Origin of the sequence: Dokdonia sp. Asnod1-B02 (assembly GCF_045063955.1) — a bacterium.
Classification (GTDB): domain Bacteria; phylum Bacteroidota; class Bacteroidia; order Flavobacteriales; family Flavobacteriaceae; genus Dokdonia.
Map to the genome: position 1 here is coordinate 2877960 of NZ_JBEFNW010000002.1, position 57671 is coordinate 2935630.

Sequence of the window (57671 nt, forward strand, 5' to 3'; positions counted from 1 at the left end):
TTTTATTTTAAAATTCTAAGTTTAATCCTAATGATATGGTACGAGCTATAGGGTTTCCTCCACGCTGGTATCCTACATTTAATGCACCTTCATTTTGATATGATTCTGGATTCCATCCAGTATAACCATCTGCTGTGAAGTATAACAGGTTTTGTCCTGAAACATACACCCTAGCTTTACTAAGACCTACTTGACTTATAAGGTCTGTATCTAACGTGTAACCTAGATTTAATGTACGTAGCGCTACGTATGATGCATCTGAGATGATAGCATCTGTAAAAATCTTTTGTTGTAAGAAATTCTGATCTGTAGCTACGTCAAGGTTTGTACCCTCACGACTACTAAAGTGATTAAATATATATTGATCTGCTATGTTACGCACTTCTGCTCCCCAGCTTCCTTGAAATGTGAAGCTAAAATCAACATCTCCTATTTGGAAATCGTTTGCTATACTCCATACAAGATCTGGAAAAGGATCTCCTATAATTGTTTTATCATCATTATCAATTAATCCATCTCCATTTAAATCTCTTACGTATACATCCTGAGCTTCTCCTCCTACAACTGCATAAGGATCTGTTATAAATTCTACAGGTACTTCTCTATCTACTACAAAACCGTAAAAAGAAGATATAGGCTGTCCTTCTAGTGTAATCCACTCTGCTGCTCTTTTATCATCAACATTTGTGATAAGTCCGCTTGCTCCTGCAAAGTCAGTTAATTCATTTTCATTTGTAGATGCTAGTATCGTAGTTCTCCATGTGAATTTCTCATTAGTGATATTACGGGTTCGTAACTCTACTTCGATACCTCTATTAACAACCTCTCCACGATTTGCAAGTCCTTCTCTAAAACCTGTTGTAGTTGAGATAGGCACACTTAATAATAATTGATCAGATACTTTATTGTAGGCATCTATCGATCCAGATATTCTACCATTAAAGAAACCAAAATCTACAGCTACGTTTGTTTCACTAGAACGTTCCCATTGTAAATCTGGATTTGCAACGTTTATTGGAGCTAATCCACTAGAAACTTCGTTTCCAAAAATTGCAGAATTAGGTCCGTATAATTGTAAAGAAGGATATAACTCAATATTATCTGAAATTACACCACTACCAAGACTGATATCTTTGTTCCCTGTAAAACCATAACTTGCTCTTAACTTCAAATCGCTTATTACATCACTCTCACTTAAGAAATCTTCTCTAGCAAGGTTCCAACCAAGAGATACAGCTGGAAAGTAACCATACTTATTATTTACACCAAAAGATGAATGTCCATCTGTTCTTAAACTTGCAGAAGCCAAATACTTATCTTCATAGGAATAATTAACACGTCCAAAGAAAGAAACTAAACGCTCCTCTGTATTATATGAAATATTCTCTATTACAGAAGTACCTCCACCTAGAGTCTGTATTAAATCATTTGAAAATCCATTTACACCAATAGCACTATACTCGCGATCCCACTTCTCTGCCGATGCTCCAAGAATAGCACTTATATTATGCGATCCAAAAGAAGTATCATAAGATAATAACCCCTCAGTCAAGATATGAATTTGCTCAAACGTATCAAGATCTAACTGCGCTGCAGAAGCTCCGTTACGACTAGCTTCAACACCTTGCCAGCGTCTTTGCTTTCTGTTTTGATAATCCCCACCTAAGGTAGCTTTAAAGCTAAGTCCTTTGGCTAGTTTGTATTTTCCATAAAAATTGCCATACATTCTAAACTGCTCATCTGTTCTATGTCTTTCTAATACTTTTGCTGCCGGATTGGTATTACTTGTAGTACTTATATCTACTAACTCGCTTCCGTCTCCAAAAAGATCATAGTTGTCAAAGTGACGCTCCTTAGCATAATCCCCTATTTGTACATTAGGAAAATTTTCTCTGTCCACATACTGAATTGAATTTTCATCGTGATACGTAGGCAACCAAGGTTGTTGTCTCAATATATCATGTGTAGAACCATCAAAACGTCTTCTGTTTGTGTAAGACGGAGCTATATTTGCTCCAAAAGAAAACTTATCATTTACTTCTGTGTCTACCTTTAATCTAAAATTATATTTCTTAAAATCATCTGTAAGAAGTACACCTTCATCATGTAAATAAGAAAGTGATGTATTAAATTTTGTTTTCTCACTACCTCCTCTAGCACTTAGAGAGTGACTCTCAATAATACCACCGTCAAAAATGCGATCTTGCCAAGACTGATCTATACCTAAAAGCTCTCTATACTGAGAACGCAAAGAAAGTTCGCCAGTTTGCGCAAGCTCTTCTGCATGTGACTTTGCTACACTTATGTCATAATCATCACTCTGTCTAGCTTCTTTAAAACCAGTAAAAGTATTGTAACTAAAACGAGTTTTACCTTCCTTACCTTGTTTTGTAGAAATAATTATTACACCACCAGATGCTCGCGAACCATAGATTGCCGCCGAAGCCGCATCTTTAAGAACCTCTACAGATTCAATATCATTTACATCTACTGTGTTTAAAAATTCGGCATCTAGTACAACACCATCTACTACAAGAAGAGGTCCACTAGCTCCTGCTATTGACCCAATACCTCTAATGTTGATAGTTGAATTTGATCCTGCTTCTCCCTCTGTAGCTTGTATATTAAGACCTGCTACTTGACCTACTAAGGCTTCATTTGCGGTTCCTACAGCTATTTGATCAAGATCTTCGTTTTTTACTTTTCCTACAGCACCCGTGATTTTTGTTCTAGATTGAGACCCATACCCAATTACAACAACCTCATCTAGCGTTCCTGCATCAATTTTTAAGACTATATCTGCTCTAGTCTGTCCAGTTATCGTAACTACTTGTGGAGTAAAACCTACATATGTAAACTGCACTATATCGTTTGCGGTAACTGAAATCTCATAGTTACCATCAAAATCAGTAGAAACTCCCGTTTGAGAATTAAGCACTGATACATTCACTCCAGGAATAGGAGAATTCCCTTCTTCAGAAACAACTGTACCCTTTAATAAGTAACTCTCCTGTCCATACAGTAAAACACCGCATAAAAGAAAAAGGACTAAGGAAAACTTAGTTTTTACATTCATAATTAATGATTTAGATTAAATTAATTTGTTTTATTAAATAATCCTCAGAAACATATTAACTGCTCTAAACTCTGTATGCTATTTCATACATTTACAACAGATAAGCTTGCTGAGCTTATTTATACTTCGTACCAGAAGTAATAGTAAAGAGGACGGTGTCGAAGCTGTCCTTTTTTTTTGGTTTACCAAACTGGTCAACCAAATTGGTTTACCAAATATGGGTATAATATTCTGTTAATACAAAAATTAATGTGTTAAAATATTAACTATTCCATAAAATCTTCTCTTATTGGCGAGAATACGTCAATTAGTACCCCTGCTTCAGTACAAATTGCTCCATGTAATTCATGTGGTGGTATGTAAAAAGAATCACCTCCTTTTAATGTTTTAGTCTTACCATTGATAGTCACATCAAAAGATCCACTTTCTACGTAAGTAACTTGTGAGTGGTAATGCTCATGCATAGGTCCTATACCACCCTTCTCAAAATGTACTTTTACAAGCATGATCTTGTCATCATAACCCATTATTTTACGTTTAACTCCTTCACCTACAACTTCCCACTCAATGTCGTTGCCTTCTATAAATTCTTTACTTGCTCCAAATGATTTCATATTCTTAGTTTTTAATTTGTTTTAAAGTATAATTACCCTTCCAGGTGTATGTTTGATTTGATATGGTAATGGAGTGTTGCGCTTTCGCGAAAGCGTTATCTACCACCACCACAAGTTGCTCCTCCCCAGATTGCATAGTGATTTTTATAGCCACATATCCTTCTGGTGCTTTTTCTTGAGCTATAGATGCCACAGATGCATACGCATCCTGCGCTTTTTCTGTAACCGCATTGTATGTACCATGAGACTCTATTACTTGAACGTATACTGCATTTTTTACTCCAGTTTTACGATGTATAAACATAGGGTCTCTGCGTAGGTTAAACGATGGATCATTTGCCCCTACACGTCCAAGAATAAAGGTATCCTTACTGTTTGAAAGTGTGGTAACGCTATAAAACTTGTTATTATTAAGCCATGTAAACTGGCTACTGGCGTCTTTAGGAGTACCAGTCGCTTCCTTCCAAATATGTTGATAGCCATTTCCAGTTCCTAGCGGTCGCAATTCTCGCGATGATTCTACATCAAAACCAGTATAAATCACCTGCCCATGATAGTAAAATGGCAAGTCTATTTGATGCGCTTGGTCACTCTTTATTTGATTAATGTCTATAATGTATGGCTTGCTACCACCTTCTGGTGTTACCATCATCATAGTGCGTGTAATCTCCGTTCCAGGATACGCGTTATTTTCTGTAGCGCTTACTACTTGCAGTTTTTTATCATTGGTATCAAAAGTGATAATCTCTGGATGATGCTTTGAACTTTCCTTAAAACTACCTTTAAAGTGCGATGTCTCATCAATCACTACCGTATTATGAGCAATCGTCTGTTTTGCCCATGTCGTATTTTCTTTTAGATAACCACCACCATTCTTTTGTTCGACATTTACAAAACGCGCCAGACCATAATCTTGTAATATCTCCTCCCCATCCTCGTAAAGAGAATAAGAGAGTTTATCAAAATGCCCATGACTAAGCCCGTGACTCGCGTTCTTCATAACGAGTACGGTAGTGCCAGACTCATAGTTTGCTCTTAGAATAGCAACACCACCTTGATTGCCCTTTGGACCGTCATGTAGTAAAACAGATTCTTTTGTAAATGGGATTGCTTTACCCGCTTCAATTGCCTGAGCTACTGCAAGACCGGTAATATCAAGTTCTACTTGTCCTTGCTGTTGCGCTACCGAAAGTAAACGTGCGTCTTGATTCCCATAATAATAAGCAATATCCACTGCAGATACTAAGGAAGCAGTGTTATAAGACATTCCTTTTTGACCATCATTAAGAGGGAAGAAATCACCATTTTGATCGGTGAGGTTAAGTAATGCATCTACTGCTTTTATTAAAACTCCACCGTTGTATTCAAATATTTTAAGTGCTGGTTTTTTGGTTTCTAACGCTTTCGCGAAAGCTAAAAAAGGATACATCGCATATCGTTGATAGTACGGCCCTTCTGTATAATAACCATCTGGTGAAAATGGCTCGTCTAGATTTGCAAGAAAACCTGTTTTTTGACCTTCCGCCTTTATGAGGCCGCCATCATTATCCATTGCTGTTGACGAAATACTATCATTTTTAATACCATATAATGCTCTATCTACTAGCTCATCATCATCCATCACTAAACCTATCATACCTACAGCAACAGTTCCCCAAGTGCTATGATTATGAATACGGTTAAAAAATTGTGGTGTTTCTACAGACAGAAAATCTGCAAACGGACGAAATAACTTTGTATCAAGAGTCTCACGATCTTCTTCTGGTATCCAACTACGTATGGCGTCATACGCCTGGCTCATATGCACTAACCAGTTTGCATCATTGAGACATTGCCAGAATATCTTCCCACGAGAATATGATCGTTCTTGCGGGTGACGTGGTAATGAAGGATACATCTCTGCATATTTCATTAATACATCTCTCGTATACTGTGCATATTTCTCTTCTCCCGTGAGCTGAAAAATCACCCCTGCCTTATGAAGTATGGTATAATTTAATTTATGCTGTGTGTGGGTATAACCTCCAGCCATGTCCTTTGGAATAGGTACTTGTATCCCATTTTCCATAGCTGCATCTACTTCTTGTTTTGCTATAGCTAGCGAACTATCAAACAACGGAACAGTTCCTAACTTAGCTCTAATATCATCAACCTCAGTTGCGGTAAGTACTACATTTGGGTTTGCACCACTTGTAGTAGCGACCGATGTGTCTTGACTAGTTCCCTGCTCATCACAAGAAACGAATAAAGTCGAAAGTGTGATACCAACTACAAGAGCCGTATTTCTGCTAATTAATTTCATAAAGTCTTACTTAATTTTATATTCTAGCAGAGCTGCGGGAGCTAGCGGCTGAGATATGTTTTGTTTTCCTTGGGTAATCGTAACAGTGGTAGGCTTATCACTTAATAGTGTAATGTATAAACGGTCGTTTTCTACTTGCGTCATCACATCGGCCTCTTGTGAAAAATCAATAATCACATCACCTATTGTTAATTGGGAAGTAGCAAATGATATGTTAGTATCATCCTTAGATAAGGTGGTACTATTGTTTTGAGTTTCACTAGTAGTGCTAATTGACCAACCAGCAAATTCGCTACCCATGCTATCTTCATCTATTCTCTTGTCGTAGGTATTAAATGGATAAAGCACCGTCACAAAACTGAAGTTATCTGCAGCTGCTTTTTGCACAACAGACCACTCTTTACCACGTTTACCGTCTGTAACTACTTTATCTACGGCTTGTAGTTGTAAAATATCTAAGCCGCTTCCATTATCAAAAGTAGCTCTAAGTAACTCTGGGCTATGCTCACTACTATAATGACCTTGCCATACTTGCTTGTAAGTATGTGGAGCTTTTGATTCAAAATTATCTTTTACAATCCAGAATTCATTCTCAACATTTATCACTTGTCTAGTATAACTGACACCTATATTTTCAAATCCGTTGTGAGAACCTACAAACACATCTGCTGTAGCATTTGTACTCCACCCTAAGACCTTTGGCGTAGGAAGTTCTTTAAATTTCCCGAAGCCGCTTCCTCCTTTATTTGAAGTGTATTGCTTGCCTTGCAGCTCGTTATCTACAAGCGCCACATTTTTTACCATACTATTTTTAAATAGCTCAAGATCTTCTAGCGAGTAACGTACTTGGTAGTTAGGCAAAACTACCTTCTCATTTGCCATTGCTTGTATTCCTAGCATATCTCCATGCTGATGGTCAGGTTTATCTGCATCAAGTCCGGCAGCTATAACAAGCATATTATCTTGGTCATTCCACCCTTCCCGCATGATATAATACCCAGTGTTTTCAAAAGCATAAGATCCTACTTGAGGCGCTGTAGCTTTAATTTCTTTTAAAGCACCTAGTTGTTCCTTACTTAAATTCCATAAATACTTAGGCTTTACTGTGCTTTTTGCAAAGTATCCCATTTCCGGATCATCAAATAAAAGATACCCCAAGGTAAGTGTACCAGAAATGTCGTTTTTCTCTGCCCAAGGTGCATCTGTATCATCAGATAATACTGGTGCAGATCCGTCTGGAAATGCGATTTTAGTAAGTGTAGTAAAAAGAGATTTTAAACGTTCTTCCCAGATGGCGCTTACTTTCTTATTACTTTTTTGAGCGAGTTGATAGATATAAAAGTAGTTATCAATATCACTTTGATGATAATGAATGGTACGTTCAAACTGAAAACCATCTCCATTAATCTCGCGCTGCAAGTGCTGCTCGAGAATACTCATCGCTCTTTCATACCATAAATCTGCATCTTGAAAATCACTGAAAATAATGGCAAGCATAGCCAGCGCACTTAATCCTCTCGTTTGGTGATTACCAGATTTAAACTCGGCATTATTTTCATATAAATGTGAAGCGTGTTGCAACAATGTTGCTACCGTAGTAAGCTGCTCTTTATCTGAATATGCTTTTTCTCCAAGAAATCCATTATGAATTTGCAGCCAATTGAGAACTCTGTAACCAGATCTAAAGGCTTCGTAAACTCCGTTTCCATCGGGAATAGTTTCATATTCACCTGTGATTAACGCATCATTGAGTGACTGTAATTGACCAGTGAAGTAATCTATATATTGTGCATCTTTATCCTTGTAGCGATATAGAAAGGCAATATCTACCATTTTATGCTGTCTCGCTAGGTGCCTGAGACCGTATGCATTGATGGGAGTTTCATTTTTGTAATTAAAAGGTAACTTCCAGTGCGTACTGGCATCAAATTTATCTAAGTGATCTTGAGCACGAGTAGTATGAGAAACCTCCATCGCTGGATACAATGTTTTATACTCCTCAAAACGAGTATCATTCTCTGTCCATTCGTAAAAGTAACGTTCTTGAAAAACAGTTCTAAAATGAGCAGCAAGCTTCTCTGGTGAGTCATCACCAAGTTCATCTTTAATCTCTTTTTTTAGATAAACAGCAAGGTCTTCTACAGCTACCACCTTATCTGATGGTAATTGCTGAGAACAAAGCGCAAGTGAAAATATACAAAAACACCACTTCAATAAAGGGAACTGTTGTGGCTTATACATTAGTAAACCAGTTTAAGTTTCAGATTTTGAACTACTTTTATTTCACCAGAGTTAGACACTGTATTGTCTATTGGTTCTTGACCTTTTTCTCCCCAAAGAACCGCGACATACTTCACACGATTATTTCTAAACGTGTTATTTGCTAGGGTAACATTTACGATACCTCTTGTCTGTAATAATATATTAGCGCTATCACTAGCACCACATTTTGTAAATGTATTACCCGTAACCACAAGGCTTCCACCTATAGTAGACTCATCATAACCTCCACGGTAATAATCTAGCACGTCACTAGCTACATTTTCAAACTGAGAATCTTGAATAAATACAAAAGCTGCATTATAATCACCTTTATCATTTACTTCTTTATTGAGTTGGATACCACGCTGCGTGTTTTTAATCACACTATTTTTAATCATAATAGTATCAGCAAAAGATGCTTTACTGGTTTCTAACACACTTTTAAATCCGTCTATTTCTACATTGTCAAGCCATAATTCATAAGACTGCCCCATGTTTTTATCAAGGGTTGCAAAAGCATCTGTAGTTGACGTTCCTTTAAGTGAAATGTTTTTAAGCTTGAGTTTTGCTCTTGGTTGTAGCTCAAAACCTTTGGCAGTGTTACTAAAAGTAAGTACCGGTTTTTCTGAAGATGAGGATTGAAGAGTTACCGCTTTCGCGAAAGCGTACTTTTCATTAATCTCATAATTACCAGCGCTAAGCTCTATAGTATCTCCATCATTACTTGTCGCAACAGCCTCTGTAAGTTCTGCTGCAGTTGATACTTTTATCGTTTTTCCTGCTTGCTTTTCTGGATGTGGGTTGAACCATGACGTCCCGTAATTAGTTACGTCGAGCAACGCCGATGCACTCGTACTAGCTCCTGCAATTGCCCCCACCTTATTAGTGGACGCTCTTTTATTATCAAAAATATCCGCCTCAATCTTATCAAAGTCAAATCCATTATACATCTCAGTCTCTAGTGATTCTGGGGATTGGAAGATTTCTGTAGGTGATGATAATGTTACTTCTTTAGTTAACAAACCGTCTGTTTGATAAGCACTTTTATTTTCTACATTGAGTATGTTATTTTTAAAAGTAACGCCAGTGATGCTATCGTAATTTTTGATGATTTCTGTAGTTTCAATATCTCCGTACACTAAGTTATTTGCCACAATCATACGTTCTGCACGTGCCGAACGTATTTCTGAAGCCGGAAGGACTTCTGCCTGACTTAGGTTTGCTCCTACTCCAAAATGCCAAGGCGACTTTGTATTTATAAATGAATTGTGAGCGACTACCACATCTGTAACCTGATTATAACGATTAAGCGGGGACTTAGGAATACCATTCATTACTGCGAGCGGTGCGCGAAATTCATTTCCTTTTAAGTTATAGAAGTAGTTATTTACAATAAGATGACCTGTATTTATGACACGTATACCTCCAATAAACTCAGATGCATCATTACCTATAAATACATTACCATCTATGGTCGCATAATTACCGTGACGAAGCACTAGCGAACCTTCTGACTCAAAAAAGACATTATTTTTAAAGGTATTATAATTAGACTTACTTGAGATAATCTCTACTTCACCATTACACTTTTCAAAATAATTGTGTTCTACATTTACATAACCCGGTGTCATAGACGTGTAGCTGTCTCCTAGTTGCATAGTCTCAGCACGAGGCCCACCTTTTCTAGGACGTGGTCCAAAGTGGTTATCCTTAATCTGGTGATAGGTATTTACATTTTCATTACCCTTTAAAAACACGCGAAGCGTAGGCCCTTGGTTTGTTTTACCAGTAATATAATTATGATCAAATGTATTGTGCTGTCCCCATAATTCTATCCAGTGATTTTTACTATCACGATCTGGGTTTGTAAAATCTTCTATCACGCAATCTGTTACACGCGAGTGATATGCTATCCTCTCATCATCTATTTTAAATCGGATAATGGCATTCTCTGTAGTAAATCCATTTTTAAAATAAAGTCCTTCTACTACAAGGTGCTTCCCTCCTAGTTTAAGTGAAGAGTTACCTTCTAAAATTACTTTCCCAGCATTTTCTGCCTTAAGAGTAATTGGATTATCCTCCGTACCTTCTCCGTAAAATTTAATAGCTAGATCTTTCCACACGCCATCTTTAAGACTGATTACATCTCCTGGCTTTGCATCTTTAATTGCTTCTTTTAATTCCTCTGGGGTAGTGACTGTCTGTGACAATGTAGGCATAGGCTCCTTACAAGAAGTAAAGACAATAAGGCTACAAAAGAGAAGAAGATATCGAGTCATAAATATGTTGTGAGTACTAAGAGTACGCTTTCGCGAAAGCAAAAAACAATACACTTATATTAGAATTATCTAAAATTACTCACCTGCAACATCAATGTTTGAGCGTAAAATAATTTTAAATTTAAGCTTAATACAAATTGGTTATCCAAACTGGTTTACCAATTTATAATCTCAAATATATAGATAATTACGATACTCACAATTATTTACACAATTATTTATTGAATTATAATTAAACAAGGAAGTAATCACTTATTTCCACACTCAAAGGTATTACTAGCTGAATGATGGAAAATAAGAGTAGACAAAAATAGGTGCGTATAATGAAGCTCTATTCAAATATAGGTGCAGATACAATACTACTTAGAAGTAGAATTACTAGCGCTCCAAGAATTATTATAATGATATAAAATTTACGATTGCTCATCACAATGGTTATTGGTGTAATGCAATCAAAGGACTTGAAGATAAGGGCCCTAAATTTGTGATGGTTGAATGACCTAATCCATACTTGCGGAGAAAATCTGGCTTTTTATCAATCAAGCTAATGATATGGTTGCTATGAGTATTTGCAAACTCCTTGATGTCTGATGTCGTGTTTAGATAATCAACTACTACTGAACTATTAGTAAGCGTTCTCAAGTAATAACACACCTTCGTCTGGTTACTTATCTGTTGATTAGTCATCTCGTTCATACTGTTGCTCACAACAATCTTGAGCGAACCATTTGAAAGTTTTACGATTTCATACCAGCTCTCTATTTCCTCTTCAGATATTTCTGATTTAAAATCTGATACTAATGCAAAGACGGGGTTTCTTTTTTGTTTGGTAGCCGTAGGCATTATGAGAATAGGACATGCTCTTATTTCATCGATGATAAGACTGGTGTTTTTACAGTACATATTAACATCTCTATTTAATTTGTCCTTACAAGAAACTACCACAATGTCAATCCCTAGCTCGGTGATATTTTTTCTCATACCAGAGATAAGTCCGGTGCACTCTGAGATTGCATTAAAGCTGTGATTCTTATTTCTACTATTATAAGAGTATTTTTTAATCAAGCGCCCTAGGCGCTTTTGCGATTCTAGTTTAGGACGTTCAAACCAATCCTCATCTGCTTGTAGTAGTTGGATTGCATTGAGACCTTGAACGTTGTAATTGTAGGTATTGAGAAAATAGAATTCACACACTTCTCTTTTAAAGAATTTGACAGCATAATCTATAGCATCACAGTTATGATGATTTAAATAAATAGGTATTAATATCTTTTTCATATCTCTATTTTTAGCTGCGTTTATATTTAGAGAGCGCTATGTAAATAACCTTCCTTAGTTGTTTAAATTCAATCATAAGATTGCTATATAAATCTCTTCTCCCCTCGTGTTCTTTTGCTCTTACTACATCATATGTTCTTTCACTGTATTCATATTCACGTTTTAATTCTTGCTCATATTTGCACAATGAAGCCATAACGAGGGTGTTTTTCCTTCTAAAACCCTGTAGCATTGCAGAAAGGGTGCTATTTTTAATAAGTCTTTTCTCTATTAATTGCAGGTAATCAATTTCAAGATTAATACTTTCAATGGCGTCTATCCATTGGCTCAATTCAATGAGGTCTTTTTCTATAAACAACCTTCTATAAGCGTCGATTTTATGTGATAATATGGTATCCAAGTAGTAAGTTTTTTTGGCATTATGCAGGTTGTGCTACTTGAGAAATTTTTCCTTGAAGCTCTTTAAAAAAAGTGTCCTTAAGTTTACGGTACTTATCTATGTGAAAGAGGTACATCCTTCTACATTTTTCATGTTCTTGTATAAACGTCATATCACAATGAACATCCTCACACTCTGCAATAGTATCTCTAGAAACTTTAAATTTTTGAAGCTCTACCAAGATTACATCATTCTCTACTTGCTTCATTTCAAACCGCTGAGAGGTAGATTCTTGTTCTAATCTTTTTTGAGCCGGCTGTGCATTATAAAACTGTATGAGATTGCCTAGCTCTTTACGTATGTAGGTAAGGTGATTAATCCAATTATGAAGCTCCATCGTGTTGATTTTATGGGCAACATCTACCTCACTGTCGTGAGCATATATTTCTATATTTAATCCTTTCATAATGTATATTTTTTATTAGAGAACAACTTCCATAGTGTGTTCTAGTGCATCTTGTATAACCTTTGTTATGGTGAGTTCCTGCATTCCAGTAGGAAACATCCAGCTTATAATAGCACCTTCCTTATTACCAAATATTGCCGATCCCATAGGTGTGAGCACAGAGACCTTACTCAACGCCACATCCTTATCTGCAGGTACAACTACTTGTAGTGTTTTCTCCCAGCCTCGATCTGAGGATACTGTTACCTTGCTATTAAAACGTATTACGTTTAAAGGCATGTCACAGTCATCTACTATATGAGCACTTTTAAGCTCATTACTCAACCGCTGCAATGACTTTTGCGTTTTAAAATCATCTACATATCCCGAGATATTGAGTACGCGTTTTAAAAACACGTACTCTCTCTTTTCTAATATTAAACCTTCACAATCCATATTATAATAATTAGATGTACTTAGTATTAAGGGAAAATCCCTCGTTGTATGTAAGCCTTTTCTATTCTCTTTATGGCAATACAATAAGCCGCTGTTCTCATATCCATAGACTCACTTTGAGCAAAAGCATGGACCTTATTAAATGATTCTCTCATTTTTTTCTCTAGCTTAACCATCACCTCATCCAGTTGCCATAACTCTCCGTTACGGTTTTGTAACCACTCAAAATAACTTCCTATTACTCCTCCAGAATTACATAGAATATCAGGAATGATAGTGATTCCTCTATCTAAGAGTATACGCTCACCGTCACCATTAGTAGGTCCGTTTGCACCTTCGGCAATGAGTCTTGCTTTTATAGTAGGCGCATTTTCCTTAGTAATTTGATTTCCTAAAGCTGCAGGAATACAGATATCACAATCTATGGCATAAAAGTCATTTTGTGCTGGTACAGCAGATTCTGGAAAGTCCACAATACTTCCATTATTTACCTTGCTATAATTAAACAGGTCCTCTACATTAATTCCTTCTTTATTCTCGATAGCGCCAAAAGCATCTTGAACGGCTACTAGCTTTGCACCTTCTTGCTCTAGAAAATGTGCAGCCCAGTAACCTACGTTACCAAAACCTTGAACGATAAATTTTTTATTATCTAAAGACTCCTCATTGCGCTCTGCCCAATATTTAATGGTGAGATATACACCGTAACCTGTTGCACGATCACGGCCCTCTAATCCTCCACTTCCATCTGGTTTTCCCGTAACTACATGCTGGTTTGCTGTGCGCTCTGCTGGAGGACGCGTACTCATATACGTATCTGCCATCCATGCCATGGTCTGGCTATTTGTATTTACATCTGGTGCAGGAATATCATGTTCTGGACCTATATTATCTGCAAGAGCAAACGTAAATCTGCGCGTAATACGCTCTAATTCTGTTTGAGAATATTTTGAAGGATCTAGCTGGATACCACCTTTACCACCACCATAAGGAAGACCTGCAAGTGATGTTTTCCAGGTCATCCACATAGCAAGAGCTCTCGCTGCATCAATATCTACCGTAGGGTGATAGCGTAAACCACCCTTGTAAGGTCCTAAGGCATTGTTGTGCTGCACTCTATATCCTGTAAAAATCTCAACATCTCCATTATCCATTTTTACTGGAAAATGAACCACAATCTCATTGTTTGTGATGCTCAAGATTTTTCTAATGCTAGGGTGAAGTTCAATATGATCTGCAGCACTGTTAAACTGCTCCATCACATTATCCATCATACCTCTCACAGGTACTTTTTTACTCTTCTTATCTAAAGTTACTACTTCCATAATCAAAGCCACTAGTGCTATTTATATATTATTTAAAAAGACGATTTGAAATACTTCTTTCCTTGTATCTCTCTGTGATATATTTACTTTTTGGTTTTTTGCTACCCGCTTTTTTTGGAGCTATAGCGCTTAACATTGAATTGAAATTCATCTTTACTACTCTTTAAATTGTTTCTTATTTGTTATTGTTTCACAAAGATTTGAAGCCCTAGTCACCTACATAGATGATATAAGCTTCTTTTACTTTGATAAGATAATGGCAATCTATATGCCAGTGCGCGTGCCAGAAAGATGCACAAATAGAAGAACGCAATGTTTAAAAGGGTTTTCACGCTTTCGCGAAAGCGTAACAAGAAACCACAGCCGAGTAATAATTACCCAGCTGAGGAAAAATGAATCGCTAATTAATATTATTTTATGGAAAAATGGATGCAATATTCATACAGTAGCATGGGTATGAAATCACCTTTTGAAAGAGCCTATTAATCTTCTAACTTACTACGCAAAGTCTTGCGGTCTATGCCTAGAATTTGGGCTGCTTTGGTTTTATTGTTTTCCATAGCACTCAGCACTTTCCTTATATGAATTTTCTCCATTTCCTTGAGGGAAAGTAAGCCATCCTCAGGAAAATCAATAGCATATTTAAGAGCTTCTGGGAGGTGTGCAACTTCAACGACTTTATCACACATAATAACGGCTCTCTGTAAGATATTTTCAAGTTCGCGTATGTTACCAGGCCAGTCATAACGTTGTAAAATGGCTGTTGCTTCTGGTGTGATTTTTATAAAACGATCTTTGAACTCTACGCCATACTTAAAAAGAAACTTTTCAATAAGCAAAGGAATATCCTCCTTACGTTCTCGCAGTGGAGCGACATCAACCTCAACCACGGTAAGACGGTAATAGAGGTCTTCTCTAAAAGTTCCTTTTTTTATCATCTCCTTGAGATCACTATTGGTTGCTGCGATAACGCGGACGTCTATTTTATCAGGTTTTTGAGCGCCTACTTTTACCACTTCCTTTTCTTGAAGTACGCGCAGTAATCGTGATTGTACCGCTGTAGATGCGTTACCTATCTCATCGAGGAAAATAGTCCCACCATTTGCCGCTTGAAAAAAGCCATCCCGGTTTTTATCGGCTCCTGTAAATGCACCTTTTGTATACCCAAACAATTCTGACTCTAATAGATTTTCTGGGATACCGCCACAGTTTACGGCAATAAACGGTGCTCGCGAAAATTTACCTTGGTAATGAATAGCTCTTGCCACAAGCTCTTTACCAGTACCACTCTCACCTTTGATAAATATGGTTGCTTTATTATCCTTTACACGCTCTATAATCTCGATAACACTATTAATCTTATCAGAGTTTCCTATAATCTCACCATAGGGTTTGTGCTGTGTGTTACTCGTAAGCTGATGTTCTTTGCGACTAGTAGCTAAACTTCCGTCATCATTTACGAATGACTTATTAATGGCCGCTTTTAATTCGATTTTAGTAAAAGGCTTGGTCAGATAATCTACAACTCCAGACTTTATCGCAGCGAGGGAATCTTGGACAGAGGGATAGCCAGTCACTATAAGTTTAGGCAACTGTGGGTAATGCTCAGACACAAAATTAATGAGTTCTGTGCCATCTATCTCTGGCATTTTGAGATCTGTAATAAGTAAATCTATATGTGTATCACGTAGTATTTGAACTGCCTCTTTTACAGACACTGCCTTATAGGTATGATAGTTCCATGATTGCAAGTGACGCTGCAACAGCTCTAAGATGTTGATATCATCATCTACTATTAATATGTTCTCTTTATTGAGTTGCATAGCGTCTTAAAATCTAGGTAGCATTACGGTAAATGTAGCGCCTTTGTCTTTATTATTTCTAGCTGTAATAGTTCCCTTGTGACTGGCTACAATACCATGTACCACACTAAGACCCAGCCCAGAGCCATCACCCGTAGGTTTTGTTGTAAAAAAAGGCTGAAACACTTTATCTAGCACCTCACTAGATAATCCTACGCCTTCGTCTTTAATTTTTAAAATAATAGATCGATCAGATTGCGATGCCGTTATTGTTACAAGTCCGTTTTCTGGCGAAAAATAAATAGCATTTATGATTAGATTAAAGATAATCTGAGTGATTTGAATCGTATCTGCTTTAAGCCATAGTTCTTGATCATCAATGTCTATCAGATAATTAACCTTTGCTTTTTTAAACGAAGCTTCTAGTAATGCTACGGCACCTTTAATACTAGGCACCATATTAAGCGCTTGCATTTCTTGCGGCATCTCACAGGCAAAAAACATTAACTTTTTTACAACCTCACGAGAGAAAATAGCATTCTTTATAATCTTATCAAGATCTTCTGTTGCGCTTTCATTACTCGCTATATCTTCTTTTAAAAGCTCTGCAAATCCTAAAATATTGGCTAGTGGCGTGTTGAGTTCATGTGCAATTCCCGCAGTAATCTCACCTAGAATACCCAGACGATCTGCACGTTCCATCTGCCTTTTGAGAGAGGTTTCATTTTGCTGTATTTCTATACGCTCTAGTAGGTTTCCTATTTTCTGAGCGACACTATCCAGTAATTGTTTTTCTTCCTTTAAAAAAGAGCTCTTACCTATCAAGTAGGAAGTAATCATCCCATTAGGCTTATTGAATACTTGAATTGGCGCTTCTAGACAGATTGCTTCATTGGCACGCTCTGTAATGGTGGACCATAATGAGGTTTCAATAGAAATCTCTGTATTGCTAGGATATTGAAAGCCTTTCTTTAAGCTAAATGCAATAGCATCAAGCGTTTCTTGCATTTGATCTACATCTGTATGTACAATAATAGAGGACACTTCATAAAGGCAAGTAAGCTCTTTAATTCTTTCTTTAAGTTCGTCTTCTGTGGTTGCCATACCTAATGGAATTTCATTTATTTACAAATAGCTACTGCCTTTAAGAACTCAACAGCTTTTTACCTGTAGTCACAAAAGAAATTCCTTGCTGGCCGTAGGTACTTATCATAATCGCCTCAATGATAGGCTCATTAGTATCAGGCTGTATTTTCCAGTCGAAGATAAAGTTTGCGCCTGTTCCTCCTTCTTTATCCACACCGTCTATAACAATCTGAACGGTCTCCATAGGGTTGATAAAAATGGTTTTTTCAAAATACACGCGAATTGGCTTGCCGTAGGTGTTATAATACACTGCCTTATCCACATACACCTGCGCTTCTCGATTAGGATTATGCAAGCTTATCGTCGCCGTTAAGTCTGCCTGATCATTTTCTGTGCGTAGGTAAATTTGAGAGTAAATAGATAAAAAGGTACTCCCCGACTCGAGCGAATCATTTATAGCTGTCTTCACTGTTCTCTTCTCCCAGTTCACTGGGTCTACAGAACTAAGTGGCTTGGGCTCCTCACATGAAAGAAGTAATAGATATACTAAGACAAAAGGAAGTAAATATTTCATAATAGGGTCGAGATATATTTAAGGTGTACATACTATAACAGATACGTACTACAAGATATCAAATTTCTGGATTTAAATTGGTGTGTGGTGTTTGTATCTGTTCTTTTGGAGGGAATGTTTCTAAAATCTAAAAAACATACAAGGGAATTCAGATTTTCACAAACTACATGAGCTAGCTAGTACCGAATTATTATAAACAACTGCTTTACAACTTCGTATATCACTATTTAGATAGGAAAATTTCAATAAAAATAAAATTTTTATGAATTTTCTTAATTCGTGTTAAGTACTGTAGAATATGACTATCCCGTATTAATTATTACAAGTACAAATTATGTGATTCGATGTAATCAACAATATCATCGCTAAGATGCAAAGCGCTAATATTGATTAACATTTATTTATATATTTTAGCCCTAACAAACTAACCATCTTTCTATTATCGCTTGAAGAAATTACTCCCTCACCTTCTTTTGCTATGCGCTATTTTTGCAAATGCACAAGATTTGACTCAGATAGGCAAAGCCAAGCTCTTTACATTGGGTGGTGGCGTTTCTGCAAACTCAGTGTACTATAATGGTGACGGACAGCGAGACCCTTTTACTTATGTTTTAAATGGTAATCTTAACCTAAACATAAGTGGTATTTACAACATCCCTATATCGTTTGCATATTCTAACCAAGATTTTAATTATAGTCAGCCATTTAAGTTCAATAGGCTTAGTTTAAATCCATCTTATAAATGGCTTACGGCTCATATAGGAGATGTATCTATGACATTCTCTCCTTATACCTTAAGTGGTCACCAATTTACTGGTTTAGGTTTTGACGCAACGCCTACAGCAAAGCTCAAACTGAGTGCTATGTACGGACGTTTGGTACGTCCCAATGAATATGACCCAGAAGATCCTCAAGCAGTACCTGCCTATAAACGTATAGGGTACGGATTAAAATCTGCTTATGATTTTGAAAAATTCTCCTTAGGCCTCACTTTCTTTGCAGCAAAGGATGAGGAAAACTCTGTAGAAAACCCATTTCCTGTAGAAACTGCTGTGAGTCCGCAAGACAATCTCGTCATAAGTGTGGATGGTAAAGTAAAACTTTTTGGATCTGCTATTCTTAATGTGGAGTATGCAACATCTGGAATTACAGACGACACGAGAGCTTCTGGTTCTCCAGAAAATGGCGGTCCTGTAGGGCTACTTTATAAAGGAAATGCTACTACCAGATACTATAATGCTTTTAACGCACAACTCTCTACCAGTGTAGGAAATGGAAGTGTAGGTGCTACGTATGAGCGCATAGATCCAGGGTATCAAACTCTAGGAGCTTATTTTTTTAATAATGACCTTGAAAATATCGCTGTAAATGCTTCTCAATCTATTTTTGATAGCGCTATAAATATCTCTGTAAATGCCGGACTCCAGCGAGATAATCTTGATAAAGCAAAAACATCTGAGTTACAACGAGTTGTTACTGCTGTAAACGTAAGTGTGAGAGCCACAGAAAAACTTAACATAAACGCCTCTTATTCTAACTTTCAGAGTGTAACAAACATTAGAGATCAGTTTGATTATATCAATGCCGTTACTCCCTTTGACAACATAGACACCTTAAACTTTAGGCAGTTATCTCGTAATGCGACCTTAAATCTCACCTATGCCATTGCAAAATCTAAAGAGCGTGTTCAAAACGCGAGCATAAATCTATCCATGCAGGATACAGAAGATTTGCAAGAGCAATTTTTATCTGGAACCCAGACCACTGTAGGAGCTACTACGTTTTATAATACGGGTGGAAATTACTCTATTAATTTTGTACCCATTGACCTTAGTGTGACCGCTGGTGTGAATGCCTCATTTAATAAAACATTAGAATCTAGCAACAATACCCTAGGACCTACCGTGGCAGTATCAAAACTCTTTTTTGATAAAAAACTACGAAGCTCCTTTGCTGCTTCTTATAATAGAAGTAGTGCAGATGGGGAGTTACAAAACACCATCCTCAACTTTAGAGCAAATGCTGGCTACCAGCTCTTTAAAAAACACCAATTTAACTTAAGCCTATTATCTCTTTTTAGAAATAATGCTACGGCTGCTACTAATAACCTTGCAAATGACTTTACAGCGACACTAGGCTATAACTATTCATTTACCGTAGGCAAACTCCCTGCTTTAAGATTTGGAGAGCGAGATTCTCGCGAGTCTTCCTCTGGACTTACAGAGATACAATTTAGGTCTGACGGGACAATCTATCAAGGAAACGCAAATGAACTTGACACACAGATATCTGACGCAAAAGATCGAGATGCTTTCTCATTCATACCACCTGTTGTAAAGGAAAAGGTAGATGGTGCAAAGTTTACGATGCTAGATCTAAAGACAGCAAAGGAGAAAGACCTTAGAGATGCTGCTATTGAATATCTCACAGAGGTGGATGATTATAACGCTTTCGCGAAAGCGTATGACCAAGCAATTCTTATCGCCGTAAGAAGATTAACGCCGGATGCCATGTACCTAGATGATACTATCGAGAAGGAATTTGCTATTGCAGGTGCAAAAGTGCAAGCACATCAATACAAAGGGATCCCACTTGCAGATGTGCCAGACAAAACGAGTTTAAGCTACAAGGACTATAAGATATATTATGATGCTTTTGAAATTAAACGAGAGAAACTCATAAATCACAGGTATATGCTAGAACGCATTGTTAAAATTAGATCTATGCGTGACTTAAAGGACGATAAACAGCTTAAACAGTTTAGAAAAGAGCTCGCTGCCAAAGTGTATGAGGCTTATGGAAACATTGCAAAAAACCCAACTTCCTTAAGCAAGGCACTCACCGTTGACCTTATTTTATACTATAAAAACCTAGCAACCAAGTTTGCTGATAAAGATGAGTACACAATAAAATACTTATCTAAAATAAAAAACTAATACAGACATAATGAAGCAATATCTCCTACAGTTATTCTTTTTGCTTTTTGCTATACAGGTAGTGATAGCACAGCAATTTCCTGTACAAGTAATCCCACAGACCATACCACCTAGGCCTGTAGTATTATCTGACTATGCAAATGCATCATCTGTTAATGATAAAGTGCGTGTGCAACTTATTCTCAATGACCTTACAGAGCTTAACCGCGAGGTACGCCTCAAGCTTTTTATAGAAGGACAAGGTATTAATGCACAGAGTAATGATGTGGTTGTAGGAGCCACTCCAATATTCCTGGAAGGTGGTGTCGCAACTACCTTAGGCACGGCACAACTAGCTCCTTATTTTGACCTTCAGAATTTACAAGGTATTTCTCCAGGAGTATATGGTAATTCCTTACCAGAAGGATCTTATAGCTTCTGTTTTGAAGTTTATGACTTATTTACTGGTAATGTAGTCTCGGGAAAGACTTGTACTAATTTTGTGCTTTTTGATAATGACCCTCCCCTACTTAACCTTCCATTAAATGCAGCGGGTATACAAGAGATGAACCCTCTTAATATTGTTTTCCAGTGGACACCTAGGCACATCAATGTTTCAAATGTACAGTATGAACTTATAGTTTCTGAAATCTGGGATCTTAACATAGACCCTCAAGCAGCGTTTTTATCGTCTCCTCCCATTTTTCAAACCACTACTACACAAACTACCTTCATTTATGATGGTTTACAACCTTCATTAATACCTGGTAAACGTTATGGATGGCGCGTGCGTGCCTTTGCCGCCGCAGGAGCCGAAGAAATAGGCGTATTTACAAATAATGGCTTTAGTGAGATCTTTTACTTTGACTACCAGACACAATGTGATGAGCCGCTATTTCCGGATGTAGAGGAGCTTACTAATCGCAGCGCGGAGCTTACCTGGCAAGGTAACTTTGACCATCTTGATTACACGGTAAAGTATCGCGAGAAAGATGCAGAATCAGAATGGTATGACTTAACTACTCCTCAAGATTATATCGAAATTGACAATCTTGAACCTGAGACTACCTATGAATATAAGATACAAGGTAACTGTATGTTTGGCAGTTATGGAGAGACTTTTATTCAAGAGTTTACAACACTTTCTGATGAAGCGTCTAGCTATCAAGGTTGTGCGATTGAGCCTGAGCCTATTCTTCTTGAAAACCAAGAGCGTCTTACGGAGCTTTTCTTATATGATAACTTTACTGCTGGTAAGTTTAAAGTACGCGTATTAGAAGTAGAGAATAGCACCTCGCCTTTTAAAGGTAAAGGATACGTCACCATACCGTGGCTAGGTTTTATTACTATCGCTGCAGAGTTTGAAAACATAGAACTCAACACCGATAAAGAGCTTATTTCTGGAGCAGTAGTTACTACTTATGATCCAGAGTGGGGTAATATAATAGAGGCCGATATTATCATCAATGCATTTGTTAATTTTTTTGATACTATTAGTGAACTTTTTAACACCAACGAAGTTATTGATGAAGTATATTTAGATGGAACAATTTCAGATGAGGAAATTCCAATTCTAACAGAAGAGCTTGAAAACATTAATCAGGCTATAGCTTCTCTTGAAGCTGGGCAGCCTTTGGATGATGAATCTCTAGCCCTACTTGCTGCTTTGCAAAATAACGGGCAGGTAGTCCAAGATGTCATAGCTAATGCATCTTCGGGTAATAGCTCTTTATCAGATACTCAGGGAGCATACGAGGCACAACAAGCTGTAAAAGACCTTACGCGAATAACAGTCTTTTTTAATGAATCTTCAACTGAATTAGATATTCCGGTTACGATTGCTATTCCTACTATGTCAGGAATCCCAATTCAAATTGATTCTTATTCGAAAATAGCGATAAACGATTTTGGTGGACTAGAATGGTTCGAAAAAGAAGGAGTTAGATATTTAGGTGTCTATACAACTAGTGGTTTTTTAGGTTATTATCCCAAACCATTTCTCAATGATATTGCAAACAACTCCTCTGGGCAGGTAATCCTAAATTCAGCAGAAAATATCGAATTATTAAAATCTAATGAGTTTTTGGGATTTACTATTGCCACACCTGGTAATCAGGCATTTACTCTTGCTAAAAGAGTAGAAGGAGAGGAAGCTACGCTAGATTGCACTTGCCAATATAATTGGATTGTTGAAAATACTTCTACAACAATAAAAACAAATGTTAAAACGCACATTCCACCACCTAATGCAATAGCGAGTAATTGTGCTGGGACAGCCTGTAATACGTCAATTGTTTTAGGAGGTCTAGGTAGTAATCTCTTTGATGCAATTACTGAATCAAATCCGGAAATTGCGCAAGACCCAGATAAATTTATAGAACTGGAAAATTTAAAGGTTTACCTCGACAATCTCACAGCTAATAAATCATTCGCACTTTTTAACACAGATGAACTTAAATATATAGGTCAGAATAGTCTTTCTGTTTATAGAACATACTTCAAGAATAATGTCATATACAATCTTTCTAAGTTTCAGGAACACTTTCCAGAAACAACTTTTTCTAGGGATGTTGAAATTATTTTCTCTTCCGTAAATTTAAGAGAAAATTTAAATGAGGATTATAATGTCAATTCTATAGATTATTTGAGAGGAGGGAATTATCACTACGCTTTTGCAGATTTAACTACTAGATATGCTGTAATTTATATTGAACAAATAACATCTATTGTTCCTATAATTTTTGAAATGGAAAATGCGAAAATTGCTCAAGCTATTTCTACACATAACGGCTATGAGCAATATGTGGCTAAATGGGGAACTGACGATGCGTGGATGTTTATTGCTCAATGGTCTGCAGTTTATGCCGAAGATTTAATTGAAGGTTACAGTGGTAACATGGCAACAGTAAAAATTTCTAAAATTTTTGGGCAGAGTGTAAAAACGCCAAGTTTATGGAAACGCTTCGTTGGGGTTTTTAAGAAATCGCAGAAGATGAAAAATCGCGCACAAGATTTATTTGCCAATAATCTTAAGGCACGAAATGTTATCAATCAAATGGCTGACAGCAAAGTTTTACAAGGTGCCTATGATAATACTGGTTTTAAATTCTATTTACCCAACAGTACAGGAGATGATTTATTAGAATTTGCAGAAGTAGCCTACGATGGGAGGATTACGATTAAAACAGAGAATTCTATAGCTAATTTATCAGATACCTTTGATGATGTCACCGAAATTAAAATAAATTTTCCAGAGGGAAGTAATATTAGAGTTGGCAGTCAGAATTACACAAGCGGATCTCTAGAAGTAGATAATCAAGGACTATTAAAATTCACAGGTAATGCTGTAGATAATGCATTAAATAAACTTCTATTAAATTCTGACTTCAATAAGATTTATAATGAATTTATAAATGGAACCGTTACTAGAAAATTCGCGGACATCTTAACGATTAGAGAAGAGTCTATTTACAAGTTCTACACAAATGATACTTATTATACATTTAACCAGTCTTTGATAAATGGATCAACAGCAGACGATATTTTAGAATTAGAAAATCTTTTAAATACAACGATGAATAAGTTACCAAGTTCTCCAGGAACCTATTTCCGAGGTATAGGAGCACCGGAAATAGATAAACTATCTTCAATCAATGTTGGAGATAATTTCACATATGATAATTTTCTATCTACTTCTGATGATATGGAAATTGCTGGTCGTTTCGCAGCTAAAAATTTAAACAAGACTAATGAGGCAGCCATTGTTATAGTAAAATCCAATAATGGTAAAAATATCCGAATCTATTCTGACGCTGAGTTTGAGCGTGAAATTTTACACAAAAGTAAAACTTCATTTAAAATGGAACTAATTGAGGAAAATTCAGCCTTAAATCCTTATCAAGTTGCTATAGATGGAGACGTTCCAATTTATGGAAAAAGATTCACAATCATTGAAAATTGAAAAAGACATGAAAGACCTTAAAAAATTAATAAGCGATTATAGTCTTAATTGGTTAAATAGTGATGAATTAATTCATCTACAGACTGTACACAAACTAGTAAGTTGGCATACCAAAACTGATATCGAAAAACAAGCTACTCGAAAAGCCAAACTACAAATGCTTCAAATACATTTTAAAGATGATTCTAGCATAAAATACCTTGACTTAGTAATCCAGATTTCAGATCAAATTTTATATTTAATTGAAAACACCAAGCAGTTTGAAATAAAAGACAGTTATACTGATAACAATCAGTTCTACTGGGCAAGGGTTCATAACATGTTATGGTGCGAAAAGGAATATCTTTTTTACCAAGAAAGTATCCAGTCAACTAGGCTACATGTACCAATTAAAATTTTTGATTCTCTCTTCAGTCATTTAGAAAAACTGCCTGAATTTAAAAAATTAAGATTTGATATATTCATGACAAATTATCAAGAAATGATTCAATTGTTTAATGATTCAAACGCTAGATGATTTGAATTGTCAGACTTTTGGAATCACCAAGGTGTTAACAACATATTATAGAGGGAAACGTACAGATTCCCATTTGTAAGAAACACTGCAAATCTCATAGGGGTTTTCAACACTATAAATAATCTTTAAGATGAATTATTATTTTAAAATTTTTTTTCTTCGTGCAATAGCAATATTTATGTTGATGCTATGCTTTCAATCTAGAGCCTCAACAGGCAAAGACTCTCTTGCGGTAGGGAAACGTACACGTACTTTTGCTACAGCTCCTGTAGCAAGTACGATCTCTGCAAATACAGAAGCGTTGCGCATTTCCAAGGAATCGTTACAACCGGCCAATTTTAAAACAAGGTCGTTTGCAGCGCTTGATAAGAAAATTGATACGCACTATGCAGAGATGGAGGAGAATTCTGCTTTTGAGTTTTCTAACAAGTATGTAGAAGAGCTTTTTCCCGTATCTGTAAATGATAGTACGCAGCTTCAAGGGATACTAGGTAAAGCTATTGGAATGTTTGAGCGTCTGGACGAAACTGGTAATATTGTGGATGTCTTAAGTATAGAAACTCTTATGGATCTTGTGAATCCACTCGAACCTATAGAATTCCCTATAGGTCTTAGTAAAACGATTGCAGGGTCTACTTATATTGTGGGTATAAGTGATGCTGCCTTCTACCCTACCTATACAGAGCTTACTATTTTTGTGCGTATTACTACGCCACAAAATGATGGACAAGGTGGTCAGAAACAGCTATTTTTTGGTGCGACAGGTATAAAAATGTCAAATGATGGAGGATTACTAGGTGATACTAAAATTGCATTATTAGGTGACTACCCTATTCCTATAAGTGGTAATAAAGGCTTACTGCTGCTTAAGGGTGGCTTTAATATGGAAACTGGCGATATTCAAGATAAAACGTATGTAACTATTGATTGTGATGGGTTTAAAAACTTATCTGTTCAAGGTGAACTACAATTCTCTAGAGACCACCTGCTTCCGGTTAAAGAAAATAATACTATTGATAATGATAACTATGTAGGTACTACCATAAAGAAAAGAGTAGGCGCTTCATTTGAAATATTTGCTAGTGATTGGAATGATATCATTGCAAACATCACCTTACCAAAATTTGTACTGACTAGCTGGAAAGACGGAATCATCTTTGAGCTTAATAATGCTGTTTTTGATTTTAGTGATGTTCGCAATTCTGAGAATGTCAATTTCCCTGAAAATTATGAGCAAGATTTTCTCGATGCAGATGCTCCAGAAATTTGGACAGGTGTGTATGTGCAATCATTACAGCTTATACTCCCAGAAAAATTTAAAAGGCGAGGTGCTACCGAACGTATCACCTTTGAAGGAACTAATTTAATTATTGATAATCAAGGAGTCACTGGAGATTTTACAGGTGATAATGTACTACCCTTAAATGAAGGTTCAGTTGCAAAGTGGCAATTTTCAATCGACCATATAGATTTAAATCTTTATGCAAATAATGTGACGTATGCCAGTTTTCGCGGAGGCGTAGTACTCCCTATATCAAAGGAAGCTACAGAGTCAGATGCTCAAGCTCAATTAGAACAAAGTCTTGCAGATGAGGCTGGAGAAGAAAACACAACACAGCCTACATCACCACCAGTCTCACTTTCTTATCTGGGGATTATAAATCCCGTGTTAGACGAGTATTCATTAACAGTGACGGCAATACGGGATGTTCCCGTACCCATAGGTTTTTTACATGCTGAGGCAGTTTTTTATGAAGATTCATATATTAAGCTAGATGTCATAGAAGGAGTGTTTAAACCAGAAGCTTATCTAAATGGAACGATGGCAATTAATGTAGATTCCTCAGATCCCCCACAAGGAGGCGCACCTCCACCCACTGAAGAAGAAGATGATGGAGAACCAAAGACCGTAGAATTTCAAGGAATTACTTTTCAAGGATTTCATTTGAGATCGATAGGTCCAAAACTACAAATACAACATCTAGGATATACAGAACCCATTGCTGTTGCAGGATTTCCAGTATCTCTAGATAATGTTCATATGGAAGCTCCTGATGGAGGGACTACTGCAAGTTTATATTTTGATCTTATTATAAACCTGCAAGATGAAGGTTTTGGAGCAACAACAAGTTTAAGCATCAATGGAAATCTTGATGAAACAGGTGATTTACTTAAATGGAAGTATGACAATATAGGCTTTACATCAATTGACATCATGGTGAACATTGCCGAGAAAATTTACATAGAAGGTAGTCTAGAGTTACTGGATGATGATGATACGTATGGAGATGGATTTGAAGGTAGTCTTTCTACTACTTTTGGAGGCTTAGGATCAGATGGATTAACGATAGATACATATGCTAGGTTTGGAAAAACAGATTTCCGTTATTGGTATGTAGATGGGCTCGTGTCTAATCTCAATATTGAAACTGCTACTGGACTTGCTATCAAAGGTTTTGGTGGAGGCGCATATTACCGCATGAAAAAACCTAGCTTTGGGTCTGCTACTAATCCATCTGGAGCAGATTACACTCCTGATATTGATGCTGGGCTAGGTGTTAAAGCAACAATCTTATATGCTGCCTCTGGCAACGAAAAGCTCTTTAATGGAAGTGCTAGCTTTGAGATAGCTTTTAGTAATAGTGGAGGATTGACTAGAATAAGCTTGTATGGAGAAGGTCACGCGATGCAAGATATCGAATTTGCAGACCCAAGAGCACAACTACAAGAAACACTTTCAGCAGTAGTTCTTAATGAAGCAGCCATTCCTCCAGCTATTCTCGAACTCTTGAAAATAGAAAGTCTTATTGAAACTTCTCAAACCGTTTACCCTGATAATGTTCAAGGCAAAATTGGTTTACATGCTTATGCAGCCATAGAATTTAATTTTGATACCAATACCTTACATGGAACATTTGATCTTTACGTAAATGCCGCTGGTGGTATTATAAGAGGTGCAGGGTCACAAGATAGAGCTGGATGGGCAGTACTCCACTTTGCTCCAGACACTTGGTATGTCCATATGGGTACGCCCACAGATCCACTTGGGGTGAAATTTGGTATTGAAGATTTCTCTATTGAAACTGGTAGTTACTTTATGGTAGGTGATGACATGCCTGCATTCCCAGCACCACGACAAGAAGTTATTAATCTCTTAGGTGTAGATATGGCAGAAGTAAACTCTAATAGAGAAGAGAATTTATTAAATGCCGGTCGCGGATTTGCATTTGGTATGAACTTTAGTATGGATACTGGTAACATAAGCTTCTTAATCTTTTATGCCCGATTGCAAGCCGGTGTAGGGTTTGATGTTATGGTAAAAGATTATGGGAATGCAGAATGTAATGGCAGTGGTCAAATAGGTATAGACGGATGGTATGCAAGTGGTCAAGCATATGCATACATTCAAGGGGAAATAGGAGTAAAAGTGCGTCTTTTATTTATTAAAAAAGACGTAAAAATACTAAGCGCAGGTCTTGCGATTTTAATGCAGGCAAAGCTACCTAACCCATCATGGTTCAAGGGATATGCTACTGGAAACTTTAGTGTGCTAGGAGGTCTTGTGAAAGGAAGATTTAGATTAAAAGTTGAACTTGGAGAGCAGTGTGAATTTGTAAATAGTGCTCCTTTAGGTGGCCTAAAAATTATAGCAGATATTGAGCCAGGCGATAGTGATACAGATGTAGATGTATTTACAGCACCACAAGTTGGTTTTAATATGCGCGTGAATCACGTGTTTGAGTTTGAAGACGAGCAAGGTACCTTTACATACCGTATCAAATTGAAAGAATTTAAAGTGACTAATGGCGGCGTTCCTATTGTGGGTACTACAGCGTGGAATGACAATAATGACCTCTTAACCTTTGCTCCAGAAGATGTGCTCCCTCCTACCACAGACTTACAACTTACAGTTACTGTGAATTTTGAGGAACGGGTAGATGGTGTATGGCAAATACTCACAGACAATGGTCAAGAAGCTGTTGAAACTGAAGTGCTTAATTTTACTACAGGTGAAGCTCCAGACTATATCCCGCTTTCTAATATTGCCTATATGTACCCTACAATTGATCAAAAGTTTGTACATAAGGATGAATATGGACAAGCGTTTGTGCAGTTAAAAACAGGTCAGGATTACCTCTTTGAAAACCTAGAAGGTTACAGCCAGAAAGCATACTTTGTTTCTAATCAAGGAAGTGACGATGTAGGTATAAGCTACAATGGGTCAGATAACAAGGTGTTTTTAAATATGCCTACCATGAGTGATGACTTAGATTACACCTTAACCATGGTTACAGAGCCTATAGCAACAGGAACTCAAGGCAGCTTAACGGAAACTTTTACTGAGCAAAACTTAGGTGAAGATACCGAGGTAGAGGTGCGCGAAGTAACCTTAGGACAAACGGTAATTAATGCTGAGGCGGTAGAGATGCTTTCTTTTGATTTTCACACGAGTGTATATAGCACTTTTGCTGAGAAAATTGCTTCAAAAGCGTATATCCAACCTATGGTTGAAATTATATACTCAGACGTACATGCGCTTCACACAAGGTCTAATGAAACTGAACGGTTTGATCTTGAAGAGGTAGAAGGTACAGTTCTTACTAATAATAAACCATTAATGAGAATAGAGGCAGATTTAAGTAATAATGCTTATTATCAAAATGAAATTTACCCGCTTCTTTATCAAGACTATTCAACACATAATTATACGGTTAATAGAGATGAATCAATATTAGGGCTACCTCCTATAAAATCTATGGATCTTTTAGAATGGTATCCAGTATATACCGCTACAGAACCTAATAATTATTTATTAAAGGAACGCATCCCGTTCAGGTATTTGCTACCTCTTACGTTTAAGCAAGATTTTATTGATATTCAATACAAAATAACAAATGCATATCTAGGTGGATCACCTCAATATGCTCAACATGTTGCTCAGTATGATTATATCATCAACGGGATTTTTCCTTACATAAAACAAGGAGATTACAATACAAAAATCAAATATGTACTTCCTGATGGCACCGTAACAAGTATCACAGATTACATGTACAACAAGCCTAATTAAAATGAAGTATAGACTATTTATAATTTTTATAATGTTCAGTATGTCTGCTACAGCTCAATCTGTAATAGACACTCTTGCAAAAAGTGATGACCGTATTGAGGTACTAGCAAGAATTTCTGAGACAGAAGCACTTTTAAGGTGGGCTCCTACTAAAGCCATTTCTTGGAAGCAATTAAATCAACATGGTTATATCATAGAACGATATACAATTATTAGAGATGGAAAAACGCTACCAGTACCAGAATCTCGTACACTTTCTTCTAATCCTATTGTACCACAACCCCTTGCTGCTTGGGAAGCGATTGTTCAAAACAATGACAATGCGGCCATCATTGCTCAAGCCATTTATGGAGAACGTTTTGATGTGAGCGGAACAGATAAAATTGAAGGAATCGTTGCTCTCTCAGAAGATCTAGAGCAACGCCATACGTTTGCATTGTACACCGCAGACCAAGATTTTGAAGTTGCAGTGATGGCAGGTTTAGGGTTTATAGATAAAACCGCTGCATCAAATGAAAAATACGTGTATCGTGTGATTTCAAATATTCCTAAGGAAATACGGGATGTAGAATATGGAGGTGTTTTTCAAGGCTATCAAGATTATGAACCGCTCCCTAAACCAATAGACTTAGTGAGTACATTTTCTGATGCTTCTACTTCACTAAGCTGGAACTATAAAATTCATAAAACAGTTTTTACTAGTTATAATATTGAGAGAGCACAAGAAGGTGAAACATTTAGAAAGATCAATCAACGACCTTATACTATGCTCAATCAAGCAGCAGATGAACGTACTGGTCGTATTTATTACATGGACTCCATTGCAAATAACAAAGGCTATAAATACAGAGTACAAGGTATTTCTGTTTTTGGAGAACTTGGTCCGTTTTCTGATGAAGCAGGAGGAACTGGAAGAGCTGCACTTAACTTTACTCCTTTCTTGTCTAAGAAAGAATTTATAGATGATGACACTGTAAATCTTATATGGGAATTTCCGGTAGAAGCTAATGATAAGATAAGCGGCTTTACATTAAATAAAGCTGATGGAAAGGGAGAGACTCAAGAAGTTCTTATTAAGAACATACCTCCTACGGGTCGATCCATAAAATATGACAAACTGATGTCATCTAACTATTTCACCATAAGTGCAGTAGGTAAATACGGTTCTCAAAAAAAATCATTTCCTATGCTAGTACAGCCTATTGATTCTATACCCCCCTCTAGACCTGTAGGTCTTACTGGCACAGTAGATAGTGTAGGTATTGTAAGAATTAAATGGGAAGCAAACACAGATAAAGATATATATGGGTACCGCGTCTTTAGAGGTAATATAGAAAGAGAAGAATTTAGCCAGATTACCGTAAACCCACTTGCAACTCCGGTTTACAGAGATACTATTACTATTACTAATTTAAATAGTAATGTATTTTACAAGGTTGTAGCGCTCGATTATCGTTATAATCAAAGTGAATTTTCTGATATTCTAAAAATAAAGAAACCAGATGTGGTACCACCTACCTCACCAGTATTTAAAAAGTTTAATGTTTCAAACGGAAACGTCATTTTAGATTGGGCAAAAAGCTCTAGCGAAGATGCAAAAACTACTCAATTATATCGCAAAGAAAATAATAGTCAAGACTGGTTGCTTATTTACGAAGGTAAAAGCGATGTTATTCATTATGTTGACAAAAAAGGGGAAGAAGGTAAACTCTATAGTTATACATTAATTGCTATAGATGAGAGTAAACTCGAGTCCACTCCTTCTCCATCTGTGTCTGTTACTATCCCAAAATCAAGTAAAGAAAATCAAGTGCGTAGTTTTACTGGAGTACCAAATAAGCTCCAGCAATCTATAGATATAAGCTGGGCATATAGAGCAGATGACATCTCTGAATTTGAAATTTACAAAGCTAAAACTGAGGAAAAGCTACGGCTATTACGTGTAGTACCTGCAGATACAAGGAGACTTACGGATACTAATCTTAAGATAAATACAAGCTATACCTATGGGATTAGAGCAGTTTTTAAGGATGGACGTATCAGTAAACTTAAAAAGATAACTGTAAAATATTAAAGTAGGTACGCTTTCGCGAAAGCGTTAAAGAACCAATATAAATTAGAGTCAAGTATTAAAGGTAACATCAAAATGAAAATAAAAAGTACATCATTCTTTTTTATAGTTCTTTTGTCATGTGTATACAGTGCACATAGTCAGTATAGAGCAAAGGCAAATGTGGCTGTTCTAGCTCCTACGAACTCTAACCTCGATGGGCAAGGAGCCTCCGTATCCGTAAACAATAATACGATAGTTTCTGCCACAGCATTTAACTCAAATAGTCAGAGTTCTAATGCAAAATCTTTTAGTTCTCCCTTTCCTAATAATTTTCAAGTTATTACTAATACTTATCTAAGTTCAGGATCTAATGGAGGATCTGATCCAGTATCCTGTACCGATATTAATGGTAACCCGGCCACAACATTTTCTACAACAGTGAATATACCATCTACAACAGTTGGCAATTCGTATGTAAGGGAAATAACTAATCTATTTAATGCATGTAGCTTTGGCTCCATTTCAAATACTAATATCCCTCAATTTTTTGAAGTATGGCATTTGCGTGATTTACCAATACCTACTGAAGAACAGTCTACTGTAGGCTTAAATGATTTAATTGTTTTAGATCCACAAAATGCCCAACCCTCCACATTTAGGGTGCTATACCAGATAGGCTCTGATCCTTATGAGCAACTTATTAGTGCATGTCAAAGCGGAAATATTTTTGCGCCCAATGCCTGCCCAGGTGAAGCACAACCTTCTCGTCCACAAAGTGGGGCAACTATAGATGTAGATTTAATACCTAATTTACCACAAGTACCTTTTGTAGTGAGGTTTCAACTTGACTATGGCGATGGAGTTCTTTCTAACATAGTAAGTTATACTATAACTGAAAGTTCTCCAGAATATTCCTCAGTAGTCAAACAAGACCCTTTATGTGCCTATGAGCTAGGTGATTTTACCATTAACTTTACGGAGACAATAAATGAAAATTTAAGATTTAATTTATTTTCTTTCCCAGAAGATGAGTTTTTAAATGAGAGCAGTGCACTTGTAAACGGCTCTAGTGTAGCTTGGTCTACAATAACAGGAAGTACTGAGGCAGTCTTAAATCCGGGCACCTACCGCTTAACATATCAAAAATTGCCTAGCGCAGAGTTAGTTCCAGGAATAGGTGATCCACCTATAATTATAACTATTGGATCTCCCCCACCCCTAGAATATAGCGTGCAAATAGAATCTGAAATCACCTGTAATGATGCAGACGATGGAAAAATACGACTTACCATAAACCCAAATAACAATGGAAGTATAGGTACACCACCATACAATTATGTATTGGGCAATGGAAATACAGGGAATTTTTCTGGAAATAGTACTACCATATCAAGTTTTATTGCTGGAGAAACTACTATTCAAGTATTTGATTCTAATGCATGTACTGAAAGACAATGACAATAATGAAAAACAATAAACTGCATATCATTCTTTTTCTACTGTTTTCTAGCTCCCTTGTGGCTCAGAACAAATTATATGTGTTATCAAGGAGGGCAACTCACAACGCGGCCTACTCAATGCAAAATCAAAATTTTGATGAATTTGAAGCTGGATGGCTTTTTACAGAAGATGAAGGTGAGAGCACTCGGTCTGATAACTTTATACAATTAGCCATTGATTACAGAATGGGATATAACGATGACACTAATAATAATTGTGGTGGATCTGTCTGTGGTCAATTCTCTTATATTTGCGCTCCTAGCTCACCCTTCCCAGCAGATGTAACAGATCTAGACTATAACCAAAATATCATTCTCAACAGCTACAAAAGAATCATTTACAATGGCCCATCAGACTTAGGCCCTGATGATGTAGGGGATACTTGTTTACCCTTAAACTACATAGCAATTTATATTCCTCCTAGTGCCACTTTTGACGGTGCAATATGTGATGATGCGCCTTTGTTTGAATCTTATAACGGTGGTTCTACAACAATTCCTTTTCTAACCTGGAAATATGAAAGAGATGATGGACAATGGGCGCTATTACCTAACCATAGAAATACCTATCCTCTAGATGCCTCTGTTACTGATATTTTTGGAACCAATCCAGATACCTATTTTACAGGTGTACTAAAAGTTCAGTACACGGTAGAAGCTCAGTTTTCTAACGCAGTGTACTTATCTGACGTATTCACGCTGACTATTGCACCCAAAACTCCTGGAATACAGAATTTCACTCCGAAAGACACCAGTTGCTCATATGCTTCAGATGGTGATGGTAGTTTTGAAATCACTTTTGATTCAAATATTTCTGGTGACACACTTAGTTTTGATATTAGTCAAGGAACGCCTGGAGGACCTTTATTTTATGATGTGCAAACTATAAATGGCTCTACATATTCATGGCCTGAAAATCTTGATCCAGGCACCTACTATCTCACCTATCAAACATTACCTAATGGATGTGATAGAACCTTTGGACCTATTACCATAGGTAGTCCAGATCCCATGGCTTACACCATTACTGCAAATGACATAAGCTGTTTTGCTGCAAATGATGGGGAAATTATCATCAATATAGATTCGAGCAATCCTGGTACACCCCCATATAAATACACTATAAATGGAGGTACTCCCGTCAACTTTTCTGGTACTAATACAAGCATACAAAATCTAGGTCCTGACAGTTACAATATTCAAGTGTTTGATCAAAATGATTGCACACAAAGACTATAAATGAAATACTATAAAATACATAATATTATATTTCTCCTGTTTTCTAGCTCGCTCGTAGCTCAGAACAAATTATATGTGCTATTAAAGGAAGCAACTCATAACGAAGCAAATGCTACTCATACTGATTTCTTCGGTGATTTTTATGCAGATTTCTTATACACAGAGAATGAGGGCGTAAGTACACGATCTGACGACGCCATACAATTAGCTATAGATTATAGAATGGGGTATACTGATGACACAAGGTTCGATCAAAGTGGTTCCCTTGGTGATTTTGACTATTACTGTCAAATTAGTTCACCTTTCCCTGGAGACACTGGAGATCTTGACTATAATCAAAACATCACTCTCAACAGCTACAAGAGAATCATTTACAATGGACCATCAGACCTAGGCCCTGATGATGTAGGGGATACTTGTTTACCCTTAAATTATATTGCTATTTATGTCCCGTCATCTGTAACACCCACTGGCGCGGTTTGTGATGATGCACCTTTATTTGACTTCTATAATGGAAGCTCTACAACAATTCCTTTTCTAACTTGGAAATATGAAAGAGATAATGGACAATGGGCGCTATTACCTAACCATAGAAATACCTATCCTCTAGATGCCTCTGTTACTGATATTTTTGGAACCAATCCAGATACCTATTTTACAGGTATACTAAAAGTTCAATACACGGTAGAAGCTCAATTTTCTAATGCAGTGTACTATTCTCCTATCCACACCATCACTATAGCTCCTAAAACTCCTGGAATACAGAATTTAACTGTTGCTGAAACAAATTGTGTTTATACAAATGACGGTAGTTTCAATTTGAACTTCGATTCAAATATAGCTGGTGATCAACTATTATTTAACCTACGAAAAGGGAGCACTTCGGGCCCGTTATTTACTCGCACAGAAACTATAAATGGCTCCAATTATTCATGGCCTGAAAATCTCAATCCAGACAACTACTATCTCACTTATCAGACATTACCTAATGGTTGTGATAGAACCTTTGGACCTATTACCATAGGGAGTCCAGATCCTATGGCTTACACCATTTCTGCAAATGACATAAGCTGTTTTGCTGCAAATGATGGGGAAATTATTATTAATATAGATTCCAGCAGTCCTGGTACAGCTCCTTATAAATACACTATAAATGGAGGTGCTCCCGTAAATTTCTCAAGTACAACTACCAGTATACAAAATCTAGGTCCTAACAGTTACAATATTCAAGTGTTTGATCAAAATGATTGCACACAAAGACTATAATCTTATGAAAAAGAATTACTTCCTTCTAAGTTTACTTTTATTTGTTTTTGCTTTCGCGAAAGCGCAAACAACCGTCACTACGTCATACCAAGCAGATGATGATAAAATTGTAACGGTTAATTTTGAACAGCCAGCCGCCATAACTATAGATGAGTTAGTTCCTAATGAAGGGAATGTTACTATTTTTGGAGGAAACGATGGGTACTTCACTGTCAGAATTACTGGAGGAATCACTGGTGGAATCACTGGTTCAATTTCATCTATACCTTATGATATCATACTAAGAAGAAATAACATTGTATATACCGGTGCTACAGTAAATGGAACATCTGGTTCCGGATTCTATGATATAAATTTTTCTACATTAATTGCGGGAACAGGAACAAATTCTTATTCTGTTGAAGTTTCTAACCTTAACGGTAGCTGTACTGAAATACTACAAAACATTGAAATAACTCAACCTCCCGTATTTGAATTTAATGATGCTTTTGAAGTTGTTAATCAACCTGATTGTAATGGAGATACTGGTACCATTAAAGTAAGAGCACAAGGTGGGATAGTCAATTATAGCTACCAACTCCTAAAAGAAATCACACCAAGTTCAAACATATATGTGAATGAAGGATCACCCCTAACGATAAACCCTACAACAGATTATACATCACCTAATCTTAATCCAGGTAATTACAAAGTAGAAGTGACAGATAATAATGGTTCTGGAAATGCAACCATACTATCTTCTGTTCTTACTATCAATAATGTTACCCCTGTTACGTTTACTCTAAACACAAAGACAGACGTCTCTTGTAAAGGAGGAAATAATGGAGCTATAAGTATTAATGTATCTGGTGGTGACGGGACTTATACTTTTAACTGGACTAAAGCCGGTAGTGCATTTGCCTCTACTCAAAACCTCACAAATTTAACAGCTGGTGTCTACATACTTAACATTGAAGACTCAAACAACTGCCCAGATAATGTTTCAACATTAGATCGCATAATAGAGATTGTTGAACCCGCAGAAGATCTAGCAATCACCTTAGAAACTTCTGGTATACAAAACCCTACTGGAGTGGGACTTTCTGATGGTTTTATAAAAGTTGATGTTGCTGGTGGAACAGAAAATCAAACCGGAAACCCTTATACCTATAGCTGGACACTTAATAGTGTCCAAGTGGGCGTAGATGAAGATCTTATCGATGTAGAAGATGGTGATTATACACTTACCGTAACAGATGCGGCAGGATGTACTGCAACTTTTACTGATATACTTACAGACCCTCAACCTGTTGAAGCAATGGTAGATATTACAACTTCAATAGATTGTAATGGTGATTTAGGAACATTAGAAGCATCTGGATCTGGTGGTAGTGGATCTTATACTTATGAGTGGTTTATTTTTAATGGTTCATCTTTTGTTGATACAGGTGTTACAACCGCAATTTATACTAATGCTGTGCCTGGAGAATATAAAGTCCAAGTAACAGACGCATTTGGAATTAACGACAGCACATCTATAACACTCTCTGAGCCTTCTTTAATTACCCTATCAAATCCTACTGTAAAAAACGTTTCATGTTTTGATGGTGCAAATGGCTCTATTGAAATTTCAGCAAGTGGAGGAACTGGGAGTTTATCTTACGAATGGAGATTACAGGGTGCAACACCTATCATAGCAACTACAAGTGATATTTTCAACTTAGCTGCTGGCAACTATATACTAACTGTGCGTGATGGAAACATGTGTAGCATCACCGTGGACACTCCTATTGCTATTACTCAACCAGCAAGTGCATTATCTATAACTAATTTTACAGAAACAGACATTCTAATCAATGGAGAAGATACCGGTGGTATTGATATTACTGTTTCTGGAGGAACTCCTGGTTATACATTTAGCTGGACAAAAGATGGGGACGCCTCCTTTAATAGTGTTACAGAAGACATATCTGGTCTTACTGCTGGCACATATACAATTATAGTTACAGATGGACAATATTATACAGGATCTGGCAATGAAGGCTGTACTACCACTCAAACTTTTACACTAACGGAGCCTAGCTTTTTAGATATTGAAATTGCAGTTAATACGGAAATAGATTGTAATGGTAATCTTTCTGGTATTCTTGATGCCATTGCAACCGGAGGAACACCGTCATATAATTATCAATGGAAAGAATTGATAAGTGGAACTTTTGTAGATGTTGCAAACTCAACTGCTACCACATCGCAATTACAAAATGTGGGTGCTGGGGAATATGAAGTGACGGTAACAGATGGTAATGGGGCCAGCAATACTGATAGTTATATTTTTATAGAACCTACTCTTATTACAATTTCAAACATAGTTATTCAGGACGTTGCATGTTTTGGGGAAGACACTGGAAGTATAACACTAAATGTTTCTGAAGGGACAGGCCCTTATACCTATGAATGGAGAGATGATCTTAATAATGTAGTAGGAAATACAAAAAATCTTCTAGATGTTACAACCGGAACCTACACACTTACCGTTACCGATTTTAATGGTTGTACAATATCATCTAGCGCGTTATCTATAGAACAACCTAATGCTCCTTTATTAATAACTGAGGAAAGCAAAGTAGACCTTACTGGTTTTGAAACTAACAATGGTTCAATAGACATATCTGTAAGTGGTGGTACTACTGGCTATTCGTTTTTATGGAGTAAAGATGGAGATGTAACGTTTACTGCAATAACGGAAGATCTAGATGCTCTGAGCGCCGGAACTTACAATGTACTTGTTACCGACAGTAATAATTGTACAATGACTGACAGCTTTACCCTCACTGAACCTGACTTATTGATTATAGAATCAATAGACCAAGCAAATCTAAACTTATGTTTTGGTGATAGTACCACAGATATAACTTCTGTAGTTTCAGGAGGAGTACCTCCTTACAATTATTCTTGGTACTTAAATAGTGAGCCAGGAAATGTGCTCTCTACCTTAGATAATCTCATAGACAGTCCTGCTGGAATCTATACACTTAATGTAATGGATGATAACGGCAATGAAGCTAGCAGCAATAATATCATTGTTACTGCCCCATCTAAAATAGTAGTCTCAGAAATCCACACGGACATTCTCTGTAAAGGAGAATTGACTGGAGAAATAGATATTACTGTTACTGGAGGGACTCCTAAAACTACCGGTGCGCCCTATTTTTATGCGTGGAGCAATGGGGCTACCTCAGAAGACATATCTGGAATACCAGCTGGTGAGTATTCTGTCACGGTTACAGATTCAAACACCTGTCAATCTGAGGAGGTTTTTATTACCATAAGCGAACCTGTAAATTCACTTTCAATTAGTGATTCTACAATAACTGATGCCACAGGAAGTGGATTAAGTAATGGTAGTGTATCTGTTATTGTGTCTGGAGGAACTCCAGCTTATGAATACACGTGGACAAATAGTGCAGGCTCTGTCATTTCAAATAGCAATGATATTACAAATCAAACTGCTGGTATCTACACACTAACGGTTGTAGATGCAAATGGTTGTACAATTGCACCTACAGACTTTGAAATTAAAGAACCAAGTTTGTTAACAGTAGCAATAAACAATATTGATATTACTTGTAATGGAGGCACAGGAAGTCTTGAAGCTGATGCAAATGGAGGAATAGCTCCTTACACGTACTCTTGGAAAGATGAATCTGGTATAGAAATTAGCACAGCTATAAATTCTGGGACCGTAGTTTCCGGTGCATATGATCTAACAGTATATGACGCAAATGATAATTCGGCATCGATTATAGGATATTTCTTTTCACAACCTGATGCCATCTCATTAAGCTCACAACTTACTCATGTGAGCTGTCACAATGCGTCAAATGGTGCTATCGAACTTGTAATTACCGGCGGATCCAATAATTATGATATTTCATGGGATTATGATACAAATAATATATCTCAGAGTGCCTTAGGACTAACGGGGGGAACTTATGTAGTTACAATTGTAGATCAATTAGATGCCTCATGTACGTTAACAGAAACTTTTGTTATAGATGAACCAGGAGCCTACGGAATAAATAATAATATAGTCCAGATGCCAAGTGTGTCTGATAATGATGGAAGTATAAGTTTAAGTGTTTTTGGAGGTGTCGCACCTTTCACTTATGAATGGGTTAATCAAGATGGAACACTTATAAGTACTATGACTGAAGGTGCTAATCATCAAATAAATAACCTAGCCGCTGGAATCTATACAGTTACTGTAACAGATAGCAGTGGAGCTTCTTGTATTGTGAATGAAACCTATATCGTAGGTCTACCTGCTACACTTATCACTGAAATTAATCAATCTGGAACGATTACTTGCGCTACAGATACAGTCGCCTTAAATGTGAATACAACAGGTACATATACGTACCAATGGTTTGATGCTATTACTGATACTGCAATAGCTAATGAAACTGGAGCTTCAATTACTGTAGGAGGTGGTTCTTACTATGTGAGAGTTATTGATAATGTTAGAGACTTAACAGAAATTAGTACTGCGACTATTGTTATTGAGCCAGCGGCTGTGCAGGCTAGTGTTGTAGCCACGAATGCACTGTGTTTTGAAGATGCCAATGGTTCGATAGTCATTAATGCAAATGGCGGAAGCGATAGCTACCAGTATATTTATAGATTAGTTGGTCAAAGTTATCCTACTACTTGGATAGATTTTGAAAATGGTGCTTCTACTACAATCACGGGCTTAATACAAGGTAACTATGAGATTAGAGTAAGAGATAATCTGGGATGCACTTATAATAACAACGGAACCATAGTAAACATACCAGTCACTATATCAGAACCCCAGGTCCTTGTAATTGACAGTGAAACAATTGTAAACACAACTGGAAATGGATTAAATAATGGAAGCGTTTCTGTAACAATAACTGGAGGTACTTCACCTTATACTTTTTTATGGACAGATAGCTCTGGAGCTGTTATAAATTCCGATGTTGCAACAATTAATAATCTAATTGCAGGTACTTATATTTTAAACATTGCTGATGCAAATGGATGTACTATAAGTCCTACAGAGTTTGAGGTAACAGAGCCCCTTGCTCTAGACGTTGAGATTATCAAGACTGACATTACATGCAATGGCGGAGAAGGAAACTTAGAAGCAACAGCTAGTGGAGGTACTCCTGAGTACATTTATTCATGGACAGATTCTAATAGTAATGTGATAAGCAATTCTTCAAATACTGGCAGTATTACAGCTGGTATTTACAACTTACTTATAAAAGATGCATTTGATAATGAACTCTCACGAGTTATTGAATTTACAGAACCAGATCCTTTAGCTTTAAGCGAAATAATTACAGATGTAAGTTGTTACAATGATTCAAACGGAGTTATAGAATTCTCAATAACTGGAGGTTCTGGAAACTATGATATATCTTGGGATTATAGTCAGACTAATACCACTACAATAGCTTCTGGTTTATCTGGCGGAACGTATACTGTAACTATAAAAGATGGTATTGATTCTAATTGTATACTTACAGAAACCTTTACCATAGAAGAACCTGAACCTTATGGTTTAAATAATATTATGGTAACTACACCATCATCTACTAATAATGATGGTACGGTGAGCTTGAATGTTTTTGGAGGTACTGCCCCATTTACATTTGACTGGGTTGATGAAAGCGGTAACGCCGTTACGAGTACTACTGCAAATAGTACAAATTCAATTTCTGGACTAGCTGAGGGAGATTATACATTAACAGTAACAGATAGTAGCCCTTTTAACTGCCAGCTTATAAATACATTTACTTTAGGTCTTCCTGGAGAACTATTAGTCGCTGTCGACCAAACGCGAGAAGTAACTTGTTACGGAGGTAATGATGGACAAATTACTGTTACTACAAATACGGGTGTAAATACTTACGCATGGTATGATGCATCTGTTACTCCTGCTGTTTTAATTACCGGCCTAGATACACCTATTGTTCAAGTAGCTGCGGGTACGTATTATGTAGAGGTGTATGATGCGGTACAGTCTATAACAGAACTTAGTGCTCCTATTATTATTTCTCAACCTGATGCTGTTCAGGCAAGTGTTACCACAACTGATGTAGTTTGCTTTGAAGAGTCAAATGGAGCTTTTATAATTAATGCTATAGGAGGATCTGGAAGTTATGAGTATGTATATAGAGCCGTGGGTGAAAATTATCCAACAGCATGGACACAGTTTGATAATAACTCTGCTACTACCATCAATAATCTCTCACAGGGTAATTATCAAGTAAGAGTAAGAGATAATGCTTTATGTACTTTTAATAATAGCAATGGAACAATTACAGACATTGACGTCGTTATCACACAACCTAATGAATTACTTATCTCTGACACTACGATAACAAATACAACAGGTAACGGCCTAGAAAACGGAAATATAACTGTTACCATTTCCGGAGGCACCTCCCCTTACACTTACTTATGGACAGATAGTTCTGGAACTGTTATCGATTCTGATATATCTATTATTGATGATATCGCTGCAGGCAACTATACTTTAAATGTTACTGATGCGAGTGGATGTACTATTGAACCTACAAACTTTATAGTAACAGAGCCTAACATATTAAGTGTAGAGATTATCGAGAGTGATATTACTTGTTATGGTGGTGAAGGGAGCCTAGAAGCTATTGTTAGTGGAGGTACTCCTGAGTTCACTTACTCATGGACAGATGCTAATAATAATGAAATAAGTAGTACTGCAAATTCTGGTAATGTCATGGCTGGCGTGTACAATCTACTTATTACAGATTCATTTAATAATCAACTCTCAGAAGTTATTAATTTTGTACAACCTGAGGCTTTAGCTTTAAGCGAAATAATCACAGATGTAAGTTGTTACAACGAAGGTAATGGATCAATCGAGCTGTCAATTACCGGAGGTTCTGGCACCTATGATGTCACTTGGGATTATAACCCAACAAATACCACAACGATAGCTTCTGGCTTATCTGGTGGAACATATACGGTTACTATAAAGGACCAGATTGATATGTCTTGTGAGCTTGTAGAAAGCTTTGTCGTTAACGAACCTTTACCTTATGGAATAAACAATAGCGTTGTTCAAATGCCTAGCCCTGAAGGTAATGATGGAAGTATTAGTTTAAGCATTTTTGGAGGAGTTGCTCCATTTACCTATAATTGGATTGATCAAAGTGGTATAAATGTAGCTACCGTGATTGAAGGAGTTAATCATGAACTCAATAACTTATCTGCTGGGGTATATACAGTAACGGCAACTGATAGTAGTGGAGCATCTTGCGAGGTTTCAGAAACCTTTATTGTTGGTTTACCGGCTACTCTTATTTCTGATATCAGTCAAACAGGCGTAATCACTTGTACAGATGATACCGTTATACTAAACGTAGTTACTACAAACACCTATAATTATCAGTGGTTTAATGCAATTACTAATTCCGTAATTACTGGAGAAACCGCAAGCTCTATTAATGTAGGCGCTGGTTCTTACTATATTATGGTAACAGATACCGGGAGAGATTTAGTGGAGATAAGTGCTCCTATAACTATTGTTGAACCAGATGCTATTCAAGTAAGTGCTTCCACGACAGATGCTCTTTGTTTCAATGATGTTAATGGGACTATAATTATAAATGCAACGGGTGGTAGTGGTAGCTATCAATATATCTATAGACGCGTTGGGCAAGTTTATCCTACTACTTGGACAGATTTTGACGATAATGATTCAACTATTATTACTGATATATCGCAAGGTAATTATGAAATAAGAGTTAGAGATAATCTTGGATGTACTTATAATACTAACGGTTCTATTATAAATACACCAGTTACAGTCTCTCAACCTAATGAACTAGTCATTTCTGATAGTATTATTATAAATACAACTGGTAATGGATTGAGTAACGGTAGTGTTTCTGTTATAATCTCCGGCGGCTCCTTAGACTACACCTACCAGTGGTCTAATGCTTCTGGTCAAATAGTATCTACTATAGACACCATCGATGACGTAACTGCAGGTATATACACGCTAACCGTTACTGATGCAAATGGATGTACTATTATACCAACTGATTTTGAGGTTTTAGAACCTCAACCTCTCATACTTGATACTAATATCACTGCTATAATTCTTTGTAACGGTGATGCATCAGGATCTATTTCTGTAATGGCGACAGGAGGAGTTCCTTTTTCAAACTCTGCAAATGATTATAATTTCGAGTGGTTTGATAATACAACTATGGCTCTTGTAGATACAAACCCTTCTGTTGATGACCTTATCGCAGGTTCATATTACGTTGTGGTTACAGATGCAAATAATAATGTAGCCGTAAGTGATGTTATTGAAATATCTGAGCCAGATGCTTTATCACTTACTCTTGAGGCTGACTTTGTTTTATGTGGAGATCAAAATGATTGGGAGATAATATCAACAGTTACAGGAGGAATACCGGGATATAACTATATCTGGAGTAATGGAGATATATCACCAAATCTTACAAATGTTTTACCTGGAGAATATACGCTTAGTATTTCCGATCAATATGGTTGTGTTACAAGTAATACAATCACACTTGTTCCACCTCCTGCCTTAACAGCAAATGCTACTACTGTAAATACAACATGTTTTGATGGGGACGACGGTAGTATACAGCTAGCTCCCGCGGGTGGCTCACCTCCATATACATACATATGGGATAACGGTGGTTCATCTAATACTACAAATAACCTAGTTGCTGGAATCTATCAAGTTTCAATTATTGATAGCAAAGGCTGTGAAATTATTGAAACATATGAAATTACAGAACCCGCTGAAACTATTTTGAACTTAGGCCCAGATACCACATTATGTTTAGACCAAACTGTAGAGTTAGATGCAACTATTGCAAATGGATTGTCTTACATTTGGACTTCAGATAATGGTTTTACAAGTAGCGACCCACAAGTCGTCTTATCTGAAGAAGGAACTTACACCGTAATTGCAACAAACACAAGTGGGTGTATTGTAACAGATGAAATATCTGTTTTAACTGTAGAAGAACCTATTAATGCAGAGTTCTTAGTTTCTACTCAGGCATTTATTGATCAACCATTTGTTATTGTTCAAGTGAGCGACCCTTTTCCTGATACCGTAGAATGGATACTTCCTGAAGATGCAAATGTTCTTGAAATGGGTACGGACTATGTTGAACTTAGTTTTAGCGCCACAGGTGAATATGACCTTACTTTGAAAGTTACAAATGGTAATTGTACAGAATATCAAACTAAGCGTATTATTATTATAGAAGGTCAAGAATTTGATGTAGAGTTAGAGTCGAATGATGATCCTACTGTCAAGTCATTTTTGATATATCCTAACCCGACCTCGGGTGAGTTTACGCTTGACGTAGAATTAAAAGAAGTAATGCCTCTAAGTGTTAAGGTATTTGGTCTTTCAAATAATGTTCCTGTTGATCAAAGATATCTCGATAATCAAGATACATATCAAGAAACTTATAACTTATCAGTAGCCTCAGGGGTATATTTTATATTACTAGAAACTCCAAACAATACAGTTCTCAAAAAATTAATTATCCAGTAACCTAAGGTTTGGACAGTTTTATAATCTTAAGTAGTATTATAAAACTGTTTGAATCTATGACCTATGGAGCAAGATTAAAGTCAATCGTACATCTCTTCATAACTAATCCGCTTTTCTTAAGGAGAATGGACAATTATATATTGTTTAATTCTTTTTAATGTACCACCTTCAAAAGTAATTAAGAGTAACGATTAGACTTAACTATTTCGATTTAGTAAAATGGAAAATATAATAAGAGGAGGGTTTGAATCACGCATTCGCGAAAGCGTAACAACCACTTATCATATTAATAGCCACTCCATTCATAAGAGAGCTTACTTTTCTACCACAGCGAGTTAAAGTATCTTTAGTGGATCAAATATCATTGAGACTATTGTAGTGAACGATATCGGATTTAATACTAATTAATATGACTCGAACAGAAATAATATCAGAGCTTGAGAATTTAAATTTGAGTAAGGAATCCATATTCTATTATAGAGATAATAACTATTTCGGATATGAATATGATGATAGATATAAGCGTTGTATAATTGGTGGTGGTTTTGGTTTTAATAATGATCCTAACTCGAAAACTATCCCTTTAATTAATTTAAATATTTATTATTTACACCTCCATGAATTACTTAATCCACTTCATAGTGATAATTCACATTCAGATATGCGTCCATATCAACATAACATACTATTCAATAAAACCTTAGGAGAAAAGACTTATAGTAATTTTCCCTTGACTATTAATTCTAAAAAGGATTTGCGAAAACTAAAATCATTGTTAGAGCAATTTTGGAAAAATGATGCAGTGCCTTTTTTTCAGTACTGGTCAGATTTACGATCCCTACTACCTTTTATAGAAACTTCTGTACCCTCTGAGCTAGCAGAAATTTTAAGTCATCGGCTTATTGAAAAAAAAATGATCATTTGGAAACTGTGTAGTCACCCTCAGTATGATTTTTTTATTCAAGAAAGAAAAGAAATTCTGGAAAAAGCCATGAGAAGAAATCCTCAGAAAAAAAATCTAAGCGAAATGTATTCGGCTATAGAAGTTATGGAAGATAGACTTATAAATGTGGAACCGCTTTATGTTTGGGATGATTCTTTACTAATTCCTAAGCCATATAAGGGTATTATGCCTAAAACTATAAGCAACTCTATTTGATAAAACCCAAGTTAGCCTATATATATTTACATCAATAACGTTCTTACTATGTGCTCTGACCTTTGCATTGACTAATAATACTTATCAACTCACTAATCAAGGTCCAACTACTCTCATTAAGTTTCTCTAAATAAACAGTCTTAAATTCAAGTATTCACGCTTTCGCGAAAGCGTAACACTATTCACTAAGGTTATAAGCATTTACGGCATCAGATATTTCATAACCCAGACGTAATCCTTCTGTGCAATCCATTCTCACGTGTACTCCTAGTGGAAGTCTTGAAAAAGCACTTTCTTGAGCCATTTCTGAAAGCGAATTATATTGTCTCGGCGCTCCTCTAAACTCGGTTCTACCTTCGTGCGTTTTGTCTGTAAAATTTATAGTGTTTCCAAACTCATTGATAAATACACCAGCTGCCGCCGAAGAAAATGCAGAATGACCCGATGGATACCCTGGGAATGACGGATTAGGCCAATTAATAAATCTATATAAATTGGTTTGATAAGTTGGGTCTATATGCTCTTGGATATATACACTAGGGCGCATCACCATATACTCATACTTATCTGCCCAAGTGGAAACAGCAGCATCGTTCAATGAAAAGCCTAACTTTAAAAGCATCATAAGTGATTGCTCATAACTCACATCCATTTGATCTATCAATTGATTTGCAATAGAAATTTGACGACCAGGAGGACTCATCATGAGACCTTCTACATCGTCAGACCAGAACTCTGCTACCCAGAGGTCATCATTATCTTCTTCTCTTGCTGCATTGTTGATGGTATATACTTCCATCATTTCATTATAAAAATCACTATCTACATTAGTGCTATAATTAATTGCTGGCGGCACACTCGATGTCTCTTCTGATGTTATTACAAATGTCCTTGCACTTGCCCAGTAAGGAAACCAAGCTCGTTCTTCATCTGCACTGTACGTCCAGTAGCCTTCGCCTGCAGGAGGTTCATAAGCATAGGGTTGTGGTTCTATTATTTGAGATTCTGCTGCGGTATCAGTTTGACTGTATGCAATTACTTGTTCTGCAACGTAGGCTCCCCAGGCAACAGAATTTGTAATTACATCTGCACTTAAACCTTCTTGAAGTCTAGTTTCTTGAGCATTCTTATGTTGGCCAATTTTCACATCTATATCACCTTGCACATTATACATGAAATGATCAAAAACTAGTGCATAGCAAGTATTCAAAGCTACTTTGATGTCTACATTATCTGGACGCTCATTAAAATCAATAATTAATCCATCAAGATTATTTACGTTAGACTGGTTTCCATCTATATCTGCAACTGCTACTTCATAAGCTGCGAGATGTATATAAGCTAAGGATCTGGCAGTAGCAACAGGTCTCATCCCATAAGCATACCGGTCTATTTCTAACCATAGTGTATTCCAATCTGTGATGAGCTGTGTAGTAGGATCTGTAACTATTATTGAAGTATCTATAACATCAGCTACTTCAATATTTTGGTTAAGACTCACATCATCTACATCATCTTGACAAGATTGAAATAGGACAACAACAAGGATTCCTAGAAGTAACGAATATATATGTGGGATTCTCATAATGAATTATTTAAAGAGCACTACACGTGATAAATAACGGTAATCAGAAATGCAAATTACTATTAATAGGTTATAAATAAGCTTTTATTTTTTCGAATGATTGTCGGATTTCACTTATCAATATTAAATATTTTGAGCACAATAAAAAAATCCTTAAAAAACTAAATATCAATAAATTAGACCAGCAAGTAAATATACAAGTACTAAAGTTTATATATAACCAAAATGTCGACCAAATGCACTAATCATCTACAAAATACACAATTTAACACTTTTATTAACATTTATCATTGGTTTTTATTTAGTTTAGCAGCTTCAAAAAATAAACCCCTAATGAATTAAGGTATCCCAAATTCCTTAATTGACTTAAACCTACTATTGTTATGAAGCAAACCTACTTAAAGGTTGTTATCCTCATTTTTGTATTTGTATTTGGTATCATTACGACAGCTCAAGGGCAAGTAAACGTATCGCAAGCTGGAAATCATATCCACACTACTTTAAATTCTGATGGTAACGTGAAGCGTGTTATCATTAAAACAAAAAATCCAGAGACGTTAAAACTATTGTATACGAAAGGTTTTGACTTTACTTGTGGTAGTAAAGGTGTTACTACAGGAATACAATTAGACTTAAATGAAAACGAAATTCATATTCTAAATGAATTGGATATTCCTTATCAAATTACAATTGATAATTTAACTGAGTACATAAGCGAACGAAATGATCGCAATCTGCCTCAGGCTAAAATAGAATTACAAAGACTTAAGAGTATTAGCCAAGGAAAGTCTCCTAGCCCTATGGCAGATTTAGGTCAAAATACGAGATCTTTTAGTCAAAGTTCGGAAAGCGTTCCTAGCGCCATTCAATATGATGACTGTAGTGAGGTTGACTGGACTCCTCAAAATTTTACACTAGGTTCTATGGGAGGGGCTTACAACTACCAAGAAATCTTAGATCAATTGGCTTTAATGCAGCAAATGTATCCTGGTATTATTTCAGTGGTTAAAGATGCTTCTCCAACTAACCAAAAGACACATGGATATACCGGAACAAACCCAGATATAGCTCCACAAACTATGTGGTATGTAAAAATATCTGATAATCCTGACACAGATGAAGCTAGTGAACCTCAATCATTAATTACGGGAGCAGCTCACGCAAGAGAAGTAAGTAGTGTGATGAACATCATCTACTACATGTGGTATATTTTAGAAAACTATAATGTCGACCCGCTTATCACAAATATGATTAATAATCAGGAGCTTTATTTTATACCTGTTATAAATCCTGACGGTTATATCTATAATGGTATTCAAGCTCCTAACGGTGGAGGAAACCAAAGAAAGAATCTTAGACCAGGTACTGGTAATGGACTATACACTCAAGGGGTTGATCTGAACAGAAATTCTCCATATTACTGGGGAATAGATGACAATGGATCATCACCTAGCCCTACATCAGGAACTTACCGAGGCCCAACTCCAGGCTCTGAACCAGAGACACAAATCATAGCAGATTTTGTACAGTCTAAAGATTTAAAAGTAGCAATTAATCATCATTCAGGATTAAATTCAATTGTGACTTCCTCATATAATGGCAGCACATCTGCGGCACCTTCTGGTCGTGAGGATGAATTTCAAGAGCTTATGCAAAATGTAACTCATTACAACCGTTATATTCACGGCTCTGCTCCTAACACATTATACGAAGCAAACGGAGATTTTAATGATTGGATGCTTGGCGGCCCACCTGTAACGACCAACCCTTCTGGTGGAGGTTCATATACAAGCTCAGGTTCAGGAAAGAACATTATTGCATTTACTCCAGAAAATGGCGATGAGTTCTCACCCGACCCTACGCATATTGTACCTGTAGCAAAAAGAGCTTTACGCATGAATTTGATTACCAGCTTATCTGCTGGTAGTTATGCTCAGTTGCATGATCTTACAAATACCGATATAAATGGCTCAAATCCTACACTAGACTTTGCCGTTGAATATATAGGGCAGACACTTGATAATCTTACACTAACAGTTACGCCTATTAGCTCAAATATTAGTAGCATAACTCCTTTACCGGTTAATGCATTGAGCAACATGAGTAAGTTAGAACAAAGAGAAGTAAGCCTGCCTATTACCTTAAATAGTGGCATTCAAGCTAATGAACTGATTGAATATGAAGTTACTCTAAGTAACAGTAATTATGACATATACAAAGCCGTGTTTCGTAAATATTATAATCCAAATATTCTTATAGATGCAGATGGTATCTCAAATTGGACTGGTAACTGGGTGAATTATACTGATGGATATAATGGTAGTACTAATGCAATATCTATAGTATCTAGCGGATCATATGGTAATAATCAAGTGCGTACAACCACCCTAAACACGCAACAAAACTTTGATACTTCAGAAGGGTATATAGTACAATTTAATGCTTTTTGGGATATAGAGCGCAACTTTGATTTAGTTCAACTCGAAGCATCTACAGATGGCACTAATTGGACTGCATTATGTGGTAAGTACAATAAGCCCTCTGCTCCTACATCTGTTAATAATCACTTCAATAGTACTAAAGGAGGACCAGGTAATCCTAGTAATCATCAAGAATCAAATGGAACTTACGTTTATGATGGTGATCAGATTGTTAATGGCGTAAACAAGTGGATACGGGAAGAAATATTTATTGACTTTGAAAATAATACAGAATTATTAGGAAAAACAGGAGTGCAACTCCGCTTTAGATTTGATAGTGATGTGAGTAATATACGTGATGGATATAACACAGATTTCGCAGGTTTCATTTTTGATGATTTCAAAATTTTAGCTCTAGACGCTTATACTCCTGAGTTATGTACAGAAACAGCTATATCAAGCTTCCCTTATAATGAAAGTTTTGAATCTGGTCTCGGTGTATGGTCGCAAGATCAAGGTGATGATGGAGAATGGTTAAGAAATTCTGGTGGCACTCCATCTGGAACTACGGGTCCAAACGGAGCAAATGATGGAACTTTCTATTTATACACAGAAGCTACAGAAGACAATGCTGCCCCCGGAGAAAACCTTGGTAATAACGCTACAGCAATTCTTACGAGTCCTTGCTTTGACTTATCTAATGCTTCTAGCGCTACTTTTAACTTTGATTATCACATGTTTGGTGATACGATGGGGAATTTAATTGTGGAGGTACTCGATGATGAAAACTTCACATGGAATCCTTTATTTACTCAAAACGGAAGTACTGGAAGTGCACAAAACCAATGGAGTTCAGAGAGTGCAGATTTGACAGCTTACTTAAATAAAACTATCAAAATAAGATTTGTAGGAACTACTGGTAATGGCTTTAGTAGTGATATGGCCATCGATAATATAGAACTGCTAGCAACTATAGAAGATCCCGACACGGTGCCTCCTACAGCTGTGTGTCAGAACATCACAGCATCTTTAGGGGCAGATGGCACTGTTACTATTCTCGCATCTCAAATAGATAATGGATCCACAGATGATGGTACTATTGCAAGTTTGACTTTAGACATAGACACGTTTGATTGTTCAAATGTTGGGGTAAATACTGTTACACTTACTGTGACAGATACTGGAAACAACACAGATACATGTTCGGCAACCGTTACAATTGAGCCTTATACCACAGCTCCAGATGGATTAGTAGCCTCAACTGTAGGGTCTACAAGCGCTACTCTTTCATGGAATGAAACAGCAAGTAGCATGTACACTATACGCTTTCGCGAAAGCGGAACAACAACTTATACGACTATAAATACCACGACAAATAGCTTAGCAATAACAGGCCTTGAGGTTGATAAAACTTACGAAGCTCAAGTAAAATCAACTTGTGCAACTGGTAGTGACACACCTTACAGCGCTAATATTACTCTTACCACACAATTGACATATTGTACATCAGAGGGAAGTACAGATTTTGCAAATGGAATAACACGTGTTATTCTCGAAAGCATAGATAACCCGTCTGGATCCGAACCTGCATACTCTGACTTTACAACAGAAACAGCAAGGCTCGCTAGAGGATCTTCTCATAATCTCCTAGTTCATCTTAATACCTTAGGAGGTAATAGTCACATAACAACTGTCTGGATAGACTGGAATAGAAATGGAGACCTTACAGATACTGGTGAATCTTATAACCTAGGTACAGATACAAATAAAAATGATCAACCTAGCGAAAACTCTCCACTTCTAATTGTAGTACCTATTGATGCAACACTAGGAAATGTAAGAATGAGAGTAAGCAATAAATTCAACGGGGTATCAACCCCTTGTGAGATTGGCTTTTTTGGAGAAGTAGAAGATTATACTATTACAATTCAAGCTGCAGACTACATCTACGATGCAGGAGCTTGGACACCGCAAGATCCAAGTGGTATCGCTACAAGTAACGACAATATCGAAGTACGTTCTGGAGCTCCTACCCTATCTGCAAATACAGTAGTAAATAATGTAACGATACTTGACGGTGCAACATTAGATCTAGCAGCTACAACTCTGGATGTAAACGGTGACCTTATTAATTCGGGTGACATCTCGGGAGCAAGTGGGACGCTTTTAATGACGGGAAGCGCTCCTCAAGAAATTACAGGTAATGCTCTTGAAATCGCCAACTTAGTAATTGATAATAGTGATACCACTCAAGGTGTTACCTTAAGCACGGCAGTTTCAATCAATAAATTATTGACATTAACAGATGGAACTCTTAATACGGGGAATACACTTACCTTATTGAGTGATGCTACAAGAACTGCAATGATTGATGTTATCACGGGTGGGACTATCTCTGGTAATGTAACTACAGAAAGATACATTCCCGCAAGGAGGGCTTTTAGATTACTTTCTAGCCCTGTAACCACAACTACAAGTATTAATACAAACTGGCAAGAAGGTGTAAATAATACAGGGACATCTTTCCCTACAGATAATATGAATCCTAATCCAGGTTATGGAACTCACATCTCAGGCTCATTAACGGGTGAAAATGGCTTTGATGCTACGGCTTCTGGAAATGGTTCTATCTTTAAATTAGATAATGCATCTCAGTCTTGGCAAGGTGTTACAAATACAGATGTAACTACCTTAAATGCTGGTGAACCAATTAGACTTCTAGTAAGAGGTGATCGTAATGTTAACGTGACAAGCAACGCTGCTACTCCCACTGCTACCAAGTTAAGAGCAACAGGAACTATTGCAACCTCTCCTGTAAGCATAACTGGCGCAACACTCAACCACACGGCTGGAGCTTTTAACTTTATAGGAAATCCATATCAAGCTTCTCTTAATATAAACACGGTACTTTCAGCTGCTACAAATGTGAGAACTGGTCAGGTTTGGGTATGGGATGCTACTCTAGGTTCAAGAGGACAATATGTAACTGTTCTTCTAGATGGAACTGGCTCAAGTAATGGAGCAAATTCTAAAGACTACCATTACATACAACCTGGGCAAGCTATTTTTACAGCAACAGATGCTACTGTAACAGATAGTAGTACTGAGATTGTCTTTAATGAAACAGATAAAGTTACAGGTAATGAAGTACCTCTTTACAGCAACTCATCAAATGCCATTGCAACATCACCACACCTTATAGGTAGATTGTATAGAAGTGAACACTATGGTGAAGACGCAGGTCTACAAGACAACTTTGTAATCCTTTATAGTGATAGCTACAGCAACGACGTAACATCAGAAGATGTTTCAAAGTTCTTTAATATCGATGAGAACATGGGCGTTTTAAAAGACGGAGGCCTATTAAGCATTGATAAAGTGGCTATGCCTACTGAATATGATCAAATACAACTTTACAATGCACTATATCGCACTAGTAATTACACATTAGATCTTGACGTCTATGGATTAAATGAAGTAGAAACATATCTTAAAGATAACCACACTGGTGAAACTACTTTACTGGAAGAAGGATTGAACACTATCGCTTTTACAGTTGATAATAACATTGAGACAAGTGTAGATACAAATCGTTTTGAGATTGTCTACCAGCGCGAGGTATTATCAACTACAAATGAAGAAGTGATTGATTTTACTATGTATCCTAATCCTATCACAAATGGAAGATTAACTATTACATCTACTGCATTTTCAGGAAGTGATGTAGATGTGGTAATCACAAATTTACTAGGACAAACAATAATGAGTAAGGCAGCTTCATTCAACGGCAATAAGACAATACTTCATGATTTTGACCAACTAAGTAGTGGTATGTACATACTATCTATAAAAGGTGAAAATATCAAAGTATCTCATAAAATTGTTATCCAATAAACTAATAAAATTCATATGACTACATATAAAAAATACATATTTACAATGCTCCTTCTCTTATTTATGAGCGCAGGAGTCCAAGCCCAGATCAGCTTTGCAAATGATGTAAACGACGAAGCTCCAGCTGCTCCTATAGACGGATTTATAGTAATAGGCCTCGCTGCAGGTGCGTATATAGGTCTAAAAAAACGAGGGCAGTCAGAAAAATGATTATTTAGTGTTAATTCAAGGCTTAAGGAGCATTCTAATTTAGAATGCTCTTTTTGTTTTTAAGCGTTACGCTTTCGCGAAAATTTGAAGAGATAAGCAAAACTTAAACCTTTCAAAATCTGTATTGTAACAACAAATATTTCAATACTAAAAATCTAAGATTAAGTCACTTACATTCAGCAAAGAGAATCAAATCATCGACGAAATACACACGCCTCTTTAAAAATTACAAGTACAACACCTCATATTTTCATCAAAAACATCGATGAAATACACAAATAGCAGTCCAATTACACATTTTTAACTCTTTTTCTATTATAAAACTAGTTTTTTTCATAATTTAGCCGTCCCAACTCACTACAATACCCACCCCAACGGTTTTGTAGCGACAAATCTGACAAAATGAAAAACCCCTCAATTAGTCGAGTATTACTTCTCGCCTCCGTAATTTTGGTTATCACACAATGTGTGTCATCCATTAGCGCGCAAACTGTTTTATTTAATGCAGACTTCTCAAATACCACTGGTGATAATGCCTGGACACAAAGCATAAATACTAATGGATCTTTTACTATAGGGGGTAGTGCTATTAACAATCAATATCCTGCTTATGCGAATAATGCCCTGTTTGCGCTAGAAAGTCCTGTAATAGATTTAACGGGTTATGGAAATCTAACCCTTGATTTAAATCATTTTTACAAAACTCAACCTGGGAGAGATGGAATTCAACTTCAGTATCGCATAAATGGAGGTTCATGGTCTGTCCTTGGAACAGCAGCTAGTGGCTTCTATAATGATACAGATGTAGATGGCATAGCAAATAATACCGATGGATGGTCTGGCGATAACACACCTACAGGTGGTGATGCCTTCACTAATGCTCCTACGCTAAATCTTAGCGCATTTGACACTAATTTTAATAACGCAGCAAATATTCAAATTCGAGTAGTTTTTGGAAGTGATAATATTGGTGATATTTTGATCGATAATAATGGGGCTGCTATTGACAATGTAATCATCAGGGGATTACCTGCAACTAATTGCATTGATGCAACGTTATATACGGAAAGTTTTGAAACTGGTTTTGGTAGATGGTCACAAACTACCGCAGATAATTTTGACTGGTCTATAGGTTCTGGGAATACTCCAACGAATAATACCGGTCCATCTACCGCATCAGACGGCAATCAATATGCTTATATAGAAGCTAGTAATTCAAGTACAGGTTCAGTAGCCCGATTAATTTCAGATTGTATTGACCTTACTAATTACACCTCTGCTCTTTTTGAATTTGACTATCATATGCATGGTAATAATGGATCACTTAATTTAGATATAAGTACAAATGGAGGAGGTTCTTGGTCGAATTTATTTTCTAGAAATGGAGAACAGCAGGCGGATGAAACATCTCCTTGGTTAACAGAAACAATAAGCCTTAATGCCTACTTGGGCTCCGTTGTTTACTTTCGCTTCTCTGCTACCGACGGTACCGGAAGTAACAACAGATCAGACACGGCGATAGATGCAATATCAATCACTGGGATTAACGGTCCTACACCAGATATTAGTCTATCGGGTAATTCAGTAATTATATCAGATGGTGATGCTATTCCAACACTGGCAGACAACACAAATTTCGGAACAACCACTGTAGGAGCACCTATCTCTAAGATATTTAGAATTTCAAACACAGGAGTTGCAGATTTAATTTTAGCGGGAACACCAACAATAATCGCTGCTGGTACTCCTGGATTTAATTACTTTACTATAACACAGTCACCTGCAACAACTATAATTCCAGGAGGTAATACTACTTTTGAAATCACCTATAATCCGCTACTTACAGGAATACATAATGCAGAAGTATTAATTGCTTCTAATGATCCGGACGAGAACCCTTTTAATTTTGTTATATCTGGCACTACTTTGGATGTAGAACCTGAGATTGTTCTGTCGGGTGATGGAATAGAAATAAGTAATAATGATATTACTCCATCCTTAACAGATAACACTAATTTTGGAAGTGTTGAGCTTGGTTATTCTGTAACAAAAACATTTGTAATTGAAAATGAAGGAATTAACGATTTACTACTCACTGGAGGCAGCCCATACATAAATATTGTAGGAGCTGGTGCTTCTAGGTTTCAGGTATCTCTTATTCCAAACAATACGATAGCTGGTGGAAATTTTGTCACATTTCAAATTAAATATACTCCAGATGCTCTAATCACACACCTTGCAACTGTTAGGATTCAAAACAATGACACAGATGAAGGGCTATATTTATTCAATATTCAAGGAGCTGGTATAGTAAATAATAATCTTGATTACACCATCTACTATGAAAATTTTGATACGGATGATGGCAATTGGACGCCTAGTTCAACTTCAGGGTCAATT

The 57671-nt window shown here is 36.7% G+C and carries 27 protein-coding genes (1 of these 27 only partly in view); 13 read left to right on the forward strand and 14 right to left on the reverse strand.

The window, feature by feature from the left end:
- Nucleotides 1–7 precede the first annotated feature (7 nt).
- The 13 genes from ACJJVU_RS12975 to ACJJVU_RS13035 form a co-directional block, all read right to left on the reverse strand.
- On the reverse strand, nucleotides 8–3076 hold the full coding sequence (locus ACJJVU_RS12975) for a SusC/RagA family TonB-linked outer membrane protein (RefSeq protein ID WP_405226205.1): 3069 nt from the start codon (nucleotides 3074–3076) through the stop codon (nucleotides 8–10).
- 266 nt (nucleotides 3077–3342) lie between these two features.
- On the reverse strand, nucleotides 3343–3690 hold the full coding sequence (locus ACJJVU_RS12980; RefSeq protein WP_013749808.1) for a cupin domain-containing protein: 348 nt from the start codon (nucleotides 3688–3690) through the stop codon (nucleotides 3343–3345).
- A 4-nt stretch (nucleotides 3691–3694) separates the two neighbouring features.
- A complete protein-coding gene (locus ACJJVU_RS12985; RefSeq protein WP_405226209.1) occupies nucleotides 3695–5992 on the reverse strand; it encodes an alginate lyase family protein in 2298 nt (765 codons plus the stop codon).
- 6 nt (nucleotides 5993–5998) lie between these two features.
- Entirely contained in the window at nucleotides 5999–8233 is a 2235-nt protein-coding gene (locus ACJJVU_RS12990) for a heparinase II/III family protein (protein ID WP_405226212.1), read from the reverse strand.
- A complete protein-coding gene (locus tag ACJJVU_RS12995) occupies nucleotides 8233–10533 on the reverse strand; it encodes a chondroitinase-B domain-containing protein (RefSeq protein ID WP_405226215.1) in 2301 nt (766 codons plus the stop codon). The genes ACJJVU_RS12990 and ACJJVU_RS12995 overlap by 1 nt, the downstream gene beginning before the upstream one ends.
- Before the next feature lie 435 nt (nucleotides 10534–10968).
- Complete coding sequence (locus ACJJVU_RS13000; RefSeq protein WP_405226218.1) at nucleotides 10969–11811, reverse strand: hypothetical protein; 843 nt, start codon at nucleotides 11809–11811, stop codon at nucleotides 10969–10971.
- A 10-nt stretch (nucleotides 11812–11821) separates the two neighbouring features.
- Nucleotides 11822–12211, reverse strand: a complete 390-nt coding sequence (locus ACJJVU_RS13005) for a hypothetical protein (protein WP_339847169.1) — start codon at nucleotides 12209–12211, stop codon at nucleotides 11822–11824.
- Nucleotides 12212–12230: 19 nt separating this feature from the next.
- The gene (locus ACJJVU_RS13010) at nucleotides 12231–12656 is read right to left on the reverse strand and encodes a hypothetical protein (RefSeq protein ID WP_298326110.1); all 426 of its coding nucleotides are present in this window, start codon (nucleotides 12654–12656) and stop codon (nucleotides 12231–12233) included.
- A gap of 15 nt (nucleotides 12657–12671) precedes the next feature.
- Entirely contained in the window at nucleotides 12672–13091 is a 420-nt protein-coding gene (locus ACJJVU_RS13015; protein WP_405226222.1) for a GreA/GreB family elongation factor, read from the reverse strand.
- A 26-nt stretch (nucleotides 13092–13117) separates the two neighbouring features.
- Nucleotides 13118–14416, reverse strand: a complete 1299-nt coding sequence (locus tag ACJJVU_RS13020) for a Glu/Leu/Phe/Val dehydrogenase (protein ID WP_405226225.1) — start codon at nucleotides 14414–14416, stop codon at nucleotides 13118–13120.
- A 482-nt stretch (nucleotides 14417–14898) separates the two neighbouring features.
- Nucleotides 14899–16239 (reverse strand): sigma-54-dependent transcriptional regulator, encoded by a 1341-nt coding sequence (locus ACJJVU_RS13025; RefSeq protein ID WP_405226228.1) that lies wholly within the window; start codon nucleotides 16237–16239, stop codon nucleotides 14899–14901.
- Nucleotides 16240–16245: 6 nt separating this feature from the next.
- Nucleotides 16246–17322: a sensor histidine kinase gene (locus ACJJVU_RS13030; RefSeq protein ID WP_405226231.1), complete on the reverse strand. Its 1077-nt coding sequence runs from the start codon at nucleotides 17320–17322 to the stop codon at nucleotides 16246–16248.
- Nucleotides 17323–17362: 40 nt separating this feature from the next.
- A complete protein-coding gene (locus ACJJVU_RS13035) occupies nucleotides 17363–17878 on the reverse strand; it encodes a DUF3124 domain-containing protein (protein ID WP_405226234.1) in 516 nt (171 codons plus the stop codon).
- 446 nt (nucleotides 17879–18324) lie between these two features.
- Here ACJJVU_RS13035 and ACJJVU_RS13040 point away from each other — a divergent pair, with 446 nt between their 5' ends.
- The 10 genes from ACJJVU_RS13040 to ACJJVU_RS13085 all read left to right on the forward strand — a co-directional run bounded on the left by ACJJVU_RS13040 (nucleotide 18325) and on the right by ACJJVU_RS13085 (nucleotide 47162).
- On the forward strand, nucleotides 18325–20814 hold the full coding sequence (locus tag ACJJVU_RS13040) for a hypothetical protein (protein ID WP_405226237.1): 2490 nt from the start codon (nucleotides 18325–18327) through the stop codon (nucleotides 20812–20814).
- Between the two features lie 10 nt (nucleotides 20815–20824).
- On the forward strand, nucleotides 20825–24754 hold the full coding sequence (locus tag ACJJVU_RS13045; protein ID WP_405226240.1) for a fibronectin type III domain-containing protein: 3930 nt from the start codon (nucleotides 20825–20827) through the stop codon (nucleotides 24752–24754).
- Nucleotides 24723–25271, forward strand: a complete 549-nt coding sequence (locus ACJJVU_RS13050; protein ID WP_405226243.1) for a hypothetical protein — start codon at nucleotides 24723–24725, stop codon at nucleotides 25269–25271. Before ACJJVU_RS13045 ends, ACJJVU_RS13050 begins: the two co-directional genes overlap by 32 nt.
- A 178-nt stretch (nucleotides 25272–25449) precedes the next feature.
- A complete protein-coding gene (locus ACJJVU_RS13055) occupies nucleotides 25450–30342 on the forward strand; it encodes a hypothetical protein (protein ID WP_405226246.1) in 4893 nt (1630 codons plus the stop codon).
- A gap of 1 nt (nucleotide 30343) precedes the next feature.
- Nucleotides 30344–32416: a hypothetical protein gene (locus ACJJVU_RS13060; RefSeq protein ID WP_405226249.1), complete on the forward strand. Its 2073-nt coding sequence runs from the start codon at nucleotides 30344–30346 to the stop codon at nucleotides 32414–32416.
- 72 nt (nucleotides 32417–32488) lie between these two features.
- Complete coding sequence (locus ACJJVU_RS13065) at nucleotides 32489–33853, forward strand: hypothetical protein (protein WP_405226252.1); 1365 nt, start codon at nucleotides 32489–32491, stop codon at nucleotides 33851–33853.
- Nucleotides 33854–33972: 119 nt separating this feature from the next.
- A complete protein-coding gene (locus ACJJVU_RS13070) occupies nucleotides 33973–35133 on the forward strand; it encodes a SprB repeat-containing protein (RefSeq protein ID WP_405226255.1) in 1161 nt (386 codons plus the stop codon).
- Nucleotides 35134–36399, forward strand: a complete 1266-nt coding sequence (locus tag ACJJVU_RS13075) for a SprB repeat-containing protein (protein WP_405226258.1) — start codon at nucleotides 35134–35136, stop codon at nucleotides 36397–36399.
- Nucleotides 36400–36403: 4 nt separating this feature from the next.
- Complete coding sequence (locus ACJJVU_RS13080; protein ID WP_405226261.1) at nucleotides 36404–46003, forward strand: T9SS type A sorting domain-containing protein; 9600 nt, start codon at nucleotides 36404–36406, stop codon at nucleotides 46001–46003.
- Nucleotides 46004–46412: 409 nt separating this feature from the next.
- Complete coding sequence (locus tag ACJJVU_RS13085; protein ID WP_405226264.1) at nucleotides 46413–47162, forward strand: hypothetical protein; 750 nt, start codon at nucleotides 46413–46415, stop codon at nucleotides 47160–47162.
- Between the two features lie 178 nt (nucleotides 47163–47340).
- On the opposite strand, the gene ACJJVU_RS13090 is transcribed toward ACJJVU_RS13085, so the two are convergent.
- A complete protein-coding gene (locus ACJJVU_RS13090) occupies nucleotides 47341–48747 on the reverse strand; it encodes a vanadium-dependent haloperoxidase (protein ID WP_405226267.1) in 1407 nt (468 codons plus the stop codon).
- 383 nt (nucleotides 48748–49130) lie between these two features.
- Here ACJJVU_RS13090 and ACJJVU_RS13095 point away from each other — a divergent pair, with 383 nt between their 5' ends.
- The 3 genes from ACJJVU_RS13095 to ACJJVU_RS13105 form a co-directional block, all read left to right on the forward strand.
- A complete protein-coding gene (locus ACJJVU_RS13095; protein ID WP_405226270.1) occupies nucleotides 49131–55061 on the forward strand; it encodes a M14 family zinc carboxypeptidase in 5931 nt (1976 codons plus the stop codon).
- Between the two features lie 15 nt (nucleotides 55062–55076).
- The gene (locus ACJJVU_RS13100) at nucleotides 55077–55271 is read left to right on the forward strand and encodes a hypothetical protein (RefSeq protein WP_405226273.1); all 195 of its coding nucleotides are present in this window, start codon (nucleotides 55077–55079) and stop codon (nucleotides 55269–55271) included.
- A gap of 402 nt (nucleotides 55272–55673) precedes the next feature.
- Nucleotides 55674–57671, forward strand: the start of a protein-coding gene (locus ACJJVU_RS13105; protein WP_405226276.1) for a choice-of-anchor D domain-containing protein. 4584 nt of this gene lie beyond the right edge of the window; 1998 of the gene's 6582 nt are visible here — the first part of the coding sequence; it begins with the start codon at nucleotides 55674–55676; its stop codon lies beyond the right edge, outside the window.

Bases quoted from the DNA above. Each gene is read 5' to 3' on its own strand.
- ACJJVU_RS12975 (WP_405226205.1), bottom strand. From the start codon at position 3,076: ATGAATGTAAAAACTAAGTTTTCCTTAGTCCTTTTTCTTTTATGCGGT.
- ACJJVU_RS12980 (WP_013749808.1), bottom strand. From the start codon at position 3,690: ATGAAATCATTTGGAGCAAGTAAAGAATTTATAGAAGGCAACGACATT.
- ACJJVU_RS12985 (WP_405226209.1), bottom strand. From the start codon at position 5,992: ATGAAATTAATTAGCAGAAATACGGCTCTTGTAGTTGGTATCACACTT.
- ACJJVU_RS12990 (WP_405226212.1), bottom strand. From the start codon at position 8,233: ATGTATAAGCCACAACAGTTCCCTTTATTGAAGTGGTGTTTTTGTATA.
- ACJJVU_RS12995 (WP_405226215.1), bottom strand. From the start codon at position 10,533: ATGACTCGATATCTTCTTCTCTTTTGTAGCCTTATTGTCTTTACTTCT.
- ACJJVU_RS13000 (WP_405226218.1), bottom strand. From the start codon at position 11,811: ATGAAAAAGATATTAATACCTATTTATTTAAATCATCATAACTGTGAT.
- ACJJVU_RS13010 (WP_298326110.1), bottom strand. From the start codon at position 12,656: ATGAAAGGATTAAATATAGAAATATATGCTCACGACAGTGAGGTAGAT.
- ACJJVU_RS13015 (WP_405226222.1), bottom strand. From the start codon at position 13,091: ATGGATTGTGAAGGTTTAATATTAGAAAAGAGAGAGTACGTGTTTTTA.
- ACJJVU_RS13020 (WP_405226225.1), bottom strand. From the start codon at position 14,416: ATGGAAGTAGTAACTTTAGATAAGAAGAGTAAAAAAGTACCTGTGAGA.
- ACJJVU_RS13025 (WP_405226228.1), bottom strand. From the start codon at position 16,239: ATGCAACTCAATAAAGAGAACATATTAATAGTAGATGATGATATCAAC.
- ACJJVU_RS13030 (WP_405226231.1), bottom strand. From the start codon at position 17,322: ATGGCAACCACAGAAGACGAACTTAAAGAAAGAATTAAAGAGCTTACT.
- ACJJVU_RS13035 (WP_405226234.1), bottom strand. From the start codon at position 17,878: ATGAAATATTTACTTCCTTTTGTCTTAGTATATCTATTACTTCTTTCA.
- ACJJVU_RS13045 (WP_405226240.1), top strand. From the start codon at position 20,825: ATGAAGCAATATCTCCTACAGTTATTCTTTTTGCTTTTTGCTATACAG.
- ACJJVU_RS13050 (WP_405226243.1), top strand. From the start codon at position 24,723: ATGGAAAAAGATTCACAATCATTGAAAATTGAAAAAGACATGAAAGAC.
- ACJJVU_RS13055 (WP_405226246.1), top strand. From the start codon at position 25,450: ATGTTGATGCTATGCTTTCAATCTAGAGCCTCAACAGGCAAAGACTCT.
- ACJJVU_RS13060 (WP_405226249.1), top strand. From the start codon at position 30,344: ATGAAGTATAGACTATTTATAATTTTTATAATGTTCAGTATGTCTGCT.
- ACJJVU_RS13065 (WP_405226252.1), top strand. From the start codon at position 32,489: ATGAAAATAAAAAGTACATCATTCTTTTTTATAGTTCTTTTGTCATGT.
- ACJJVU_RS13070 (WP_405226255.1), top strand. From the start codon at position 33,973: ATGCAAAATCAAAATTTTGATGAATTTGAAGCTGGATGGCTTTTTACA.
- ACJJVU_RS13075 (WP_405226258.1), top strand. From the start codon at position 35,134: ATGAAATACTATAAAATACATAATATTATATTTCTCCTGTTTTCTAGC.
- ACJJVU_RS13080 (WP_405226261.1), top strand. From the start codon at position 36,404: ATGAAAAAGAATTACTTCCTTCTAAGTTTACTTTTATTTGTTTTTGCT.
- ACJJVU_RS13085 (WP_405226264.1), top strand. From the start codon at position 46,413: ATGACTCGAACAGAAATAATATCAGAGCTTGAGAATTTAAATTTGAGT.
- ACJJVU_RS13090 (WP_405226267.1), bottom strand. From the start codon at position 48,747: ATGAGAATCCCACATATATATTCGTTACTTCTAGGAATCCTTGTTGTT.
- ACJJVU_RS13095 (WP_405226270.1), top strand. From the start codon at position 49,131: ATGAAGCAAACCTACTTAAAGGTTGTTATCCTCATTTTTGTATTTGTA.
- ACJJVU_RS13100 (WP_405226273.1), top strand. From the start codon at position 55,077: ATGACTACATATAAAAAATACATATTTACAATGCTCCTTCTCTTATTT.